Genomic DNA, 57,671 nt, shown 5'->3' with positions numbered 1-57,671 from the left:
TCAACGACTCCCGCTTCGGCCTCCAGGCCGGCGTCTTCACGCACGACCTGCGGCTGGCCTTCCGCGCCCACCGCGAACTGGAGGTCGGCGGTGTGGTGATCGGCGATGCGCCCTCCTACCGCGCCGACCAGATGCCGTACGGCGGGGTGAAGGACTCCGGCAGCGGACGCGAGGGAGTGCGGTTCGCGATGGAGGACTACACCTACGAGCGGGTCCTGGTGCTCACCGGCCTCGACCTGTGACGCGGCCGCGCCCGGCGGCCGGGAGCGGCCGCCGGGCGCTGACGGCTCGTCTGGTGGGGTTGCCGGAATTCGGGTAGTACGGACACGTAGCACCGGTTGACGACCGGCTACCCGGAGGTGACGTACCCGTGTCCGCACCCACCACAGCACCCAAGGTCACCGAGCGCGAGGCCCGACAGGTCGCGGAGGCCGCTCGCGAGCAGGACTGGCACAGGCCGAGCTTCGCCAAGGAGCTCTTCCTCGGCCGCTTCCGCCTGGACCTGATCCACCCCTATCCGCAGCCCGCGCCGGAGGCCGAGGCCAGGGGCGAGGAGTTCCTGGCCCGGCTGCGGGAGTTCTGCGAGACCTCGGTCGATGGGGCCCTCATCGACCGCGAGGCGCGCATCCCCGACGAGACGATCCGGGGCCTGAAGGAGCTGGGCGCCCTCGGGATGAAGATCGACCCCGCCTACGGCGGCCTCGGACTCACCCAGGTGTACTACAACAAGGCGCTGGCGCTGGTGGGCTCGGCGAGCCCGGCGGTCGGCGCGCTGCTGTCGGCCCACCAGTCGATCGGCGTCCCGCAGCCGGTGAAGATGTTCGGCACCGAGGAGCAGAAGCAGGCCTTCCTGCCGCGCTGCGCCCGCAGCGACATCAGCGCATTCCTGCTCACCGAGCCCGACGTCGGCTCGGACCCGGCCCGGCTCGCCACCAGCGCGGTGCCCGACGGCGACGACTACGTCCTGGACGGCGTGAAGCTGTGGACGACCAACGGCGTCGTGGCCGACCTGCTGGTCGTCATGGCACGGGTGCCCGCGTCCGAGGGACACAAGGGCGGCATCTCGGCCTTCGTCGTCGAGGCCGATTCCCCCGGCATCACCGTCGAGCACCGCAACGCCTTCATGGGCCTCCGCGGCATCGAGAACGGCGTCACGCGCTTCCACCGGGTGCGGGTGCCCGCCGCGAACCGCATCGGGCCCGAGGGTGCGGGGCTGAAGATCGCCCTGACCACCCTCAACACCGGCCGGCTGTCCCTGCCCGCGGGCTGCGTCGGCGCGGCGAAGTGGTGCCTGAAGATCGCCCGGGAGTGGTCCGGCGCCCGCGAGCAGTGGGGCAGGCCGATCGGACGGCACGAGGCGGTCGGGTCCAAGATCGCCTACATCGCCGCCACCACCTTCGCGCTGGAGGCGGTGCTCGACCTGTCCTCGCAGATGGCCGACGAGGACCGCAACGACATCCGGATCGAGGCCGCCCTCGCCAAGCTCTACGGCTCGGAGGCCGCCTGCCGGATCGCCGACGAACTGGTGCAGATCCGCGGCGGGCGCGGCTTCGAGACCGCCGACTCGCTCGCGGCGCGCGGCGAACGCGCGGTGCCCGCCGAGCAGCTGCTGCGCGACCTGCGGATCAACCGGATCTTCGAGGGCTCCACCGAGATCATGCACCTGCTGATCGCGCGGGAGGCCGTCGACGCCCACCTGTCGGTGGCCGGCGACCTCATCGACCCGGACGCCTCGCTCGGCGACAAGGCGCGCGCCGGTGCGAAGGCCGGCGGCTTCTACGCCAAGTGGCTGCCCAAGCTCGTCGCCGGGCCGGGCCGGCTGCCGAACGCCTACGCCGAGTTCGACGGCCTGGCCACCCATCTGCGCTACGCCGAGCGGGGCTGCCGCAAGCTGGCCCGCTGCACCTTCTACGCCATGTCGCGGTGGCAGGGCCGGATGGAGACCAAGCAGAACTTCCTGGCCCGGATCGTCGACATCGGTGCCGAGCTGTTCGCGATCAGCGCCGCGTGCGTGCGCGCCCAGCACCTGGCGGCGAGCAGCGGCCACGGGCCGCAGGCCCGGCTGCTGGCCGACACCTTCTGCCGGCAGGCGCGGATCCGCACCGACGAGCTGTTCGCGCGGCTGTGGACCAACACCGACGGGCCCGACCGCGCCCTGACCCGCGCGGTGCTCGACGGCGACACTACCTGGCTGGAGGCGGGCATCGTCGACCCCAGCCGGGAGGGGCCGTGGATCGCCGACACCACGCCGGGCCCGTCACAGGCCCAGGACGTGCACCGCCCGGTGCACTGAGCAGCGGCCCTCCCGGTTGTCCACAGGGAGTGCGGGGTGGTGGACGCGGGGTGCTCCGCGCACGACACAATGGCCCCATGACGGACGCTCTCGCAGACCCGCACTACCGCCCGCACGTCACCGGCGACCCGGCGGACGGCCCCCGCGACATCGTGATCCTCGGCTCCACCGGATCCATCGGCACCCAGGCCGTCGACCTGGTGCTGCGCAATCCGGACCGCTTCCGCGTGACGGCGATCTCCGCCGCGGGAAGCAGGGTCGCGCTGCTCGCCGAGCAGGCGCACCGGCTCGGGGTACGGACCGTCGCCGTCTCCGACGAGGCCGCCGTCGGCCCGCTGCGCGAGGCGCTCGCCGACCAGTACGGCGCGGGGGCCGTACTGCCGGAGATCCTCGCCGGTCCGGAGGCCGCCACGCAGGCCGCGGGCCTGGAGTGCCACTCGGTGCTCAACGGCATCACCGGCTCGATCGGCCTGCGCCCGACGCTCGCCGCGCTGGAGGCCGGGCGGGTGCTGGTGCTGGCCAACAAGGAGTCGCTGATCGTCGGCGGCCCGCTGGTGAAGGCGCTGGCCAAGCCGGGGCAGATCGTGCCGGTCGATTCGGAGCACTCCGCGCTCTTCCAGGCGCTGGCGGCCGGCAGCCGCCAGGAGGTGCGCAAGCTGCTGGTGACGGCATCCGGCGGTCCCTTCCGCGGCCGCAGCCGTGCGGAGCTGGCCCACGTCACCCCGGCCGACGCCCTCGCGCACCCCACGTGGGCGATGGGCCCGGTCATCACCGTCAACTCCGCGACGCTCGTCAACAAGGGCCTCGAGGTGATCGAGGCGCACCTGCTGTACGACGTGCCGTTCGACCGCATCGAGGTCGTCGTGCACCCGCAGTCGTACATCCACTCCATGGTCGAGTTCGTCGACGGGTCCACGATCGCGCAGGCCGGGCCGCCGGACATGAAGGTGCCGATCTCGCTCGGCCTGGGCTGGCCGGACCGGGTGCCGGACGCCGCCCCCGCCTTCGACTGGTCCCGGGCCATGTCGTGGGAGTTCTTCCCGCTCGACGACGAGGCGTTTCCCTCGGTCGCGCTGGCCCGGCACGTGGGTACTCTCGGGGGCACCGCGCCCGCGGTGTTCAACGCGGCCAACGAGGAGTGCGTGGACGCCTTCCTCGCGGGGAGACTGCCGTTCACCGGCATCGTCGACACCGTCGCGAAGGTCGTGGAGGAGCACGGCACGCCCGGGACGGGAACTTCCCTGACGGTGGAGGACGTCCTGCAAGCGGAGGCCTGGGCACGCGCCCGGGCGGTGGAACTGGCCCAGGCAACGGAGGCAGCACGCGTATGACCGGTCTCATGACGGTCCTCGGCATAGTGGTCTTCGCTGTCGGCCTGATGGTCTCCATCGCCTGGCACGAGCTGGGGCACCTGTCCACGGCCAAGCTCTTCAAGATCCGGGTGACGCAGTACATGGTCGGCTTCGGCCCGACGGTGTGGTCCCGGAAGAAGGGCGAGACGGAGTACGGCTTCAAGGCCGTCCCGCTGGGCGGCTACATCCGCATGATCGGCATGTTCCCGCCCGGCGAGGACGGGCGGATCACCGCCCGCTCCACCTCGCCGTGGCGCAGCATGATCGAGGACGCCCGCTCGGCGGCCTTCGAGGAGCTGCAACCGGGCGACGAGACGCGGCTGTTCTACACACGCAAGCCGTGGAAGCGCGTCATCGTGATGTTCGCCGGGCCGTTCATGAACCTGATCCTGGCCTTCGGTCTGGCGCTCTCGGTCTTCATGGGCATCGGCGTGGCCAAGGACACCACGGTCGTCTCCTCCGTCAGTGACTGCGTGATCGCGCAGACCGACGCGGCCAAGCGCGACGCGGACAACCCCTGCAAGGCGAGCGACCCGGTCGCCCCCGCCAAGCAGGCAGGGCTCAGGCCGGGCGACCGCTTCGTCTCCTTCAACGGACGGCCGGTCAAGGACTGGGCGCAGCTCTCCCAGGACATCCGGACGGGCGTCGGCAAGGCCACCATCGTCGTCGAGCGCGACGGCAAGCACGTCACACTGCACCCGGTGATCACCACCAACGAGGTGCCCAGGACCGACAGCGACGGGCAGCCGACGGACGGCGGCACGGTCATCGCGGGCTTCCTCGGTTTCAGCCCCGCCAGCCAGGTCACACCACTGAGCTTCACCGGCTCGGTGAGCTACATGGGCGACATGGCCCGGCAGGGCGTCGACTCGCTGCTGCGGCTGCCGCAGCGCATCCCGGACCTGTGGCGGGCGACCTTCGAGGGCGCACCGCGCAAGGCCGACTCGCCGATGGGCGTGGTGGGCGCGGCCCGCGTCGGCGGCGAGGTCTTCTCGCTGCACGAACCGGCCATCGACCGCATCGCCACCATGGTGATACTGGTCGCGGGCTTCAACCTGTCGCTGTTCCTGTTCAACATGCTCCCGCTGCTGCCGCTGGACGGCGGCCACGTGGCGGGGGCGCTGTGGGAGTCGCTGCGCCGGCACACCGCCCGGGTCTTCCGCAGGCCCGACCCGGGGCCGTTCGATGTGGCGAAGCTCATGCCGGTCGCCTACGTCGTCGCCGGCATCTTCGTGTGCTTCACGCTGCTCGTTCTCATCGCCGACGTGGTGAACCCCGTCAAACTCAGTTCCTGATGTCCCGAGCCGGGTGAGCCGCGGGGAGCGGGTGACGTAATCTCGACCCCGGAGCCCGCCCACGCCGGGACTTGTGCCACACCATGGGGATGCCACGCAGATGACAGCGATTTCGCTCGGTATGCCGGATGTTCCGATCAAGCTCGCCGACCGCCGCAAGAGCCGTCAGATCCAGGTCGGCAGCGTCGCCGTGGGCGGTGACGCCCCGGTGTCCGTGCAGTCCATGACCACCACGCGGACCTCCGACATCGGTGCCACGCTGCAGCAGATCGCCGAGCTGACCGCCTCCGGCTGCCAGATCGTCCGTGTGGCCTGCCCGACCCAGGACGACGCGGACGCCCTGTCCACGATCGCCCGGAAGTCGCAGATCCCGGTGATCGCCGACATCCACTTCCAGCCGAAGTACGTCTTCGCCGCGATCGACGCCGGCTGCGCCGCCGTCCGCGTCAACCCCGGCAACATCAAGCAGTTCGACGACAAGGTGCGCGAGATCGCCAAGGCCGCCTCCGGCGCCGGCGTGCCGATCCGCATCGGCGTCAACGCGGGCTCCCTCGACAAGCGCCTGCTGGAGAAGTACGGCAAGGCCACCCCCGAGGCGCTGTGCGAGTCCGCGCTGTGGGAGGCGTCGCTCTTCGAGGAGCACGACTTCCGCGACATCAAGATCTCGGTCAAGCACAACGACCCGGTCGTGATGGTCAACGCCTACCGGCTGCTGGCCGAGAAGTGCGACTACCCGCTGCACCTGGGCGTCACCGAGGCGGGCCCGGCCTTCCAGGGCACCATCAAGTCGGCGGTCGCCTTCGGCGCGCTGCTGTCGGAGGGCATCGGCGACACCATCCGCGTCTCGCTGTCCGCGCCGCCCGCCGAGGAGGTCAAGGTCGGCATCCAGATCCTGGAGTCGCTCGGCCTGCGCCAGCGCCGGCTGGAGATCGTCTCCTGCCCGTCCTGCGGCCGCGCCCAGGTCGACGTCTACAAGCTCGCCGAGGAGGTCACCGCCGGCCTGGAGGGCATGGAGGTGCCGCTGCGCGTCGCGGTCATGGGCTGCGTCGTCAACGGCCCCGGCGAGGCCCGCGAGGCCGACCTCGGTGTCGCCTCCGGCAACGGCAAGGGCCAGATCTTCGTCAAGGGCGAGGTCATCAAGACCGTGCCGGAGTCGAAGATCGTGGAGACGCTGATCGACGAGGCGATGAAGCTCGCCGACCAGATGAAGGACGACGGCGTGGCCTCCGGCGAGCCCCAGGTGAGCGTGTCCTGACCGGCTCCCTCCCGTACGGGGCCGCCCGGTCCGCGCGCCTCTGCCGCCCCGTCCCGTCCCCGCTCCGGGCCCGGGCGGGGCGGGCCGGAGACGGGCGGGGTAAAGTTCCCACTCCACCCCACGCCTGCGGCAGCGGCCCACGGACCGAAGACGGTGAGGCCCCCACGTGCTGACCCACTCGACAGCCCGCGTCCTGGAACCCGGTGACCTCGACGCCGCGCTCGCGGTGCTGCACCGCGACCCGGTCGCCAACGCGTTCGTCACCTCCCGGGTCAACGTCGCCGGGCTCGACCCCTGGCGGCTCGGCGGCGAGATGTGGGGCTGGTACGAGGCCGGACGGCTCGTCTCGCTGTGCTACGCGGGAGCCAACCTCGTCCCCATCTGCGCCACCCCCGAGGCCGTCGCCGCCTTCGCCGAACGCGCCCGCAGATCCGGGCGCCGCTGCTCGTCCCTGGTGGGACCGGCCGGACCCACCGCCGACCTGTGGGCCCGCCTGGAGCCGCACTGGGGACCGGCCCGTGAGGTACGCCGCCACCAGCCGCTCATGACCACCCGCTCGCTGCCCGCGGACATCGCGCCGGACCCGCTGGTGCGCCGGGTCCGCAAGGACGAGATGGACGTGATCATGCCGGCGTGCGTCGCGATGTTCACCGAGGAGGTCGGCGTCTCCCCGCTGGCTGGCGACGGCGGGCTGCTCTACCAGGCCCGGGTCGCCGAACTTGTCTCCAACGGGCGGGCGTTCGCACGCATCCAGGACGGCGAGGTGATCTTCAAGGCGGAGATCGGCGCCGTCACCCGGCAGACCTGCCAGATCCAGGGCGTGTGGGTGGCCCCCGCCCACCGCGGCCGGCGGCTGTCCGAGACGGGCATGGCCGCCGTCCTGAACTACGCGCTGCGCGACGTCGCCCCGGTCGTCAGCCTCTACGTCAACGACTTCAACACCCCGGCCCGCGCCGCCTACGAGCGGGTGGGTTTCACCGAGGTCGGCTCCTTCATGTCGGTGCTGTTCTAGGCCCGCGCCCTGCCCCGGAACCGCCGGCGGCGAGGTGCGCCGGCCTGCGCGATCACGGGCCGGGGGAGGCGGCGGGGTAGTCTCCGGGCCCATGGAGAACGTGGTGGTGGAGCCCGCCGATCTCGCCGCGCATGTCGACGAGGCCCTCGCCGTGCAGGCCGTGGCCTTCGGGCTCGGTCCCGAGGAGGTGGCGATCCGGCGGCAGATCGTGCTGCGGCATCTCGCCGACCCCGGCGCACGGGCGCTCACCGCGTGCACGCCCGGCGGGCGCATGGTCGGCTTCGTCTACGGCCTGCCCAACGACCGCGGCCACTGGTGGTCCAGCGTCGTGCAGCCGTACCTGCGCCGCGAGGGCAACGACGGCTGGCTGGACGACTCCTTCGTGATCACCGAGCTGCACGTGCTGCCCGAATTCCAGGGCCGCGGCATCGGCCGCTCCCTCATCACGGCGCTGACCGACGCCGCGAGCGAGCCGCGCAGCATCCTGTCCGCCATCGACGCCGACACCCCCGCCCGGCACCTCTACCGCGCGCTCGGCTACCGCGACCTGGCCCGCCCGGTGCACTTCCCGAGCGCCGCCCGGCCGTACGCCGTGATGGGGGCCCCGCTGCCGCTGCTGCGCCGGGCCGGGGCGTGACGGAGGGCGCTACAGCCAGCTCGCGAACTCCAGCAGGAGCTCGCCGTCCTCCCGCCCGCCGACGGACAGGTACCACACGCCCGTCTCGACGGCGCGGAAGACGGACCAGCCGCGCAGCCGCTCCGCGTCCACTTCCAGGGCGTCCGCGAGCTTCGCGATCCGCCGCCGGGCGGTGCTGCGCGAGCCCGGCTGTGCGGCGAGTGTCGGCAGCCGGTCCCTGGCCAGCCACGCCAGGTCGAAGGCCCGCTCACCGACCAGCGGCTTGGGATCGATCGCCAGCCACGGCACCCGCTCGCCGGCCAGCACGTTGCCCTGGTGGTAGTCGCCGTGCAGCAGCACCGTCTCCACCTCGCCGGCGGAAGCCGCGAGTTCGGCCTGCGCCGCCAGCGCCTCGTCGATCAGCGGCACCGCGTCGGCCGCCCAGGGCGCGTCGCGCCGTCCGCGCAGCAGCTCGGCCAGTTCGCCGGTCGTGGCGGCGACGGTACGGAACGGGTGGTCCGCGGCGGGCGGCACCCACAGCCGCTGGAGCACCGCCTCGGCCTCCAGCAGCGCCTTGGCCTCGGCCAGCGAGCGAAGCGACACGTCGGCCCGGAGCCTTTCCAGCAGCATCGCGCCCTCACCGGGATCGGACCGCAGCAGGCGCACGGCGCCGCGTCCGCCCCAGTGCGCGAGCGCGGCGTGCTCGTGCTCGGTCTCCCGGTTGACCATGCCGACCTTGAGCACCGCCGGTTCACCCTCCGCGGTGCGCACCAGCACGATCATGCTGATCTGGCCCCCGGCGGCGACGACCCGCTCCACGGTCAGCTGCCAGCGGCCGAGCAGCCGGGCCACCCGCCCGGGAAGCTGCGCCAGCCACGTCCGGCCCGCCTCGCCCTCCCACGCGGTGACGGTACGCACCAGCCGCTCCGGCGGCTGCGGGCCGTCCGCGGGCGGCTGCCCGTGGTGCGCTGCTGAACCCATTCGCTGTGCCCTGCCCTCCGTGCGGCCCGTCGCTCGCCCGGCGGGCGCGGTCAGCCGCGTTCCGCCAGACCCGGGAAGGCTACGCTGCCGCCGCGCCACCGTACGGCGCGCACCGCCGCGTCGCGCATCGCGGACGCCGCGTCCTGCCGCAGACCCCCCAGCGCGGTGCGCACCACGTCGCCGTACGCGCCCGCCACGCGCTCCTCGACGTAGGCCGCGAGCCGGGCCGCGGACCGCGGCCCGGTCACGGCGAAGGGCAGTGTGTAGCCGGCCGGTTCGGCGGCGGGGGAGGCGCCGAGGTCGCCGACCGTGCGGATGAGGGCGTCGCGGCGGGCGCGGTGGGCGTCGTAGCCCTGCCGTGCGTCGTCCTGCCGGGAGCCGGTCAGGTGGCCGCCGACGACGCCGTAGCCGTACACCGCGGCGTGTTCGGCGGCCAGCGCCGCCTGCACCGCGTCGATGACCGCGTTCACCGATCCACCGCCTCAGCCCTCGTGCCCGTCGTCGCCCGTGGTCCCGTCCCCGCCCCCGGTGCCCCTGCCGCCGCTGCCGGGCTCACCGCTCAGCAGTGCCGCGTGGGCAGCACCGGCCGCTGCGACCGACGCGAGCAGCCGGGCCAGTCCGCCCGGGACGGTCAACAGCGCGGCCGCCCGGCTGTCGGCGAGCCGGCGCTCGGCGGCGGCCAGCGCGGTGAGCGCCTGCGCGGGCGTGGTGCCCGCGCCGGTGGCGGCGGCCTTCGCCCCGGCAGCGGGCGGGGTGCCGCCGAAGGCCTCGACGTGCTGCGCGACCTCGGCCCGCAGCGGGGTCAGGCGGGAGGCGAGGGAGGGGTGCGCCGCCGCGGCCGCGTCGTAGCGCCCGATCAGCTCCGTGCTGTCGCGCACCGCCCGGGCCTGCTCCGCGGTGCCGGGCGGCGCCGCGGAGCTGCCGGGCGCGCCCCCGCCGTTCCTGCCGTCCGTGTCCGCCGAGCACCCCGTGCCGACCGCCGCGACCGCTGCCGCCACCACGCTCCGCCTGCTCGGCCGAGCCGCCGCCTCCGGGATCATGGAGGGAGTGTACGGGTGCCGGAGTGGCACGGTGCGCCGCCCCGGCTCGGGTAGCCTTGCCCTTACACGCGACCTTCCACCACAACAGCACACGCGGCCGAGGAGTCACCCGGATGAGCACCACCCAGAGCGAGAGGCTGCGCGCGTTGCTCGAGCCGCTTGTCGTCACAGCGGGCCTCGAACTGGAAGAGGTCACGCTGAGCGCCTCCGGCCGCCGCCGCCAGCTGCTGGTCGTGGTGGATTCCGAGGAGGGCGTCCAGCTGGACGCCGTGGCCGAGATCAGCCGGACGCTCTCGCAGGCGCTGGACGCCTCCGACGTGATGGGCGAGACGGAGTACGTCCTGGAGGTCACCTCGCCGGGCACCGACCGGCCGCTGACCGAGCCCCGGCACTTCCGCCGCAACACCGGACGGCTGGTGAAGCTGGCGCTCAGGGAGCGCGGCGAGCTGGTCGCGCGGATCATGGCCGTGGACGAGACGGGTCTCGACCTGGAGGTGCCGGGTGTGAAGGGCCGCAAGCCCAAGCCCGCCCGCGCCGACTTCGCCGAGATCGCGAAGGCCCGGGTCGAGGTCGAGTTCACCCGCCGCGACGGCAGTGACGCGGACGTGGACGCGGACGTGGACGCGGACGCGGACGTGGACGGCGACAGCGACAACGACGAGACGACCGAGGAGGCGTAGCCGTGGACATCGACATGAAGGCCCTGCGGGGTCTGGTGCAGGAGCGGCAGATCTCGTTCGACCTGCTGGTCGAGGCCATCGAGTCGGCGCTGCTGATCGCCTACCACCGCGAGCCCGGCAGCCACCGGCGCGCCCGGGTGGAGCTGGACCGCACCAGCGGGCACGTCACGGTGTGGGCGACCGAGGAGCCGGACGAGGTCGCCGAGGGCGCCGAGCCCCGCGAGTTCGACGACACGCCCTCGGGCTTCGGCCGGATCGCCGCGTCCACCGCCAAGCAGGTGATCCTGCAGCGGCTGCGCGACGCCGAGGACGACGTGACGTTCGGCGAGTACGCCGGCCGCGAGGGCGACATCGTCACCGGCGTCGTCCAGCAGGGCAAGGACCCCAAGAACGTCCTGGTCGACATCGGCAAGCTGGAGGCCATGCTGCCGGTGCAGGAGCAGGTCCCCGGCGAGGAGTACAAGCACGGCACCCGGCTGCGGACGTACGTCGTGCGGGTGGCCAAGGGCGTCCGGGGCCCGCAGGTCACCCTGTCGCGCACGCACCCCAACCTGGTGAAGAAGCTCTTCGCGCTGGAGGTGCCGGAGATCGCGGACGGCTCGGTGACCATCGAGGCCATCGCGCGCGAGGCCGGCCACCGCACCAAGATCGCGGTCCGCTCGGCCCGCTCCGGCCTCAACGCCAAGGGCGCGTGCATCGGCCCCATGGGCGCCCGGGTGCGCGCCGTGATGGCCGAGCTGAACGGTGAGAAGATCGACATCGTCGACTGGTCGGACGACCCGGCCGAGATGGTGGCGAACGCGCTGTCACCCGCCCGGGTGTCCCGGGTCGAGGTGGTGGACGCGGGCGCCCGCTCCGCCAGGGTGACGGTGCCCGACTACCAGCTGTCACTGGCGATCGGCAAGGAGGGCCAGAACGCCCGCCTCGCCGCCCGCCTCACCGGGTGGAGGATCGACATCCGTCCGGACACCGAGGGCACCGAGCAGCCGCCGGCCGGCGGCGAGTCACCGGTGCAGGCGCGTCCGGAAGGCTGAAAACCACCCCCGCGCGGCCGGATCACGGCGGCTCGCGGGGTGAACCCGAAACGAACAGCCGTACGTGGGCGCACTCGAAGGAGTGACGTCCGTGCGGGGAGGTAGACTAAAGAGTGTCTGGTCGGACGCTGTCGCCAGCCTGCCCGGAGCGTACGTGCGTCGGGTGCCGTCAGCGAGCGGCCAAGAGCGAACTGCTGCGTGTGGTGATGAGCGGGGACGCGTGCGTTCCCGATCGTCGCGGTACGCTGCCCGGTCGGGGTGCGTATGTGCATCCCGTCCTTGCCTGCATCGACCTGGCGGTCCGCCGCCGGGCGTTCGGCCGGGCCTTCAAAAGCCCGGTGGCGCCCGACCCCGCGGAAGTGCGCCGGTTTGTCGAGCAGCAGGCAGCCCCGTAAGAAGGCAGTGAAGAAGTACGGCACGGGCCCGTCCCGTGCGATCAGGTACCTCGCGAGATGGAAGTAGGTCGAGATTGCGATGAGCACTCGATGAGTACGCGATGAGTACGCCCATGAAGTAGCGACGGTCCGGTGGACACCCCGGACCTAAAAGGAGCGATGTGGCTAAGGTCCGGGTCTACGAACTCGCCAAAGAGATGGGAGTCGAGAGCAAGGTCGTCATGGCCAAGCTCCAGGAACTCGGCGAGTTCGTCCGTTCGGCGTCCTCGACCATCGAGGCGCCGGTCGTCCGTAAACTGACCGACGCTTTCCAGGGACCGGGCGGCGGAAACGCCGGCAAGTCCGCTGCGAAGCCCTCGGCGCCGCGCAAGAACGCGCCCGCCAAGCCGGCTGCCCCCACCCCGGGTGCGCCGGCCCGTCCTGCTGCCCCGGCGCCCAAGCCGGCCGGCGGCACCACCCCCGCGGCTCCCGCCGCGCCGGGAAGCGGCTCCGCGCCGTCCTCCGGCCCGCGGCCCGGCCCCGGGGCGCCCAAGCCCGGTCCCGCCGCGCCCAAGCCCAGCCCCGCCGCCCCCGTGCCGGCCGCTGAGTTCCAGGCGCCGCCCGCCGCGCCCCCGGCGAACCAGAACCAGAACCAGAACCAGCAGAGCCGTCCCGGCCCCACCCCCGGTCCCCGCCCCGCGCGTCCTGCGCAGGGCGGCGGCCAGCGTGACGGCGGCCAGCGCGACTCCGGTGCCCGTACCGGCGGGCGTCCCGCGCCCGGCCAGGGCGGTGCCGCGCGTCCCGGCGCCCCGCGTCCCGCGGGTCCGCGTCCGGGCAACAACCCGTTCACGTCCGGCTCCACCGGCATGCCGCGCCCGGGTGGCGCGCCGCGTCCCGGCGGCGGCCAGGGCGGTGCCCCGCGCCCGGCAGGCCCCGGCGGCGCCCCGCGTCCCGGCGGCGCCCCGCGCCCGGGTCCCGGCCAGGGCGCTCCGGGCGCCGGCGGCGCCCGTCCGAGCCCGGGCGGCATGCCCCGGCCGCAGGGCTCCGGCCCGCGCCCGAACCCGGGCATGATGCCCCAGCGTCCGGCCCCGTCCCCGGGCGGTCGTCCGGGCGGTCCCGGTGCCCGTCCCGGCGGCCCGGGCGGTCGTCCCGGCGGTCCGGGCGGTCGTCCCGGCGGCGGTGGCGGCGGCTTCGCCGGCCGTCCGGCCGGTCCCGGCAGCCGTCCCGGTGGCGGTGGCGGCGGCTTCGGCGGCCCGCGTCCCGGCGGCGGTGCCGGCGGTGGCGGTGGCTTCGGCCCGCGTCCCGGCGGTTTCGGCGGGCGTCCCGGCGGCCCCGGCGGCCGTGGCGGAACACAGGGCGCCTTCGGTCGCGGCCCGGGCGGACGTCCGGCGCGCGGCCGTAAGAGCAAGCGCCAGAGGCGCCAGGAGTACGAGGCCATGCAGGCCCCGTCCGTGGGCGGCGTGCTGCTGCCCCGCGGCAACGGCCAGACCGTGCGGCTGTCGCGCGGTGCCTCGCTCACCGACTTCGCCGAGAAGATCAACGCCAACCCGGCGTCGCTCGTCCAGGTGATGCTCAACCTCGGTGAGATGGTCACGGCCACCCAGTCGGTCTCGGACTCCACACTGGAGCTGCTGGCCGACGAGATGAACTACGTGCTGGAGATCGTCAGCCCGGAGGAGGAGGACCGCGAGCTGCTCGAGTCCTTCGACATCGAGTTCGGCGAGGACGAGGGCGGCGAGGAAGCACTGCAGCCGCGTCCGCCGGTCGTCACCGTCATGGGTCACGTCGACCACGGCAAGACCCGCCTGCTCGACGCGATCCGCAAGACCAACGTGGTCGCGGGCGAGGCCGGCGGCATCACCCAGCACATCGGTGCCTACCAGGTGGCGACGGAGGTCAACGGCGAGGACCGCCGCATCACCTTCATCGACACCCCCGGTCACGAGGCGTTCACCGCCATGCGTGCCCGTGGTGCGAAGTCCACCGACATCGCGATCCTGGTGGTCGCGGCCAACGACGGCGTCATGCCGCAGACGATCGAGGCGCTGAACCACGCCAAGGCGGCCGAGGTGCCGATCGTGGTCGCGGTCAACAAGATCGACGTCGAGGGCGCGGACCCGACCAAGGTGCGCGGCCAGCTGACCGAGTTCGGCCTGGTGGCGGAGGAGTACGGCGGCGACACGATGTTCGTCGACATCTCCGCCAAGCAGGGCCTGAACATCGACCAGCTGCTCGAAGCGGTGATCCTCACCGCGGACGCCTCGCTCGACCTGCGGGCCAACCCGGAGCAGGACGCGCAGGGCATCGCGATCGAGGCCCATCTGGACAAGGGCCGCGGCGCCGTCGCGACCGTCCTCGTCCAGCGCGGCACGCTGCGGGTCGGTGACACGATGGTCGTCGGCGACGCCTACGGCCGCGTGCGCGCGATGCTCGACGACAAGGGCGAGAACGTGGAGGAGGCGACCCCGTCGACCCCCGTCCTCGTGCTCGGCCTGACCAACGTGCCCGGCGCCGGCGACAACTTCCTGGTCGTCGACGAGGACCGCACCGCCCGGCAGATCGCCGAGAAGCGTGCGGCCCGTGAGCGCAACGTCCGCTTCGCCCGCAAGGGCGTGCGGTTCTCCCTGGAGAACCTGGACGAGGCCCTCAAGGCCGGTCTGGTGCAGGAACTCAACCTCATCATCAAGGGCGACGCGTCCGGTTCGGTCGAGGCCCTCGAGTCCTCGCTGCTCCAGCTCGACGTCGGCGAGGAGGTCGACATCCGCGTGCTGCACCGCGGCGTGGGTGCGGTCACCGAGTCGGACATCGACCTGGCGACCGGTTCCGACGCCATCGTCATCGGCTTCAACGTCCGCGCGGCCGGCCGTGCCGCGCAGATGGCCGAGCGCGAGGGCGTGGACGTCCGCTACTACTCGGTGATCTACCAGGCCATCGAGGAGATCGAGGCGGCGCTCAAGGGCATGCTCAAGCCGGAGTACGAGGAGGTCGAGCTGGGCACCGCGGAGATCCGCGAGGTCTTCCGCTCCTCCAAGCTCGGCAACATCGCCGGTGTGCTCGTGCGCTCCGGCGAGGTCCGGCGCAACACCAAGGCCCGCCTGCTCCGCGACGGCAAGGTCATCGCGGAGAACCTCAACATCGAGGGCCTGCGCCGCTTCAAGGACGACGTCACCGAGATTCGTGAGGGTTACGAGGGCGGTATCAACCTCGGCAACTACAACGACATCAAGATCGACGACGTCATCGCGACGTACGAGATGCGCGAGAAGCCGCGCGGCTGACACGCGTCAGGGGCCGGGGCCGGTCGGCGGGGAAATCCCGTCGATGGGCCCCGGCCGTCGCCTGTACCGTCGTACCCATGTATGCAGGCACGTTGTGTTTCGACCTGCTCCTGGGTGACGTACGGTCCCTGAAGGAGAAGCGGTCGGTGGTCCGTCCGATCGTCGCCGAGCTGCACCGCAGGTTCGGTGTGAGCGTGGCCGAGACCGGGGAGCAGGATCTCTACCGCAGGGCCGAGATAGGCCTCGCGGTGGTGTCCGGTGACCTCGGGCACGTCAAGGACGTACTCGACCGGTGCGAGCGCTGGATGCTCGACCGTCCCGAGGTGGAGCTGCTGTCCGCACGGCAGCGGATCCACGGCGACGAGGACTGAGCGGCCGGGCGGTTGCCGGCCGGCCGCAACGGCCGGGCGGCGGTCGCCTGCCGCGGGCACGACGAACCAGGACAGAGAGAGAAGAAGACGATGACCGACACCGCGCGGGCGCGCAAGCTGGCCGACCGCATCCGGGTCGTGGTCGCCGAGACCCTGCAGCGGCGGATCAAGGACCCGCGGCTGGGCTACGTGACGATCACCGACACCCGGGTCACCGGCGACCTGCGGGAGGCGACGGTCTTCTACACGGTCTACGGCGACGACGAGGAGCGGGCGGCCTCCGCCGCGGCCCTGGAGAGCGCCAAGGGCGTGCTCCGGTCCGAGGTCGGGCGCCAGACGGGCGTGCGCTTCACGCCCACGCTGGCCTTCGTCGCCGACGCCCTGCCGGACAACGCGCGCACCATCGACGACCTGCTCGCCAAGGCGCGGGCGGCCGACGAGGAGGTCCGCAAGACCGCCACGGACGCGCAGTACGCCGGGGACGCCGACCCGTACCGCAAGCCGGCCGAAGCGGATCTCGACGACGACGACGAGCCGGAGGGCCGCGAGGACTCCGGCGACTCCGAGGACTCCGAGGGCGGTACGTCGCCGGCATGACGCGCTCCGCCGCCCCGTCCGGGCTCGTCGTCGTCGACAAGCCCGGCGGGCTCACCTCGCACGGCGTGGTCTCCCGGGTGCGCCGGTTCGCCGGCACCCGCCGGGTCGGCCACGCCGGCACGCTCGACCCCATGGCGACCGGCGTCCTCGTCGTCGGCGTCGAGAAGGCCACCCGGCTGCTCGGCCACCTCGCGCTGACCGAGAAGGAGTACACCGCCACCATCCGGCTCGGCCGGACCACCGTCACCGACGACGCGGAGGGCGAGGTCACCGCGTCCGCGCCGCCCGCCGCCGTCGCCGCGGTCACCCGGGAAGCCCTCGACGCGGGCATCGCCGCGCTCACCGGGCCGATCCGGCAGGTGCCGTCGAAGGTCAGCGCGATCAAGGTCAACGGCGTACGGTCCTACACCCGGGTGCGGGAGGGCGAGGAGTTCGAGCTCGCCGCACGGCCGGTGACCGTGCACTCCTTCACCGTGCAGGACGTACGGCCCGGCGCGCCGGACGAGGGCGTCCTCGACCTCGACGTCACGGTGGTCTGCTCGTCCGGTACGTACATCCGCGCGCTGGCCCGCGACCTGGGAGCCGGCCTCGGCGTCGGCGGCCACCTCACGGCGCTGCGCCGCACGCGGGTCGGCCCCTACGACCTGGGCGGAGCCCGCACCCTCGACGAGCTGGCCGACTCCTTCGCCGTCCTCCCCCTGGAGGACGCCGCGGCCGCGGCCTTCCCCCGCTGGGACGTCGACCCCGCGCAGGCGCAGCTCCTCTCGCACGGCGTCCGCATCGCCGTTCCGGAGCTGCCCCCCGGCCCGACCGCCGCCTTCGCCCCCGACGGCCGCCTGCTGGCCCTCGTCGAACCCCACGAGGGCCAGGCCCGCATCCTCGCGGGCTTCCCCGCCTGACGGGGCCGCTGCGGGCGCCGGCTTGCCGGCCCTGCCGCGACCTTCCGCCGGCAGGCGGTTGCGCGCGCCGTTCCCCGCGCCCCTCCGGACCCTGCCCGTCGGGGGCGCGGACAGCGGTGCGACAGGCCCCCACCGGAGCGAGACCGGGGTACACCCCCCGCAAGCAGCAGCCCGGAGCGCCCGGCCCATGGGTGTGCGGTGACGGCTCCTGCCCCCCGAATGGCGGAGCGCGCGGTGTGAAACCGCAGCGCACAGGTGGCGTTACCCCCGCCGATCGTCGCCGCGCGCCACCACGCCCCGTACCGTCGAAGCGGGACGAACTGGGCACGGCGGTACAGGGGGAGGTGAGGGCCCGGATGACGGCACCGGCAACGGCACCGCACACCGGCGGCGGACCGGACACCGCGCTGATCCGGGTCTGCGACCTCGCGGGCCGCCCCCGCGGCACCGGCTTCCTCGCCGACCGCACCGGAACGATGGTGACAAGCCACGAGGCGGTCGACGGGCTCGCGCGCCTCGTCCTGCACGCCCCCGGCGGCCGCCTGTGCCTGGCGGAGTCCGCCGCGATCACCCCGCTGCCCGAACAGGGCCTCGCGCTGGTGGCCACCGAGGGGCTGGGCGTGCCGCCGCTCCCGGTCGCGGTGAACGGTCCCGCCCACCCCGAGCAGCGGATACGGGTACGGCTGCCGCACCGCACGGACGGCACCGTCCTCGGCACGGCCGCGGTGACCTACACCGCGACCGACCGCTTCCACCTGATCGAGGACGTCTACGAACTCGCGCTGGACGGTGCGGACATGAGCCGGGTCGCACCGCAGGCCTCGGGCGCGCCGGTGATCGACGCCGCGACAGGCGCGGTGCTCGGCGTCGTCGCGACGGCCCTGCACGCCGGCCACCGTGCGGCGGGCTTCGCGCTGCCGCTGCGCCCCGCGGGTGCCCCGCCGGTCCTCGCCGACCTGCTGGACCGCAACGCCGCGACGGTGCCCGGCTACGGACCGCACCTGAACCTCGCCGGTGCCCTCCAGCTCACCGCCACGTCGGTCGGCACCGCGACCGGTCCGGGGGAGTGGCGAGAGCCGGTCGCGCGCCCCGGCGTGACCGCCGTCCTCCGGGACTTCCTCGTCCCCGGCGACGACGCCCCGCTGGTGCTGGGTCTGGTCGGCGAGCCCGGGAGCGGGCGCAGTACGGAGCTGGCCCGGCTCGCCGCCCGCCGGGCCCGCGGACCGCTGCCCGCCCCGACCCTGTGGCTGCGCGGCGCCGAGCTGCGCCCGGCGGACGGCGGGGTGCGGGAAGCGGTGGAGCGTTCGCTGCGTACCGCCGCCCGCATCGTCGGCGCCGCGGGGTCCGGCGAGCCGCCGTACGCCTCGCCGGACGCGGTCGCCGGGCTGGCCCGGGCCGCGGGCCGTCCGCTGCTGGTCCTGCTGGACGCGCCGGAGGAGATGCCGCCCGTCCTGGCGCACGCGCTGGCCGACTGGGCGGCGGGCACCGCGCAGTGGCTGCGCGCCGGGCACGCCCGGCTGGTCGTCGCCTGCCGCCCGGAGTTCTGGGACCGCGCCGGACGCCTGTTCCCGCCGGCGCTGCTCTACGCGCCCCCGGGCGCGCAGGAGGAGCCGGGCGCCCCCCTGCTGCCCCCGTGCGCGCGGCTCGGCGACCTGGACGGCCCGCAGGCCGCGGCGGCCAGGCTGCGCTACGGCGTGCCCGACGGCGCGCTGGACGAGGCCGACGCCGGGCACCCGCTGACGCTGCGCCTGCTGTCCGAGGTACGGGCCGCCCTGCCCGGGGACGCCGGAGGGAGCCCGTCACGGGCGGAGGTCTTCGGCGCCCATCTGGACCTGGTGTGCCTGCGCATCGCGGTACGGCTCGCGGCCGCCGCCGAGCCGCCTGTGCGCGGCGGCGGGGTGCGGCGGCTGGCCGCGCGGGTCGCCGGGCAGGTCCACGAGGCGGCGCGGCGCTGCCTCGGCCCCGGCCAGGGGGAACTGGACCGGGAGGCCTTCGAGGAGCTCTTCCCGTGGCGTACGGGCTGGGCCTCGGCCGTACTGACCGAGGGCCTGCTCGTCCCCGCGGGCGCGGGCTACCGCTTCGCCCACGAGGAGGCCGCCGAGTGGCTGCAGGCGCTGCACCTGGACCTCGACGCGGCACTGCACGCCCTGGTGCACCGCTGGTTCGCCGGGCCGCCCGCGGCCGCCGCCGAGGCGCCGGTCCGGCTGCCGTCGCGCCCCGCGACCCGTGCCGGGCAGCTGCCGCCGGTGCCGCCCGCCCCGCCCGTCGCGTGCCCGTCCGCGCCCAGCTCCCTGCCGGTGCCGCGGCATCGTGCGGGCCCGGTGGTGCAGGCGCTGCTGGCGGCGCCGCCCGAAGCCCTGCGCCGGCACCTGGCAGGCCTGCTCCAGGTCCTGGACCGCCGCACCCCGCCGCCCACCCGCTGCGCGCCGCGCAAGCCCGCGGCGCCGCCCCCGCCCGCCCCCGGGCCCGACCTCGACCTGGACGCGGACACCGTCCCCAACCCCCGCTCACCCCGTTCCACCCGGCCTGCGGCCCCCGCACCGCCGGGCGTACCCGGCTGGCTCGCCCGGAGCGCCGGGGACGGCGCGCCGGTACCTCCGGCACGGCACGCGGTGCGTGGCGGCCGGGCGCAGGAGCCGCCGGCCTGGCCCCGCTGGGGCCCGCCGGACGGGCCCGGCGCGGCGGGGGCCGGAGAGCACCCGGCGGAGGGCGCATGGGGCGTGCCGGGCGGTGCGGACGCATGGACCGGCGACGGTGCGACGCGCGCCGGGGCGGGCGTGACGGCGTGGCGGCCCGCGGACCACGGATCCCCCGGCGGGCGGTGGCCCGCCGGGCCGCCGCCCGCCGACGCGTGGCGGCAGGTGGGCGAGCCCGGCGGCTGGCCCGAGGAGGTCGCCCCCGCGGGGCGGGTGGCGGCCGCGCCGGGGCCGGCCGAACGGCAGGGCGACGCCCTGTGGTGGGCGGCCCATCTGCTGCGCGAGGTGCTGCTGCGGCTGCCGGACGCCACCGTGTGCGGCGACGTGCTGCGCGACCTGGCCGCGCGCGTGGCGGTGCGCGCCGTCGAGCGCGGCGGCTTCACCCCCGAAGGCATGGGCGGCCTCGGCGACTTCGGGCCCTGGTTCTGGCGCCGGGTACGGCTGCCGCTCGCCGAGCGGCTCGACCTGCTGCGGCTGCTGCTCCCCGCGGACGGTCCGCCGGGTGCCGCCGCCGGCGGGCCGGGACGCGCCGGCCGCTTCCTGACGGCCGTCGCGGACCTGCTGTGCGGGGCGCCCGCCGCGGTGCTGCCCGTCGTGTGCGGCTGGTTCGACGACGACCGGCCCCTCCAGACGCCCCCCGGCATGCCGGGGCCCCGGCTGACGGTGGCCTCCGCCGCGCAGGCCCTGCTGCACACCCACCGCGGGCTCGCCGTGGACGACCTGACCGAGGCGCTGGTCGCCGCCGCCCACCCCTGCGCCGACGAACTGCTCGCCGCACTCGCCGAGGACGAGCCGTCGGCGGTGTGCCGGGCGGTGGACCGGTGGGCGCACGACCCGCGCCCGACGCGCCACGCCGCAGCGGCGGCGTACGGGCCGCGGGCCGCGCTCGCCGTCCGCTCCGGCGCGGACCGGGAGCTGCTTCGCTACGCCGCCCTTGCCGTCCTGTCCCGCCCCGGGGACGCCTCGCTGCACGGTGCCGCGCTGGGCATGCTGGTCCGCGACCCCGCCACCCGCGGGCGCCACCTGCCCGCCGCGCTCGACCGCTTCGCCGCCGCCGACCCTCGGCTGCCCGCCGCCGCCCTCGCCGCCGCCCTGCCCACCCACCCGGAGCCGGTGCTCGCCGCCTTCCGGAACCGGCTGCGCTCCGCGCTGCCCGAGAGCGACGAGGCGGAACTCCTCGCCGAGCTGGCCGCGGTCACCGAGCCGGCGCTCGCCCGCAGGACGGCCGCGATGGTCCGGGACCACCTGTGGTACCGCCCGGCCGCCGCGGCCGGGGCCGCCCGCTTCCTGGACGTGCGGCTCGAACAGGGCCCCGTGGTCCGCTCCGTCGTGCTGCCGTTCACCGCCGAGCTGCTGCGCGACCACCCGGCCCCCGTACGCAGCGCCCTGGTGGCCGTGCTGGCCGCGCCGGGGAGCCATCTGTCCCGACCGCTGCGGCAGGAGCTGCTGGACGTCGTGCTGGACACCGAGCGGGACCCCGACGTGCTCGACGCGCTCCTGACCGCGGCGGCGGAGGGGGCGGGCCGCCGTCCCCCGCCCCTCACCCACGACCTGGTCCGCCGGGTCGCCCTGCTGCTCGGCCGTACGCCGGAGGGGGCCGCGCGCTTCGACCGCCGCGTCGTCGAACTCGCCGCCACCACACCGGACTTCGCCCGGCTCCTGCTGACCTGGCTCACCGACACGGCCATCTGGGACCCACTCCTGGGTCCCAGCGCCCGCCGCCGCCTCGCCCGCACCTCGTGACCCGCCGGGCCGCCCGGCGGATGTGCGCCGAATCGTGGGCCCGCCCAGGGGGGACGCGCACCCGCGGCCACCGGCATGGCAGTCTTGGCCTTGCAGAAAAGTGAGAGTCAGTGATTCGGCGAGGAAGCGGAGCGTCAAGGTGCAGCGCTGGCGGGGATTGGATGACGTTCCCGGTGACTGGGGGCGCTGCGTCGTCACCATCGGTTCCTACGACGGAGTCCACCGCGGCCACCAGCTGATCATGGGCCGTGCGGTGCAGCGGGCACGCGAGCTGGGGATTCCGTCCGTGGTCGTGACCTTCGATCCGCACCCGAGCGAGGTCGTGCGCCCGGGCAGCCATCCGCCGCTGCTCTCCGCGCACCACCACCGCGCCGAGCTGGTCGCCGCCCTCGGCGTGGACGCGCTGCTGATCCTTCCCTTCACCAGCGAGTTCTCGCAGCTGTCACCGAGCGAATTCATCCGCACGGTCCTGGTGGACGGCCTGCACGCCCGCCACGTCGTGGAGGGCCCCAACTTCCGCTTCGGCCACAAGGCGGCGGGCGACGTGGAGTTCCTCTCCGCGCTGGGCCTGAAGTACGACTTCGAGCTGGAAGTCGTCGACCTGTTCGTGCGCGGCGAGGCGGGCGGCGGCGAACCCTTCTCCTCGTCCCTGACCCGGCGGCTGATCAGCACCGGTGACGTCGAGGGCGCCGCCGAGGTGCTGGGCCGCCCGCACCGCGTGGAGGGCGTCGTCGTGCGGGGAGCGCAGCGCGGCCGCGACCTCGGCTACCCGACGGCCAACGTCGAGACCCTCCCGCACACCGCTATCCCCGCCGACGGCGTCTACGCGGGCTGGCTGCACGTCGGCGACGAGGCCATGCCCGCCGCGATCTCGGTCGGCACCAACCCGACCTTCGACGGCACCGCCCGCACCGTCGAGGCCTACGCCATCGACCGCGTCGACCTGGATCTCTACGGACTGCACGTCGCCGTCGACTTCCTCGCCTACCTGCGGGGCATGGAGAAGTTCGACACGATCGAGGCGCTGATGGAGCGGATGGCCGACGACGTCAAGCGGGCCCGCGACCTCGTCACCGCCGCGGAGCAGGCCGAGGGACCCGCTGGGCGGGGTCCGCTGCCCGCCTGACACCCCCGGCCCGCCGCCTCATGCCGGCTGGACCAGCCGCGACTCGTAGGCGAACACCACCGCCTGCACGCGGTCCCGCACCTCCAGCTTGACCAGGATCCGGCTGAAGTGCGTCTTCACCGTCGCCTCCGCCAGATGCAGCGACGCCGCGATCTCGGCGTTGGACAGGCCCCGGCCGACCTCCACCAGCACCTCGCGCTCGCGGGCGGTGAGCCGCGCCAGCCGCTCGGCGCTCTCCTGCCCCTCCGCGCCGCCCGGCGCGGGCAGCTGGTGGGCGAAGTGCTCCAGCAGCCGCCGCGTGATCCGCGGCGCCACGACCGCGTCGCCCGCGGCCACCGAGCGGATCGCGGTCAGCAGCTCCTCCGGCAGCGCGTTCTTCAGCAGGAAACCGGACGCCCCGGCGCGCAAACCGGCGAAGGCGTACTCGTCCAGGTCGAAGGTCGTCAGGATCAGCACCCGCGACTGCGGGCAGCTCTCGACGATCCGTGCCGTCGCCTCGATACCGTCGGTCCCGGGCATCCGGACGTCCATCAGCACCACGTCCGGACGCAACTGCCGCGCCAGACGCACCGCCTGGGCCCCGTCACCGGCCTCGCCGACCGCCGCCATGTCCGCCTGCGCGTCGAGCACCATGGTGAAGGCCATCCGCAGCAGCGGTTCGTCGTCGACCAGCAGTACCCGGATCGCCGGGCCGGCCTGCCGTGCCGTGGCGGCAACGGCACCGGGCCGCGCGGCCGGTGGCGCTGATTCTGCGGTCACAGCTCCTCCGGAGTCGTCAGGGTCAGTACGGCGGCCACCTGCCAGCCACCGCCGGGCAGCGGCCCGGCCGTCAGCCGCCCGCCGTACACCGCGGCACGTTCACGCATCCCGTGCAGCCCGTGCCCCGCACGCCGCGCCGGGTCCGGTACGGATACCGCACCCGCGCCGTCGTCGGTCACCGTCACGGTCACCTCCTCCGGCGCGCACCCGATCCGCACCTCCGCCCGGGCACTCGCGCCCGCGTGCTTGAGCGTATTGGTCAGGGCCTCCTGCACCAGCCGGTAGACCGTCAGCTGCGCCGCCGCAGGAACCGGCGCCGGATCGCCCGTCATGCTCAGCCGAGTCGGCAGCCCCGCCGCCCGCACCTGCTCGACCAGCGCCGGGAGCCGCCCGATACCCGGCATCGGATGCCGCAGCGCGTCGGGCTCGTCGGCCCGCAGCACCCCGAGGAAGCGCCGCATGTCCGTGATCGCCTGCCGCCCGGTCGCCGACACCTGCCGCATCGCTCCCGCCGCACGCTCCGGCGACTGCCGTTGCGCGAAGGCCGCACCGTCCGCGAGCGCCACCATCACCGACAGGTTGTGCGTCACGATGTCGTGCATCTCGCGGGCGATCCTGGCCCGTTCCCCGGCCACCGCCAACTGCGCCTGCTGGTCCCGCTCCCGCTCCAGCCGCACCGCTCTGTCCTCCAGCGCCGCCAGCCGGTCCCGCCGGCTGCGCATGTTCAGTCCGAGCACCATGGCCGCGGTCGCCATCGCCGACAGCGACACGAACGTCCCCGTGCCCCGGTCGTGCACCGACCACCGCAGCGTGGCCAGCAGGACGCCGAACTCCAGCATCGCGAAGGCCAGCAGGGTCCGGCGCCGGGTGCTGTAGGCGGCCACCGCGTAGAGCGCCAGCAGCAGCGTGACGTCGGTGGGGATCCGCACGTCGCAGACCCACTGGACGAAGGCGGCGCCCGCGACGCAGCAGAACACCGTCATCGGCGCCCGCCGCCGCCACACCAGCGGCAGCACCAGTGCGGCATGCAGCGGCAGGAGCAGTGCCGGGTCGTGGCCGATGGGGCCGCGCAGCGCTGCCACCGTGGCCATGAACAGCCCGCTCGCCAGCACCGCGTCCACCGCCGCGGGCGACAGCCGCAGCCACGACACGACCCAGGCGTACCCCTTCCCGGCCACTCGCTCCGCCCACGGCCACCCCCGCCCTGCCGATCCCCCGCCCAGCCGCCACCGAGGCACCGGGCCATGGAGCACGCCGCCGCCTCGCAAGGAGGCCTCCCGCTGCTCCGCCCGCCCCTGCACGGGCCCACCGGGAGCCTGGGGTGCGACCGTCATGGCGCCGCCCTCAGACGTCGCGGCGCCGGAGCAGCACCGCAGCAGCCGCGAGCGTCACCACCGCGTACAGGCAGAACACCGCGAATCCCGTCCACGGCGCCAGCGTATGCGCCTCCCGGTGCAGTGCGAGGACCGACTGCCCCGCGTTACTCGGCAACCACTGGTCGATGCGGTCGCCCCACGACGCGGGCAGGGCCTCCGCGAGGACGGGCACCACCAGCAACAGCCCGAACACCGTCGCTATCCCGCCCGCCGTGTTCCTGATGAGCGCGCCTATCGCCACTCCGAGCAGGCCCACCACGGTCAGGTACAGGCCGAGCCCCATCACCTGGCGCAGCTCACCGGGGGCGCCCAGCGACGTCTCCACGTGCTGGGAGGACAGCAGGGCCTGGCCGACGAGGAAGGCGGCGAACGCGCCCGCCGTCATCAGTGCCCACGTGACCGCCACGTACAGGGTTGCCTTCGCCCACAGGACGGGCAGCCGGCGCGGCACCGCTGTGAGCGACGCGCGGATCGTTCCCGTCGCGTACTCGCCGCTGACCATCAGCACGCCCAGCACGCCCACCGCGAGCTGGGCCAGGAAATATCCGCGCAGGCTGGTGAGGCCGGGCTCGAAGCTCGCCCGCTCCCTTACGCTCATGTGATCCCAGTGACCCGCCGTGAACGCCGAAAACAGCGCGCCCAGCCCGACGAGCGCCACCACGGCGGCTATCAGGGTGAAGAACGTGGACCGCAGACTCCGCATCTTGATCCACTCCGAGTGCAGCACCCGGAGCTGGGTCACCTCGCCGCGCACGCCGGCCGTCGGGGCCGGAGGCACGAGACCGTCCGCCACGGCCGAGCCCGTCGTCGTACTCATGCCGGCTGTCCTTCCCGCTCGTTCGACGTGACGGCCTGGTATTCGACCGCATCCCGCGTCATCTCCATGAACGCCTCCTCCAGGGACGCCTGCTGCGGCGTCAGCTCGGCCAGGGCGATCCCTGCGTCCGCGGCTATACGACCGATCCGCTCGCTGCTCAGCCCGCCGACGTCCAGGACGTCAGTCTCGGAGGAGCTCACGGACACATCCGGCCCCGCGAGCAGGCCGCGCAACCGCGTCGCCTCGTCCGTCCGCACCCGGACGGTGCCACCCGCCGCCCTGACGAACTCCGCCACCGACACATCGGCCATCAGGCGGCCCCGGCCGATGACGATCAGATGCTCCGCGGTCAGCGCCATCTCCGACATCAGGTGCGAGGACAGCAGGACGGTCCGGCCCTCCGCGGCCAGGCCCTTGAGCAGAGTGCGGATCCACAGGATCCCCTCGGGATCCAGCCCGTTCACCGGCTCGTCCAGCACCAGCGTCGCCGGGTCACCGAGCAGGGCGCTCGCGATGCCGAGCCGCTGGCCCATGCCCAGGGAGAATCCCCCCGCCCGTTTCCGCGCCACCTCGCGCAGACCGACGATGTCGACCACCTCGTCCACCCTGCGGCGAGGGATGCCGGTGGTCGCGGCCAGCGCCAGCAGGTGGTGGTACGCGCTGCGCCCGTTGTGGACCGCGCGTGCCTCCAGCAAGGCGCCGACTTCGTGCAGCGGCGCGCGGTGCTCGGCGTACCGCTTGCCGTTGACCGTCGCCCAGCCGTCACTCGGCGTGTCGAGTCCGAGGATCATGCGCATCGTCGTCGACTTCCCCGCGCCGTTCGGCCCGAGGAAACCGGTCACCGTGCCCGGGCGCACGGCGAAGCTGAGGTCGGCCACGGCGGTGCGCTCGCCGTAGCGTTTGGTCAGTGCGTGGGCTTCGATCATCGCTGGTCCTCGTGAGGTGCGCGGAACGGTCGATCAGGATGTCCCTATCGTCCGTTCTCGCCCACCCCGTCCGCGACGGACCACGGGCGGATTCTTCCTGCCCGCACCTGCATCCCCGGGGGGACCCCGTGTACGACCGCTGAGGTATCCCCACCCTGACAACCCGTACACGGCAAGGGCCGCCGCCGTGGTGACCCACGACGGCGGCCCGATGACCACGTGACCGGCGCGGACCGTCCCCCCGGCCTCATCCGGGGGGACGGTCCGCCGCCGCTACTGCTGCTCCGGGGGAGGCGGCGGCGGGTAGCCGTACCCCTGATCGGCGCCCGGCTGCGGCGCCGGCCAGCCCTGCTGCGGCTGGGGAGCCTGTGGCTGCGGCGACTGCGGCTGGAAGGGCGCGGCCGGCGGCTGGCCTGCCGGACCGGCCGGCGGATACGCCTGCGGGGCCTGCGGGGGAGCCCCGTACTGCGCGGGCGGGAACTGGCCGGGCGGCATCGGTGGCTGGCCGTACGGCTGCTGCGGCTGAGCGGGCGGCTGACCCGGCTGAGCGGGCTGCCCCCCTTGGCCCGGCTGGCCGGGCGCCGGGTAGCCGGCCGGTGCTCCGGCGTACGGTGCCGCCGCGTACTGCCCGGGCATCGGCGGCGCCAGCTGCGGCGGCTGGCTCTGCCCGTTGCCCGTCCACAACCCCTGGGCCTGCTGCGCCCGCGCGAAGTCCTCGGCGACCATCGCCGAGAGGTGGAAGTACGCCTCGCGGGTCTTGGGGCGCATCATGTCCAGATCCACCTCGGCACCGGCCGCCAGGTGCTCGTCGAACGGCACCACCTGCACACCGCGGCAGCGGGTCTGGAAGTGCGCCACGATGTCCTCGACCTTGATCATCTTGCCGGTCTCGCGCACCCCGGAGATCACCGTGATGCTGCGCGCCACCAGGTCGGCGTAGCCGTGCGCCGAGAGCCAGTCCAGTGTCGTGCTGGCGCTGGACGCGCCGTCGACCGACGGCGTCGACACGATGATCAGCTGGTCGGCCAGGTCGAGCACCCCGCGCATCGCGCTGTAGAGCAGACCGGTGCCCGAGTCGGTGAGGATCACCGGGTACTGGCGGCCCAGCACGTCGATCGCCCGCCGGTAGTCCTCGTCGCTGAAGGCCGTCGACACCGCCGGGTCGACGTCGTTGGCGATGATCTCCAGACCGGACGGCGCCTGCGAGGTGAAGCGGCGGATGTCCATGTAGCTGTTGAGGTACGGGATCGCCTGCACCAGGTCGCGGATCGTCGCACCGGTCTCCCGGCGCACGCGGCGGCCGAGCGTGCCCGCGTCGGGGTTCGCGTCGATCGCGAGGATCTTGTCCTGACGCTCACTGGCGAGCGTCGCGCCGAGGGCGGTCGTGGTCGTCGTCTTCCCGACGCCGCCCTTGAGGCTGATCACCGCGATCCGGTAGCACGACAGCACCGGGGTACGGATCAGCTCCAGCTTGCGCTGCCGCTCCGCCTCCTCCTTCTTGCCGCCGATCTTGAAGCGGCTCGGCTGCGCGTTGGCCCCGGGCTTGCGCGGCTTGGGCTGGTTGCGCAGCAGCCGGTCGGAGGACAGCTCGACGGCCGCGGTGTAGCCCAGTGGAGCCCCGCCCTGGGCGGTGCGCTGCCGCTGGTCCGGTGTCACCGTCGGCCAGCCGCCCGACCGCGGGTCGACGGGACCGGCAGGAGCGGGAGCCGCGGCTGGCGGCTGGGCGTGCGCCGGTGCCGCCGGGTCGCCCTGCACCCGCGGATCCGGGCCGGGAGCAGCTGCCGGACCCGGCACCGGTACCTGACCGGGCATCTGGCCCTGGGGAGGCACCGGGGCTTGCCCCGGAAACTGGTGCGGCGCCTGACCGGGAACGGCCGCCGGGCCCTGCGGCGCGGCGTACGGGGCGGGCAGGTTCTGGGCGGGGGGCTGCTGCGGGAAGCCGTAGCCCCCCTGCGCGGGCAGCGGCGGGAGGGGGCCCGCCGCCTCCGGCTCCGCGGCTATGCCCTGCTGCTGGCCCGGAGGGAAGCCGTAGCCGCCCTGCGGATGCACGGGGGCGGGCGGCTGCGGGAGCCCGGTCGGCACCACGCCCTGCCCCTGCGGTGCGGGCGGGAAGCCGTAACCGTCCTGGGGGTTGGGCTGAGCGGGCGCGGGCGGGAAGCCGTAACCGTCCTGGGGGTTGGGCTGAGCGGGTGCGGGCGGCTGCGGGGCCTGCTGCGGGAAGCCGTAGCCGCTCTGCGGTGCGGGCTCGGCGGAAGCGGGCGCGGGTGCCGGGGTGGGCTCCGGCACGGACGCGGGCGCCGTGGGAGCCGCGGGCAGGTGCTGCGCCTGCTGCGGGAAGCCGTAACCGCTCTGCGGCTCGGGCGGCGCCGGCGCGGGCGGCACAGGTGCGGGGTGACCCGGGCCCGGGTACGGGACCGGAGCAGCCGGCTGCGGCGCGGCGTGGACGGCCGGTCCCTGCGGCGGAGGGTAGACGGCCGCGGGCCCCTGCGGCGGCGGATACGCGGCGGCGGGTCCCTGCGGCGGAGCACTCTGCGCCACCGGCGGAGCGACGGGCTCGGGGAAGGACTGCGAGGACTCCGGCGTCGGCTGCTGCGGTTCCGCGCGTTCGAAGTGCGGCGGCAGCGGCGGCATCGCGCTCTGCGGTCCGGGCGGAGCCCAGGGCGCGGGGTCCGCAACGGGAGGCTGCGGCAGCGGAGTCCACACGGGCACGTGTTCGGAAGGGCGCGCGTCCTCCGGTTCCGAGGCGGCGGTGGGCGCGGCGGGTGTGTGAGGCCGGGCGTCCTCGGGCTCGGGTTCGGGGGCGGGTACGAGCGGTGCGGGCATTGCGTCCTCCGGCTCTGCCGTCGAAGGCGGCGGTCCGAGCGGACCCGCCTGCCCCACGTCCTCGATCCGCACTCCGGCACGCTCCTCGATCTCCTGCCGCAGAGCCGCGGCGGAAAACCGCACGGTCGCGCGGCCACCCGGCCCCTCCGGCTCTGCTTCCTCTTCCTCCCGCTGCGCCGCCGGCGGCTCGGGCGCCGAACCGGTTTCCGTTTCCGGGTCGGACTCGGGCTCCGGTTCCGCTTCCGCCTCTGCGGGGACGGGCGCGGGCGCGGCCGGCGTGACCGGGATGCTGGACCAGACCGGCCGCTCGGTGGAGGAGTCGCTGACCACGGGCGGCAGCGGTACTGCGGTCGCCGACCAGGACCCGGCACCGGGCGCGGGCTCCTGCTGACCGCGTGGCGGTAGCGGCTCCCACACGGGCACCCGCGGTGCGGCTTCCGCCGCCGGGGTGCCGGACTCCTGTGCCACGGCCTGCGGTTCGGGCGCCGCGGGCGCCACAGGCGCGGCGGGCTCCTCCGTTTCGGGCTCCTCCTCGCCCGTTCCGGCGTCCCCGCTGCTGTTCTGCATGTACCAGGCCGGCGGTGTGAAGTCGAAGCGGTATTCGCCCGTCACGTCCCCTTCGGCCGGTGCGTCGACAGGGGCGGCCCCGCCCGCGCGGTTGTCGTCCCGATCGCTGTTCACTGTGCCTCCCGGTCTGCGTCGGGGAGTTGCCCCGTAGCTCTCCCCGCCCCGTACGCCGCAGGGCGAGGCCCTCCGCCGCTTCCTGCTGCTCTCGACGGACAGCCTAATCGCCGGGGTACGTCCGTTGTCAGGCCGTCTTGTTCCGGCTTCGCTCATTCCCGCAGGAAGGCTCGGCAGTCGGTGGCGGACTCCGCCGGGATCCGCCGGCGCCCTGTCCGAAGCCGTTCCCCTCGGTATATACCCCGCGCCGCGGTACATTGCCGCGCTCTTCGGTGAGCTGCCTGTCGTCACCTGGGAGAGCGTTCAGGAGGGGCGCGGTTGCTGGCGCCGGCCCGAAGCCGGCCCCGCCGCTCAGTCGATACGCCGTGCCCCGCCCAGCAGCTCCGTCTCGGCCGCGCTCGGCGCCAGTCGGACGAAGCGCCGGTGCCGCGCCGTGGCCCACAGCATCGCGTCGTCGTCGAGCCCGGGGAGAGCCGCCGCCTGCTCGCGGGTCAACTGCAGTGTCCTGGCCAGCACCTGCACCTCCTGCGGGGAGACCCGCTGGATCCCGACGAGTTCCGCCGCCGCCGGCAGCCCCGCCGCCTGCCGGCCGAGGAACGGCAGCAGCGTGAGCACCGCCTGCCAGGGTGCTCGCGCGAGCCTGCTCCGCGGCGGTTGCGCCCCGCAGTCCCGGACGACCAGGAAGGGGCCCGGCAAGTCCTGGCTCTGGAGCGGTACTTCCCCCACGCCGTACACCGAGGGACTGCCGCCCGCCGCGGTCCCCCTCATGAGCGGTGCCCAACACCGGGGGCGCGCCGACTCGACGATCACCATCGCCCCCGCGCCGAGCGCGCGCAGCGCCAAGACCTGCGCCGCCCACACACTGCCGATCACCACGACGTCCAGCGGCGCCGGGCGGAACAGGCCGAGGACTGCGGGGTCGCCCGCCTCGTCCGTCCCGGCCGCCACGCCGTCGTCGCCGAGCGGAAGCGACATCGCCTCCAGACGGGACCGCGACAAGGCCTGGCGAGGGCGCTGTGGGCCGCGCAGGCCGAATCCCGGCCGCGCCGCAGGGAGTGCCGCCGGTGCGTCCGACTGCGGCGTGAGGGGTGCCCGGCCGGGCGGTCGCGCGGCCGTCAACGGGTCCCTCCCAGCGGCAGGGTGGCCAGCAGCCCCGGCAACTGCTCGTGGTCCAGCCGCGTCAGCTCCACGGCACGCCGGCGTGCCACCGCCTCCAACTCCGCCCAAGCTGAAGCCAGTTCGGTGTCGCCCTCGGCCGTGACCCGGAGAAACCCGGCGACCAGCGGTGCTCCTCCCGGTCCACGCGCCAGCGTCAGTGCGAAGCTGTACGCCGTCGCCGGCACCGACGTGAGCGCCGCCATCGCTTCGGCGGCGGCGGGCACGTCGCCCAGCCCGTACGTGGTGTGCCGGCGGCCGCCGCAGTGCCATGCACGGCTGTGCTCCACGGCCCTGGGGCCTTCCGCGGCCACGGGATCCGCCCCCGGCGCCCCGACGCATGCCGAGGCCGCCAGCGCCGCGGTCAGCTCCTCCTCGTCCAGCACCGCCACAGCGAAGCCCGCCCCCAGGAGGCGGCTTGCCAGATGATCCGCCGCCCGCAGTACCGCCCTCTGGGCACCGCCCACGCCCCCGCCGCGGGCCAGCACCGCCGTGGAGCACAGCTCCGGATCCAGCCTCAGCGCCACCCAGGTGCCCCGGACCGCCCGAAGTCCGTACCGCGGCACCGCACCGTCCGGCGAAAGCCCCTGCCGGACGGCAGCAGGGCGTATCTGCTGGACGACCTGGACCGACGCCAGCCTGACGTCCTCGACCTCCAGGGCGTCGTGGAGCGGCCCCAGCGGCAGCGGCCGGGTGCGGCGCAGGGGCTCGTCCTCCGCCCGCACCACCAGCACCGCCGTCAGGAACGTGCCGTCGCCCACCATCCCGACGCTGCGCCCCCCGCGTCCGGCGAAGGCGTACGTCCGCAGCGCCGGTTCGCATTCGGCAAGCGGCGCCAGCACCGGATCGAGCGGACCCGGCGGCGCACCGCCCGCCCGCCGCCTCCTGCCCCGCATCGCCAGCGCGGCGCCCGACCACTCCAGGAGCGGCCGGCCCCGGTGGCGTGCCGCGACGGCGGCCACCAGAGCCACCGCCGTCAGGCAGGCGGGCACCAGCGCAGGCCGTCCGGCGGCCGACCCGACCAGCACCGAAGCCGCCGCGACCTCGAGCAGCACGAGACGCCGCAGCCCTGGTGCGCCGATCCGGCCCAGGCGTCGGCGCGGACCCGAGGAGGGCGCAGCGGGTGCTTCGCGCGTCCTGCGTGACGCCGTGTTCGCCGGCATTCCCAAACCCCCCTTTTCTTCTGCATCGTGACTTTCCCTCACGGTAGCGGGGACGTCGGACATTCGGCGCATCCGGCATAGTGGAGCCGGATCCCGCCCGCAGGGCGGCTCCACCCGTGACAGCCGTCGCAGCGGACATCACCCGGGGGATATCGCCCGACCATGGCCTCGCGCAGGGAACAGCTCAACGCCTACACGTTCGCGCGCAGGCGCGTGGTGGCGGCCTTCCTCCAGCCCGGCACCACCGGCTCCGACGAAGGCGCCCCCCGGCCACTGCACGCGCTCCTGCCCGGTGCCGTCCTCGGCGCCGTACTGCTCGCCGCGTTCGGCGCCTGGGGCCTGGTGAGCCCTCCGGCACCCGCCGGCTGGGCCGCGCCGGGCAAGCACGTGATCGTCGCCGACGAGTCCACCACGCGCTACGTCGTGCTGAACGACGCGGGCACCCGCGGGCCCGTGCTGCACCCCGTGCTGAACATGGCCTCGGCGCGACTGCTCCTCGACCCCGGCGGTTACGACGTCATCAAGGTCAGGGAATCCGTACTCGACCACAGCGGGCTCCGGCACGGCGCGCCACTGGGCATCCCCTACGCGCCGGACCGCCTGCCCGCCCCGGCCGACGCCGCCGAGGCGAAGGTGTGGGCCGTCTGCGACCGTCCGGACGCCGGCACCGGGCGCACCGCCCGGCAGGCCGTCTTCGTCCTCGGCGGGGACGAGGCGGCATCGGTGCGCGGAAGGTCCGCGCTGAGCGGCGACCAAGTGCTCTACGTCCAGGACGGGCAGGGGAGGCAGTACCTCGTCGACGCCGGCGGCACCAAGTTCCGGCTCGGCTCAGCTGACCCGGCCGCGGCGGGCGGCGGCGAGAACCTGCTCCCGCGCACCCTCTTCGGCGAGAATCCGCGCCCGCAGACCGTGACCGATTCCTGGCTCGCCTCACTCACCTCCGGGACGCCCGTCGACTTCCCCGTCCTCCAGGGCCGCGGAACCGTCGTGCGGACCGGCGTGTCGCCCACCCGCAGCGCCAGGGTGGGCACCGTCCTGCGGGCCACGTCGGCGGCCGGTGACGAGTACTACGTCGTCACCCGGCGCGGCGCCGCCCCGGTCACCCGCTTCGCAGCGCTCCTGCTGCTCCAGGCCAACGCCCAGACCGACCCGGTCAGGACCAGTCTCCCGGCCCGCCCGCAGTCCTCCTTCCTGCCCGCCGACTGGCCCCGTGGCGACCCGCGCCAGGTCAACACCGCTACGGCCGGCTCACCCCGTGAGGCGGTGTGCGTCGTGCTGGGCGGGGGGAGTGCGTCGCCGTCCGCATCGCACCTCGGCATCTGGGCCGGTCGTCACTATCCCGAGCCGATCGCCGAAGGCACCGCCTCCGTCCACGTCACTCCCGGGAGCGGCCTGCTCTACCGGGAGACCAGCGGCAGCGACACCGCGGGCGGCACGTCCTACCTCGTCACCGACACGGGCCTGCGCTACGCCGTCCCCCGCACCAGCGACAGCGCCGCCGCCGGCCGGGCCGCCGACGCGCGGCAGCCGACCGGCGAGGCCGCGACCCGACTCGGCTACGCCGGCGTCAACCCGCTGCCCGTCCCGATCGGGTGGTCCGAACTCCTCCCGAGAGGCCCGGTACTGGACACCTCGAGCGCCGCACGGCCGCAAGGATCATGAGATCTGCGCCGGTGAACGTGCGGCTAAGGTGCCCCCGACGGCCACTGTGGCCGTCGGTGCCCGTGGGGGAGAAGTGACCATCCGGTGAGCGCATCACGTGACAGCGGCGGCCTGTACGTCGCGCTGGAAGACCTGCGAGGCGTCAGGACCCGCGTCGACGGACTTCTCGCCGATCTGCAGGCTTCCGCGGCCGCCCCGCACCGCATCGGCGGCCAGCGCATCGCACCTGTCCGGTTCGGTACCGGATTCGGCGAGGCCGACGACCTGGCGACGGCGTACGCGTACGTCCACGACCGCCTCGAACAGCTCTCCCGGACCCTGTCCGACCAGGTCGAGGCGATGGGCCTCTCGCTGGGCATCGGGCACGCCGCGTTCACGGACGTCGACCTCGCCACGCAGGGCAGGCTCCTGGACCTGAGCGACCGGATCCACCGGGCGTGCGACCCGGGGCCGGACCCCTCGGGCCGAAAAGACGCGGCTGCGGCGGCCCCCGGGAGCCCGGGGTGACCGGAGGCGGCGCCCACCCCGCAGGCTCCTCCGCCCCGGACGCCCACGTCGAGGGCCGGAGCCGGACGGACTTCGAGTCCTTCTCGCACGATCAACTGCAGGCCATGCTCCGGCACGCCGATCCCGAGGCGATCGGATCCGTCGGCGACCACCTCGCCCTGGCCGTCGAGAAGATCGCCCGGATCGGGGCGGAACTCCACCGGCACGTCGACCGCATCGACTGGGAAGGCGCATCCGGAGCCGCATTCCGGGAATGGGGCAGGGGCGTCGCCACGTCCACCCTGAAGCTGGGCGACTACGCCCGGTCCACCGCCACGGCCCTCACACACGCGGCGGACACCCTACGCGAGGTCACACGCGACATGCCGCCCCTCCCGACGGCGGCGCAGAGCACCTGGGCGGCCCTGCTGGCCGACCCCGCCGCCCGCCACGACCCGGACGCCCTGGCCCGCATCGGCCGGGCGCACGCGGAGGCGGAAGCCGCCCGGCTCGGCGCGGCGGACCAGATGCGCAAGCTGGCGCAGTCCTACTCCCTTGCCACAACGGTCATCGGGAACGCCGTGCCACCGGAGTATCCGCCGGTGCCGTCGCTGTTCGTACCCCCGCCGCAGGCACGCCGAGCCGGTGCCGGAAGCGGCGCGAGCCCGATCCTTCCACCGTCCGCACGCGATCGGACGGCACGTCCCGCTGCGCACGGCTCACTGGGCAGGGCAGCCGGTGGTGACTTCGTGCGGGACACCGTCTCACCTCACGCCCCACCGCCGGCGGCGTCGGGAAGCGCGGAGACACCGCTCACCCGAACGCAGTCGACGGCCGCGACGGCACCTGCTGTGCCGGTTCCGACGGCGTCCGGTCCGTGGCCGAACGGCGACGGCCACGGCACGGGCCTGCTCGCACCCCGTTCCCAGGTCGTCGCTCCTCCGTTCACGGGCGGCTCTCTCCCGTACGGGCGGTCACCCGAAGCGGGAACGGCGGCGCAATTGCCACGGGATTCTCCTCGGCAGATGGTGCCGAAGGCCTCCGGCGAGCCGGTCTCGCAGGCATTTGCCGCCCGCGGCAGCCAGGACCACGGCATCGTCGGCGGCAGCCCTGCCGGCCAGCCCTTGGCGGCCAGTGGCGCGGCGCAGGGCCCGGCCGGCGGCGTCATCGGCGGACAAGGTCCCGCCGTCCCGCCGCCCCTCGGCGGCGCGGTGGGCGGGCGCACGGCAAGCAGGGGCGCAGGCGCGACCGGCCGCAGCGGCGCACGCCGTCTCCCCGGCGAACCCGGCGGGGTGGTGGGCCCAGTTCCCCCCGCCGACTTCGCGCCACACCCCCCAGGAGCCACGCGGGACGAGCCCCGCGCTGCCCGGCGTCCTGACGGCCGTCCCGTCGAGGAGGACCGGGGCGCTTCCCGCGACGGCATCGTGCCACCGGTCATCCGGTGAGGTTCCGGCCCCGGAATCGCCTCTGCGACAACTGCGCTCACCGGGTGTCGTGTTGAGGGCGCCCGGCGGCGCGTCGGTAAGCTGAGCACGCGGAGTCACTCTCCGCGACCGTATGTGCACAACGTGTACGCAGGGGAGGGCCTGGGTCATGACAACCGGTATGAAAGTCACCACCGCCTCACTGGGCAAGCTCGAGAGCGACCTCGACGTCATGGTCGGCTCGATGGACCGCCAGGTCAGAGCGCTCCGAGCGGTGATCGACAATCTCGAAGGCCACTGGCGCGGTATCGGCGCCAACGCCTTCACGGCCCAGCAGACCCTCATCAACGAGGACCACCGCGTCCTGGCGCTCCTGCTCGGCAGGATCGGACAGGCGGTGCACGACACGAACCTCACCGCCGGCGCCACCGACGAGGGCGTCCTCCAGGACATGAAAAGCCTCGACGTCAACGGTGCCGCCTCGGGCAGCGGCATCGCCGGCCTCTGACGCCCGCCCGCCGAACCCACAAGCCATGAGGTCCTCCATGCTCGATCCCGGTCAGCTCAAGGTCACCTACGCCTCCCTCGACGAGGCCGCCGGTGTGATCAGGCACCAGGCAACGCAACTGCACAGCGATCTGGACAACCTGCTGACACGCGTACGTGCCGTCGCCGAGTACTGGGAGGGCGACGCGCAGAACGCCTTCCACGCCGTCGCCCGCGAATGGGCGCACCGCACGCACCACATGCACGGCGTGCTGGAGTCGATCGCGAGCAAGGTGCAGATGGCCGGCGGCCACTACAGCGCCGCGGACAGGAAGGCCGCGTCCTACTTCGGCTGACCACCATGTACGGACGCGATACGCGGAGGCGCCGTCCGGCACGGCGGTTGGCGGCCGTGGCTGCCCTGGCGACCGTGGTGCCGGTCGGTCTCGGGACGGCGACGCCCACCGGCGCGATGGCGGCGCAGACCGCGCCGGCGCTCGACGGCGAGGGCGCATGCACGTTCCCCGCTCCTGACGTCGCGCAGACGCCGTGGTTCCTGCAGCGGGTGCTGCTCAGCCGGCTGTGGCAGAGCACTCAGGGCAAGGGCGTCACCGTCGCGGTGATCGACTCAGGGATCGACACCCGGAACCCCCAGCTGGCGAACGCCGTCGACGCCTCGCGCAGCGCCGACCTGACCGGCGCCGGGGGCCGCGGCACCACCGACCCGGTCGGGCACGGCACGGAAGTAGCCGGCATCATCGCGGCCCGCCCCTCCACGGTCACCGGCTTCGTCGGACTCGCCCCGCAGGCGACCCTGATCTCCGTCCGGCAAGCGGGCAGGGACGGCACGGGCACCGTTGAGGGCCTGGCCAGAGCCCTGCGGCAGGCCGTCGCGGAAGGCGCCGACGTCATCAACGTCTCGCAGGACACCCCGCGCGGCACACCAGGCCTGGAAGCCGCCGTCGCGGCCGCTGTACGGGCCGACGCCGTGATCGTCGCCTCCGCAGGGAACGGCGGATCCGACGGTGCCTTCCGCACCACCTACCCCGGCGGTTATCCGGGCGTCCTGGCGGTGGGGGCGTCGGACCGCAACGACGAGCGGGCGCCGTTCTCCCAGGCGGGGGAATTCGTCGCAGTCGCCGCTCCAGGCGTGGACATGCTGTCCACCGTGCCCGGGGGTGGTCAGTGCATCGACAACGGGACCAGCTTCGCCGCCCCCTACGCGGCGGGGGTCGCCGCGCTGATCCGGGCCGAGCACCCCACCTGGACGGCGGCCGAGGTGATCGCCCAGATCGAGCAGACGGCCCGGCGCACCTCGCCCGGGCACAACGCCCTCGTCGGCTGGGGTGTGGTGGACCCCGTCCGTGCCCTGACCGACGACGCCGAGCGAATCGAGACGCCGACCCCCGACCCGGACCCCGGCGAACGCCACGGCCGCGCCCACGCGATCCCGGCTGCTCTCACGCCGCCCGACCCCGCCCGCCAACGGGAAGAGCGCACCGCCACCTACCTGGTGACCGGTTCCGCCGCCGCCGTGCTTCTGCTCACCGGCACGACGATCACCCTCCGCGACCGCAGGCGCCGCGCCTGACGTGAGCGGCCGCCGCCTACTCCCACCCCGCGCCGGAGGCCCCGGAGCCCCCCGCCTTACGGAAGCCCCAGCGACGGCGCGCACCGCTCCGGGGGAGCGGGTTCGGGGGAGGCGGCGGAGGCGGCTGTGCGCGCAGCCGCCGGTAGGCCTCGGCGGTTCCTTCTTCGCCGTAGTACGGCAGCACGGTCATTTCGCCGGTCTGCTTGTCCACGATAATGGCGGATGTGCCCGGTGAGGTCGTCCGTGGTGGATCTCCTAACCGAGGTGGAGGCGGTGGCGTCACCGGTGGAAACGAGGGCATAACAATGAAGCCTTCTTCGAATTCGCTTGCGACTATCGGAGCCATGCTGCCGTCTGGTAGTTGGCATCCGTAGCGACTCGAGGCGATGAGCTGCGCATCTTCGGCGTTGACGGAGATCACGGATCCTTCCCCTGTAATGGCATTTTCACGGGTGCGGAGTGACTGCCGCAGTCAGCACAGGTGGGGTTACAGGCTGTCTTTTGGGGTCGAGGGTGTAGTGATAAACGTGCGCTGCTTGGAGATGAATTGGGCTGAGGCTCGCCTCGCCCGACTGCGGGTCGAACCAGAAAAGTCGGCCCTCGTGGTTTAGCGCTGTGAAGACGTGTGAGGTGAGCTCGCCGTCCGTCTTCAACGGCCATTCGATATGCACAAGAGCACTCGAGCCATGCCCTGACGCACGTACTGCGTCCGCCACTTTCTCGTATGCACCGGGACCTGGGCCTGTGTAGCGAATACTTGTACCGCCCCAGGAATTGCCGTTCTCCACTCCGTGATGTTCGGCAGTTCGGACATCCAGCGTGCCATCCGGCATTCGAGGCACCGTCCGCGCCGCAGCGACCTGCGGATTGCCGTACCACGTCTCCAGTGCGGAACGCACCGCATCCGCACAGTTGTTGGAGCGCCCCGGCACGCTCATCCCGCCTGCGTTCACTCGTGACGTCCATGGGCCCCGCGGGTCGGGATAGCGCTGGAAGCTGCCGTTGCGGTTGCGTGGTACTGCGGCTTCCAGTGCGCGCTGGTCGGCGGGGTCGACGGGTTGGAGTCCGTCGTGGCCGCCGCGCAGCGTTGCACGGATGTCCTTCAGCGTGGTGCCGTGTGTCGGCACGGCCCTGCGCCAGCCCGGGGCGCGGGCACGCGCTGCCGCAGCCCCGTCCGTGCCCACGGCGTAGAGCAGGTTGGCGAGCAGTCGCCCCGCGGCCTCTTCGCCGTCGCGGCCCCACCCCGTGCCGAGGACCGCGGGTGGCAGCCGTTCGGGGTGTACGGCGAGGTCCAGCAGGCCGGCGGCGGTGGCGTTGAGGTGTGTCAGGTACTGGGCCGGGTGGGTCAGGTTGTACGGGTCGTACGGGTCCAGGCCGCGGGCGAAGCGGAGGGCGTCGCACGCGGCACGCACCATGCCGCCGGCGACGTGTTCCAGACGGATGGGTGCCGTGCTCAGCAGGTCCTCCGTGCGGGCGGCCAGCCGTTCGGTGAAGCTCGGCATCTTCGGCGCGAGTCCGGCGGCGGAGTGCAGGGCCGCCGCCGTGCTGCGGGCCACCGAGTCGCGCTGCTGGCGGGCGGCAGCGAGCATGTCGCGGGCGGCTTCCCGTGCGTCTTCCCCGGGGTCCGTGAACGGGGCGGGTGCGGCGGGGGTGCCTCCGGCCGCGCGAGCCGTCTCGTACTGTGCGACCTGCTCGTCGTAGGCCTCAGCAGCTTTGTTGCGGGCGACGACGCCGCTCTCCCACAGCCGTAGTGCCTCCGATGCGCGCCGCTTCGCCCACTCCACCGTGCACGCGTAGCGTTCCAGGGCGTCAGCGGCGTCCTGGCATGCGTCGGCGGCGCGGCCCCAGGCCGCGGGTTGCGGTGTGAAGGCCGTGCGGAAGGCGTCCCCGCCCGCGCCCCGCCAGTCGTCGGCGCCGAGGCGTGACATGCCGCCGTGGCCGGTGTCGAAGGCGGTGTGCAGCTGTCGCAGATGCCCGGCGGTGGCACGGATGCGTGCGGGATCGCCGTGCAGCAGGTGCCCGGCGTCGTCGCTGTCGCCCAGGTCGTACTCCGGGACGTGTGCGCCGAGTTCGTCGGCCACGTGGTCGCCGGTGGTGGCGGCCCAGTCCGCGGCGTGGTGCAGGCCGATCGCGTCGAGCCCCCCGGCCACCAGACGGGCGTCGTCGTCGATGAGCGCGCCGGTCTTGTGCTCGACGCGGTGCAGCAGCCGCCCGCCCGCGTTTCCGGCCTGGTCGATGAGCGATCCGAGGTCCATCAGGTGCCGCCCTCCGGTGGGGGCTGCCCGGGGTCGGCCGGGGTGCCGCTCCCCGCGAGCCACCGGTTGTACTGCTCGGCCGTCCCCGTCAGGGTGGCAGCGGTCTCCGAGACGAGATTGCGGCCCATGTCGCGGCCGGTTTCCTGCCAGGTCTGCCCCATGTCGGACAGGGCGTGCCGGGTGGACGCGGCGCTGAGATCCGGGTGGAGGAGGTCCTCGACCGGATTGTCCGAGCCGATCCGCCCCCACAGCGCGGCCTCTTCCTGTTCCCCCGTCAGACCGGGGTTCCCGACGGCGGAGGCCACGACGACTTTGAGCGTCTTCTCCGCGTAGTGGTCCATCTCGTAGTACGTACCGGCCGCCAGGCCGAGCCGCTCCGCGATCTGGTCCGCGTCCTGGACCAGGGCGCGCACTCCCCATTCCCAGCGGTCGCAGAATCCGTCGAGGGCGGCGGTGAGCCCGTCGTGGCCGGTCTGCATCCCGGTCAGCTTCAGGTGCGAGAACCCGCGGCCGACGTCCGCGGCGGCCTCCTGGCCCATCGACTGGAGTTCGTGGATCACGCCGCCCAGTCCCGCCGCTGTCCGCGTCAGCGCCGTCTCGCCGACGTCGTAGCCGCCGCTCCCGGTCATCGGTCCTCCCTGCGCGGGGCTGCGACGTCCACCGCGGCGGTGTCGGGAACCACCCCTGTGACGGGCGGGAAGAGCATCGGCAGACGTCCCGCGACGTCCAGCGCCACTCCGGCCGGTGTGCCCACTGCGGGTACGACCTCGTCGAGCAGCCGCCACCCGTGCACGGTCACGTAGTCCACGTCCTCGCGTGGGGTTGGCGCCACGTCACCGCCCACTGCGCTGCCCGGACCTCCGGCGGCGGCGAATCGTGCCAGTTCTCCTTCGTCGGAGAACGCGAACACCCACCGCACACCCCCCGAGGTGGCCGCACGGAGACCGCCTTCGAGGGTCGGCACCAGCAGCACGCTCTCCCGGAGGGCGTCGAGGAGCTCGTCCGGATCGCCGTATCCGGCGTGGAGCCGCGCGAGTTCGGCCGCCAGTGCGCCGCTCGCGCCCTCCTCCGCCCGACCGGGCAGCGGCCCGCAGGGCGCTGCCGCCGGCGCCTCCGCGTCGGCCACCAGATCCGCCAGTCGCGGCTGCGGCAACCGCGGGGCGCCCGGCTCCGCCCCCGGGTGCGGCACGTCCCGCGCACCGGAACTCCCGCCGGATCCTCTACCGGACCACGTGCCCGTGCCGCTGCTCGAAGCGCACTCCCGGTCCACTTCCGCCCACATGACCGACCCCCGTCGACGCCGCCGCCCAGGGCCGGAAATCCCACCCCGAACCGCTCAAACACTCTCAGTGATCAAACGGTAGCAGTAAGTCGCGACCGCTGAATCCGGTTGTCCACAGGCCCGCACGCTCACTCCGGTTCCCACGCGAGCTGCACCAGCCGGGCGGGGCCCCGGCGTGCGGCGAAGACCGCCCGCCCGGGCGGCATCGGGCGTGGCCTCACGCCTCCCGCCAGTTCACCCTCGCCCGGGTCACCCGACAGGACGAGGGACTGCGCCCCCAGCTCCCTGGCCCGCTGGAGGAACGGCTCGTACACCGCGCGTCCGGCGCCGCCACCTGCGCGGGCCAGCACGAAGCGCAGGCCTGTGTCCCGGGAGAAGGGCAGCGATTCCACCAGCCCCGCCAGCGGGTTTCCGCCCGCGGCGACCAGCTCGTAGTCGTCGATCAGCACGAACAGCTGTGGGCCGGTCCACCAGTTGTGGTCCCTCAGCTGCCGAGGTGTCACGTCCGGCCCCGGCATGCGGCGCTGGACGAGCGTGGCGACCCCGGCCATGTGTGTCTCCAGGGCGGCGGGCCCGGTCACGTACTCCACCAGGTGGCTCTCGGGCAGCGACCCGAGCAGGCTGCGGCGGTAGTCGACGACGACCAGCCGGGCTTCCTCAGGGGTGTAACGGCGGCTCAGCTGCTGCGCGACGAGGCGCAGCAGCGCCGTCTTGCCGGACTCGCCGTCGCCGAAGACCAGCAGGAGAGGGTCGGTCTCGAAGTCGACGACGACGGGGGCGAGCGCGGCCTCGTCGACGCCGATCGCCACCCCGCGCCCGGGGGCGCCGCTCGGCATTTGCGCGGCGGGAAGCAGGCGCGGCAGCATCCGGACCTCCGGCGCGGGCTCGCCCTTCCATGCGCCGTTCACCGTCGCGACGAGGTCCGCGGTGCCCTCGGCGAGGTCCGTCCCGCTCCGGTCCCCGTCGATGCGCGGCAGCGCCGCCAGGAAGTGCAGCCCCCCCGGGGCGACACCGCGGCCGGGCACGCCGGCGGGGACGTTCGCCGCCGCCCTGCGGTCCAGTTCGGAGTCCATGGCGTCGCCGAGCCGGAGTTCCAGGCGGTTGAGCAGCTGGTCCTTCAGCGCGGCGCGCACGTCGAGGTGCCGGGACGCGGTGAGCACCACGTGCACGCCGAAGCCGAGGCCTCGGGCCGCGACGTCGGTGACGACCGGCTCCAACTGCTCGTGTTCCTGCCGGAAGGCGCCCCAGCCGTCGACCACCAGGAAGACGTCACCCCAGCGCTCGCCGGGCAGTTCACCGGCCGCCCGCGCGGCGCGGTACGACGCCATGCTGTCGATGCCGCGGCTGCGGAAGAACTCCTCGCGGCGGGCCAGCAGGCCCGCGACCTCGGCGACCGTCCTGCGCACCCGGTCCGCCTCCAGGCGTCCCGCGACACCGCCGACGTGCGGCAGGCCGGCCAATCCGCGCAGCGTGCCTCCGCCGAAGTCGAGGCAGTAGAACTGCACCTCCCGCGGTGTGTGCGTCAGCGCGAAGGACGCCAGGAGGGTCCGCAGCAGCGTCGACTTGCCGCTGCGCGGGCCGCCGACGACCAGTGCGTGTCCGGCCGCGCCGCCGAAGTCCAGCACCAGCGGGTCCCGCCGTTGCTCGAACGGCCTGTCCACGACGCCCACCGGCACCCGCAGGGGCTCCGTCGGCACCCCGGCGGCCACCCGGGGCCCGCTCCCGGGGGTTTCGAGCGGCATCAGCTCGTCCAGGCCCGGGGAGGCGTCCAGCGGTGGCAGCCACACCCGGTGTGCCTCGGGGCCGCGGCCGGCCAGGCGGCGGACGAGGACGTCCAGCACGGTGTCGGCCACGGGCCCGGCCCGGCGCCCGCACGGCCGCGGTTCGGGCCCGCCCGCCGGCACCGGCACCGGCGCGGCGGTGAACGGCACGGCCCGCCGCCCCTCGGCCGCGCCCGCGCCTCCCGGGGCGGCCGCCTGCTTTCCCGGGTGCGGGCCGGACACGTAGGCGGCCTTGAAACGGACCACCTCCCCCGTCGCGGTCTTCAGGCAGGCCGATCCCGGCACCGGCGGCAGGTGGTAGGCGTCCGGCACCCCCAGTGCCGCGCGCGACTCCGACGCCGAGAAGGTCCGCAGGCCGATGCGATAGGACAGGTACGTCTCCAGGCCGCGGAGCCGGCCCTCCTCCAGCCGCTGCGAGGCGAGCAGCAGGTGTACCCCCAGCGAGCGGCCGATGCGGCCGATCTGGAGGAACATGTCGATGAATTCCGGCTTCGCCGTCAGCAGCTCGCTGAACTCGTCGATGACCAGCACCAGCGTCGCGAGCGGCGGCAGGGCGGCGCCCGCTGCCCTCGCACGCTCGTAGTCGTGGAGGCCGGCGTAACGGCCCGCGGATTTCAGCAGTTCCTGGCGCCGCTGCAACTCACCGGTGATCGCGTCCCGCATGCGGTCGACCATGGCCAGGTCGTCCGCCAGGTTGGTGATGACGGCCGACACGTGCGGCAGCGTGCTCATCCCGGCGAAGGTCGCGCCGCCCTTGAAGTCTGCGAGGACGAAGTTCAGCGTCTCGGGGGAGTGCGTGACTGCCAGGCCCAGCACCAGGGTGCGGAGCAACTCGGACTTGCCCGAGCCGGTGGCTCCCACGCACAGGCCGTGGGGGCCCATGCCCTCCTGTGCGGCCTCCTTGAGGTCCAGGTGCACGGGTTCGCCGTCCTCGCCCACCCCGAGGGGCACCCGCAGCCGTTCGTGCCGGCCGCGCGGCGCCCATCCGAGGGCGGCGTCGAAGGTGCCCGCGTCGCCGATGCCCATCAGGTCGGTGAAGTCCAGGTCGGACACCAGCGGTTCGCCTCCGCCGCCACCCTCCGCGGGGCGCAGCGGGGCCAGTCGGCGGGCCAGGGCCTCGGCCTCCAGCGCGCTGAGCGTGTCCGGCACCCCCGCGTACGTCTGGCCCGCGGACGAGCGCAGCAGCATCTCACCGGCCGTGCATCGCGCCCACAGGTCGCCGCGGGGCTCGGCGCCCCCACCGGGAATCAGCTCCACCAGCGTCAGCCCCAGCAACCCGTCGGCGGCCACGGCGGGGACCGTGCCGCCGTCGAGGAGGAGAACCACGTGCGGCCGGTCGAGTGTCGGCGCCGCGTCGCGCCGGAAGCGCGGGCGGTCCTCCAGCGCGGGGCGCAGCAGCTCCTCCAGCTCTGCCGTGCCGGTCGTCACCAGGCGCCGGGTGCCGGCCCCGTCCGCCACGGCGGACGACTGCACGTGCGGCAGCCACTTGACCCACTCCCATTCCGGCAGCGCTCCGGGGGACGCGGCGACGCCCAGCACCACATCGGCGGGCGAGTGCAGGGCGGCAAGCTGCGCCAGCGCCGCCCGCGCCTGGCCGCGGACGGCGTCGGGGTCGCCGGTCAGCACCACGTGCGAGAAGGCCCGCAGCGACACCGCGAGCGGCAGTCCCTCGACGGCCCCGTACGCCGCGACGAAGCGCCGCAGGGCGTGCGCCGTCAGCGGCTCCAGCCGGTCCACCGGGGCCGTTTCGGGCGTGATCAGCGGGGTGGCGAGCCGCTGAGCCGCGAGCCCGATCCGCAGCTGCCCGAAGTCGTCGTCGCCGGGGCGCCGCTCCCACACCCGCCGGCCCTCGGCCACCAGCGCCCACAGCTGGTCGGGCGCGGGATGGGTGTGGAGCGTGCCGTTGCGTTGCAGGTCCGCGGTGCGGCGGACGGCCCGGCGCTGCCGTGCCAGGTATGCGAGGTAGTCGCGGCGGCTGTCGGCCATGTGCCAGCTCGTGCCCTGCCGGGCCCGCACGAGCTGGCCGGCTCCCAGAGCGACGGCCGACACGAGCATCAGCCCGCCCATCACCTTCATGACCGGCTGCGATCCCGGCATGAAGAAATACGCCGCCGAGCCGCCCATGGCCAGCAACGGCAGGAGCAGGACCGCCAGACCCTGCTCCTGGCCGCGCCGGAGTTCCGGGGGCGGCGCCAGACGGACCTCCTCGGAGGGCACGGCGGGCGGCCGGACGCGTAGCGGGCGTTTGACGATGACCGAACTCACAGATGTGCCCGCCCCGGGGAGTCGTCGTCGGCGGCTGATACGGTGCCGCCGTTACTTTTACGGAGAGCAATCATATGGACACGTTTCGTCACTCACGTGCGGTGCGGCGGGCGCCGGACGTGCCCGCGCCGAGGCCGGGCCACGAGAGCGCGGAGCCGCGTGACGTCCGGGGGACGGGATCCGCGGGATTCTGCCGCGTCACGGTCGTGGCGCCGGACCGCCGGACCGACCTGGCGCTTCCCGACGACCTGCCGGTCGCCGACCTGCGGGCGGACATCCTGCGGCTGTCCGGTCAGGCGCAGGATGCCGCGGAACCGGTCGGCTACCACCTCGTACGCCGCGACGGCACCGCGCTCGACCCCGCTCTGTCTCTGTCCGCCCAGCACGTCCTGGACGGTGAGTTCATCCTTCTGCGCACCCTTGCGGCGTCGTTGCCGCCCCCCGTCCACGACGACGTGGCCGACGCGGTCTCCACCGCCGTGTCGAGCGACCGCCGCCGCTGGACGGACGGCATGACGCGCTCCGCCGGGCTGACCGGCGGTGCCGTGCTCATGGCGGCGTTCTGCTGGGCGCTGTGGCAGACCGACCCGGTACGGCACGACATGCACGGCCTGCCAGGAGTCGTGGCCGCGGTGACGGGCACCGCGCTGGCCGCCCTCGCCGCCGTCCGCGCCAGGGTCTACGGCGACCGCAGCGCCGCGGTCGCGCTGGGACTCGCCGCGCTGCCGCACCTGCTGCTCGCCGGGTCGGGCGTCCTCGCGCCGGCCGCCGGGCAGGGGGCGGGGAGGCTGCAGTTCCTCGCCGGCTGCGCGACCGTGCTGCCGGCGTCGGCGGCCCTGGCCGCGGTGCTGCCGGCCGGTGACGCGCCCTTCGTGGCCTCCGCCGTGCTGGCCGCCGCCGGGACCCTGGCCGCCTACGGGACGGTCACCGCCGACGCACCGCTGCGGGACGCCGCCGCGGTCGTGGCCGTCGCGGCGGTCGGGCTGATCGGCTTCCTGCCCGGCTGGTCCGCGCGTGCGGCCCGGCTGCCGATCGGCTTCGGATGTCCCGCTTACCCTGCCGCCCTCGGCACCGGCGCCGAGTTCCACGGCGACCAGGCCGGCGACACCGAACCGGCTCTCGACTACGCGGTGGTCGCCGCCCGGGCCCGCCGCGGACACGAGCTGCTGCTCGGCCTGGTCGGCGGATGTGCGGCCTCGCTCGTGGGTGCCGCTGCCGTCCTCGGCTGCTCCCACTCCGTTTCCGCCCAGGTGCTCGCCCTGGCGTCCGGGCTCGCGGCGCTGCTGCGCGCGCGGCTCTTCCGCCGCACGGCCCAGGTCGGCGCCCTGCTGGCGGCCGGCGTCCTGGCGCTGGCACTGCCCGTCGTCGGGCCCGCACCGCCCGTCGGCGTACCCGGCCTGCGCGGCTGGTGGCCGACCGGCGCCGTGGCGGCCGCCGCGGGGGTGCTGGTCGCGATCGGCCTGACGGTGCCGGGCCGGGGCGTCTCCCCGTTCCGGGGCCGGTGCCTGGAGATCGCCGAGGGCGCTGTGCTGCTGTCGCTGGTCCCGCTCTGCCTGGCGGTGCTCGGAACGTACGGCGCGGTCCGCGGGCTGGGCGGCGGCTGAGCGCGGCCCCCTGGCCCGGCGCGCTCCACCGTCGTACGGTCAGGTGGACCGCTGTACGACCGGGCACCCTGCGCCACCGTTCGGCCGGGTGACCCGCGGTAAAACGCCCGGCAACCGGCTGGTACCCTGGGTGACGGTCACCTGTGTGCTCACACCGGGTGACCGAGAGCCGAGCGAGTCACGTGAGAATTCCCCGCGATGAAGACCGGGGGCGCTCGCCGGCAGACGATCCCTGGAGGAGTCCGTATGGCGCTCGACGTCGAAACGAAGAAGCAGATCATCGCCGAGTTCGGCACCAAGGAAGGCGACACCGGCTCCCCCGAGGTCCAGGTCGCGCTGCTCTCGCGGCGCATCTCGGACCTGACCGAGCACCTCAAGACCCACAAGCACGACCACCACTCGCGCCGTGGTCTGCTCATCCTGGTCGGCCAGCGTCGCCGCCTGCTGCAGTACCTGGCCAAGAAGGACATCACGCGCTTCCGTGAGCTCCGTGAGCGCCTCGGCATCCGTGCCGGTGCGGCGGGCGTTCGCTAGGACGCGTGCAGGGGAGCGGTCCCGTCGGACGGGACCGCTCCCTTTGCCATATGCACCGGCACGGTGCACCGGTCACGCAACCGTCTTGTACGAGGTCGGCCACGTATCGCGCACAGGACGTGCGCGATCCGTGCGTCGTCTGATGCAATGGTGCTGTTGACTGCTGTTGACAACGTATGAGGAGGAGCGTCCTCCTATCTGCCGCAGCTGCCGGTCCTCGGTAGTGGCCCCCGGGCGGTAACGCCCCCGGTGGCTTCGATCGAAGACCGGCCCCGGCAGGACGCCCCTCCAACCGATGGCCCGCAGGGAGACGCCCTGCGGGCGAGGACGAGGAGAAGCCCCATAGTGGAGAACGAGACCCACTACGCCGAAGCCGTGATCGACAACGGGTCCTTCGGCACCCGCACCATCCGCTTCGAGACGGGCCGGCTGGCCCGTCAGGCCGCCGGCTCGGCCGTGGCCTACCTGGACGACGACACCATGGTGCTGTCGGCGACCAGCGCTTCCAAGCAGCCCAAGGAGCACTTCGACTTCTTCCCCCTCACGGTGGACGTCGAGGAGCGCATGTACGCGGCCGGCCGCATCCCCGGCTCGTTCTTCCGCCGCGAGGGCCGTCCCTCCGAGGACGCCATCCTGACCTGCCGCCTGATCGACCGCCCGCTGCGCCCGTCCTTCGTCAAGGGCCTGCGCAACGAGATCCAGATCGTCGCCACCGTCATGGCCCTCAACCCCGACCACCTCTACGACGTGGTCGCGATCAACGCCGCCTCCTGCTCCACGCAGCTGGCTGGCCTGCCCTTCTCCGGCCCGATCGGCGGCGTCCGCGTCGCGCTGATCCGCGGCCAGTGGGTGGCCTTCCCGACGCACAGCGAGCTGGAGGAGGCCGTCTTCGACATGGTCGTCGCCGGCCGCGCGCTCGACGACGGCGACGTCGCGATCATGATGGTCGAGGCCGAGGCCACCGAGCGCACCATCAAGCTCGTCGAGGGCGGTGCCGAGGCGCCGACCGAGGAGGTCGTCGCGGCCGGCCTGGAGGCCTCCAAGCCGTTCATCAAGGTGCTGTGCAAGGCACAGTCCGAGCTGGCCGCCAAGGCCGCGAAGCCGACCGGCGAGTTCCCGGTCTTCCTCGACTACGAGGAGGACGTCTTCAGCGCCCTCGAGGCCGCTGTCACCGACGAGCTGGCGCAGGCGCTGACCATCGCCGGCAAGCAGGCCCGCGAGGCCGAGCTGGACCGCGTCAAGGGTCTGGCCGCCGAGAAGCTGCTGCCGCAGTTCGAGGGGCGCGAGAAGGAGATCTCCGCGGCCTACCGCTCGCTGACGAAGAAGCTGGTCCGCCAGCGCGTCATCCGGGACAAGGTCCGCATCGACGGCCGCGGTGTCACCGACATCCGCACACTGGCCGCAGAGGTCGAGGCGATCCCGCGGGTGCACGGCTCGGCGCTGTTCGAGCGCGGCGAGACCCAGATCCTGGGCGTCACCACGCTGAACATGCTGCGCATGGAACAGCAGCTCGACACGCTGGCGCCCGAGACGCGCAAGCGCTACATGCACAACTACAACTTCCCGCCGTACTCCGTCGGTGAGACCGGCCGTGTCGGCTCCCCGAAGCGCCGCGAGATCGGCCACGGCGCCCTCGCCGAGCGCGCCCTGATCCCGGTCCTGCCGACCCGCGAGGAGTTCCCCTACGCGATCCGGCAGGTCTCCGAGGCGCTGGGCTCCAACGGCTCGACGTCGATGGGCTCGGTCTGCGCCTCCACCATGTCGCTGCTGAACGCCGGTGTGCCGCTCAAGGCACCGGTCGCCGGTATCGCCATGGGCCTGATCTCGCAGGAGATCGAGGGCAAGACGCACTACGTGGCGCTGACCGACATCCTCGGCGCCGAGGACGCCTTCGGCGACATGGACTTCAAGGTCGCCGGCACCAAGGACTTCGTGACCGCCCTCCAGCTGGACACCAAGCTCGACGGCATCCCGGCGTCGGTCCTGGCCGCGGCCCTCAAGCAGGCCCGCGACGCCCGGCTGCACATCCTCGACGTGATGATGGAGGCCATCGACTCCCCGGACGAGATGTCGCCGAACGCGCCGCGGATCATCAGCATCAAGATCCCGGTGGACAAGATCGGCGAGGTCATCGGCCCCAAGGGCAAGATGATCAACCAGATCCAGGAGGACACCGGCGCCGACATCTCCATCGAGGACGACGGCACGGTCCTGATCGGTGCGACGGAGGGCTCGCAGGCCGAGGCCGCCCGCACGATGATCAACCAGATCGCCAACCCGACCATGCCCGAGGTCGGCGAGCGCTACCTGGGCACGGTCGTGAAGACCACCACCTTCGGCGCCTTCGTGTCGCTGATGCCCGGCAAGGACGGTCTGCTGCACATCTCGCAGATCCGCAAGCTCGCCGGCGGCAAGCGCGTGGAGAACGTCGAGGACGTCCTCGGCGTCGGCGCCAAGGTGCAGGTCGAGATCGCCGAGATCGACCAGCGCGGCAAGCTCTCGCTCGTCCCCGTGATCGAGGGCGAGGACGGCGACGGCCAGGACGCGAAGGACGAGTCGGCCCAGTGACGACCCGCTCCACCGCCGTGACGGCCCGCCCCTCCACCAAGGGGCGGGCCGTCCGCACACGGACCCTGCTGCCCGGCGCCGACGGCGTCGGCACCGTGCGCCGCAGTGTGCTGCCGGGCGGCCTGCGGGTCGTCACCGAGACGCTGCCGACCGTCCGCTCGGCCACCTTCGGCATCTGGGCGGCCGTCGGCTCCCGCGACGAGACCCCGGCGCTGAGCGGCGCCACGCACTACCTGGAGCACCTGCTCTTCAAGGGCACGGAGCGGCGCAGCGCGCTGGAGATCTCCGCCGCCGTCGACGCGGTCGGCGGCGAGATGAACGCGTTCACCGCCAAGGAGTACACCTGCTACTACGCAAGGGTGCTCGACACGGACCTGCCGCTGGCCGTCGACGTCGTGTGCGACATGCTGACCGGCTCGCTGATCCGCCAGGAGGACATCGACGCCGAGCGCGGGGTCGTCCTGGAGGAGATCGCGATGACCGAGGACGACCCCGGGGACCAGGTGCACGACCTGTTCTGCGGCGCGATGCTCGGCGACACCCCGCTGGGCCGCCCCGTGCTGGGCACCGTCGAGACGATCAACGCCCTCACCCGTGATCAGGTCGCCCGCTTCTACCGCCGGCACTACGACCCCACGCGCCTGGTGGTGGCCGCCGCAGGCAACATCGACCACGCGAGCGTCGTACGCCAGGTCCGCCGTGCCTTCGAGCGGGCCGGTGCGCTCCGCGACCCGGACGCGGTACCGCAGGCACCGCGCGGCGGCCGCCGCGCGCTGACCACCGCGGGCGCCGTGGAAGTCCTCGACCGGCGCACCGAGCAGGCCCACGTGGTGCTCGGCATGCCCGGCCTGTCCCGCACCGACGACCGGCGCTGGGCCCTCAGCGTGCTGAACACCGCCCTCGGCGGCGGCATGAGCTCGCGGCTCTTCCAGGAGGTCAGGGAGAAGCGCGGGCTCGCCTACTCGGTCTACTCCTACACCTCCTCCTTCGCCGACTGCGGCCTCTTCGGGGTGTACGCGGGCTGTCAGCCGTCCCGCGTGCCCGAGGTCCTCAAGATCTGCCGGGACGAGCTCCACCACGTCGCCGAGCACGGGCTGACCGACGAGGAGCTGCGCCGAGCCATCGGGCAGCTGGCGGGCTCCACGGTGCTGGGCCTGGAGGACACCGGGGCGCTCATGAACCGGATCGGCAAGAGCGAGCTGTGCTGGGGCGACCAGCTCTCGGTCGACGACCTGCTCGCCCGCATCGCCGCGGTCACCCCCGACGAGGTGCGCGCGGTGGCCCGCGACGTCCTCGGACAGCGCCCGTCGCTGGCGGCCATCGGCCCGCTCAAGCAGAAGCAGGCCGCCCGCCTGCACGAAGCCGTCGCCTAGCCGCCGGGGCGCGGCCGCCCCCAGCCCGGCCGCGCCCCGGCGCACCCGATCCCGCTCGCCCGTACGCGCTGCCGTACGAAAAGACCCGGAGGACCCCAGAACGATGAGCAAGCTCCGTGTGGCCGTCATCGGCGCGAAGGGCCGTATCGGCTCGGCCGCGGCCGCCGCCGTCGAGGCGGCCGACGACCTCGACCTGGTCGCCGCGATCGACCGCGACGACCCGCTGGAGGCCCTGACCGAGGCCGGCGCGCAGGTCGCCGTGGAACTGACGCACCCCGACTCGGTCATGGGGAATCTGGAATTCTGCGTCGGTCACGGCATCCATGCCGTCGTCGGCACCACCGGCTGGACCGAGGAGCGCCTGGACCGGCTGCGGGACTGGCTCGCCGCTGTGCCCGGCACCGGGGTGCTGGTCGCCCCGAACTTCTCCATCGGCGCCGTTCTGACCATGCAGTTCGCCCGGCAGGCCGCCCGCTGGTTCGATTCCGCCGAGGTCATCGAGCTGCACCACGACAACAAGGCCGACGCCCCCAGCGGTACCGCCACCCGCACCGCCCAGCTGATCGGCGCCGCCCGTACCGAGGCCGGTCTCGGCCCGCAGCACGACCCGACGACCCACGGCCTGGAAGGCGCCCGCGGCGCGGCGGTCGACGGCGTGCCCGTGCACTCGGTACGGCTGCGCGGGCTGCTCGCCCACCAAGAGGTGCTGTTCGGCGGCACGGGCGAGACCCTGACCATCCGGCACGACTCGCTGCACCACAGCAGCTTCATGCCGGGCATCCTGCTCGCTGCCCGCACCGTGCCCGGCGTGCCCGGCCTGACCTACGGCCTGGAGCACTTCCTCGACGGCACCGAGCCGGACCGCCGGGGAGCCTGAGGCATGCGTGCCCGACTCAGCTACACCGTCTCGGCCCTCGCGCTGATCTTCTACTTCGTGCTGGTCGGCGACCGCGGAGTGCTGCTCGTCGCGGACGGCCGCCCGGTGACGGTCGCCTTCGGCCTCGCGGTGCTGGTGCTGCCGCTGATCGGCGCCTGGTTCCTGTGGAAGACCACGCAGTTCGCCCGCAACGCCGGGCGGCTCGGCCGTGAGCTGGAGGCCGAGGGCGGCCTGCCGGTCGACGACCTGGCCCGTACACCCAGCGGCCGGATCGACCGGGACGCCGCCGACGCGGTCTTCGCACGCCGGCAGGCCGAGACGGAGGCGGCGCCGGACGACTGGCGCACATGGTTCCGGCTGGCCGTCGCCTACTTCGACGCCCGCGACACGCCGAGGGCACGCAAGGCCATGCAGCGCGCCATCGCCCTGCACGACGGCAAGGCCCCGCGCTGACCCCGGGCGGGGCCGCTCGCCCCGCCCACAGGGGCGTTCAGGCCAGTTCGGTGGCCCAGCCCTCGATGGCGTCGGCGGCGATGTCGAAGGCCTCGACGCGGCCGAGGAAGTCCGCGTTGTGGTCGGTGAACTGCGGGCGCAGCGGCTCACCGCCCTTGCGGGTGATGATCAGCGCCTGACCCTGGACCGTACGCGGCAGCCCCAGCACCTTCACCGGCTGCTGCGCCGTCCGCACCGCGGCGACCTTGCGCCAGGGCACGGTCACGGTGCTGAAGAAGCTCGTCTGGCGCAGTCCCCGGCCGCTCACCCACACACCGACCCGCAGCAGCCGCAGTGCGGCCGCGATCACCACCAGGGCCACCGCCAGGCACAGCGCACCGCCCCGGGTGTTCTGGGCGGCCGCCATGATCAGCGTGGCGAACAGCAGGTAGGACGCCAGCATCAGGGCCAGCGCGGCCGTCCCGACCCGCCACGGACCGACGCCGTAGGGGCGCATCCAGCGGTCCTGGTCGAGATGCGGCAGCGGGCGGCCCGCCCCGAGGTCGTCGGCTTCGGCGGTCGCGGAGATGTAGGGCAGGGTCACGCGGAGGATCCTCTTCGGGTTTCCGGTGGGAAGGGCGGGTGCACTCTGACGGGTGAGGCTAGCCGCCGAAAGCTGACTCGGCCACTTCAGGTGGACCGATCGACTGCGGCCGGCTGTCGTACCCACCGCCTAGGCTGGTCGCCGCAATGCCGCCCACAGGAAGGACACCACCGGTGCCGACCGACCTCCCCGCAGGGGCCCCCACCAGCGCTTCGGCAGCCCCCGTCGAGTTCCGGGACGACGTGACCGTCGAACTGGTCAAGCACAGCGCGTCGGACACCGACGTCCTGTGGGCGGCCCGGGTGTCCACCGCGGGCGAGCACTCCCTCGACGAGCTCAGCAAGGACCCGGAGCGCTCCAAGGGACTGATCAATTACCTGATGCGGGACCGCCACGGCAGCCCCTTCGAGCACAACTCGATGACGTTCTTCATCAGCGCCCCGATCTTCGTCTTCCGCGAGTTCATGCGGCACCGCGTCGGCTGGTCCTACAACGAGGAGTCCGGCCGCTACCGCGAGCTGCAGCCCGTCTTCTACGTGCCGGGGCCCGACCGCAAGCTGGTGCAGCAGGGGCGACCGGGCAAGTACGAGTTCGTCCACGGCACCCCTGAGCAGCACAAGCAGGCGGTGGCGGCCATGGAGGAGTCCTACGCGCAGTCCTACGCGGCCTACCAGGCGATGCTCGCCGACGGGATCGCCCGCGAGGTGGCCCGGGCCACCCTGCCGGTCGGCCTGTTCTCGTCGATGTACGCCACGTGCAACGCGCGGTCGCTCATGCACTTCCTGGGCCTGCGTACGCAGCACGAGATGGCGAAGGTGCCGTCCTTCCCACAGCGCGAGATCGAGATGGTCGGTGAGCGGATGGAGGAGGCGTGGGCCGGGCTGATGCCGCTCACCCATGCGGCGTTCAACGCCAACGGGCGTGTCGCCCCCTAGACACGGGCCCCACGGGCCGCTGTAGCCAAATGTCCGAAGTGTTCGGATTGCAGGCATTCATGAGGTTCATCTAGGCTGCAGAAACGGACCCCGGCGGTGCCTGAACCCCCGAGCAGACACCGCCGGAGTCCTTTGCGCAGGTCCCGTGGCTGCGTGCTCCCGTACACACCGAGTAGCGTGGGACCCATGGCTCCGACCTCCACCCCCAAGGCCCCCTTCGGGCGGGTACTGACCGCAATGGTCACGCCGTTCACCACGGACGGCGACCTCGACCTCGCCGGCGCCCAGCAGCTCGCCACCCACCTGGTGGAAGCGGGCAACGACGGAATCGTCGTCAACGGCACCACCGGGGAGTCGCCCACCACGAGCGACGCGGAGAAAGCCGAGCTCGTACGGGCCGTCCTGGAGGCCGTGGGCGACCGCGCCTTCGTCGTCGCCGGCGTCGGCACCAACGACACCCGGCACAGCACGGAACTGGCCCGCCAGGCCGAGCAGGCCGGAGCGCACGGCCTGCTCACCGTCACGCCGTACTACAGCAAGCCGCCGCAGGAGGGCCTGCGCCGCCACTTCACCGCCATCGCCGACGCCACCGGCCTGCCCGTGATGCTCTACGACATCCCCGGCCGCAGCGGCGTCCCGCTGGACACCGAGACCATCGTCCGGCTGGCGGAGCACCCCAGAATCGTCGCCAACAAGGACGCCAAGGGCGACCTCGGCGCCGCAGGCTGGGCCCTCAGCCGCAGCGGGCTCGCCTGGTACTCCGGCGACGACATGCTCAACCTGCCGCTGCTGTCCATCGGGGCCGTCGGCTTCGTCTCCGTGGTCGGGCACCTCGTCACGCCCGAGCTGCGTGCGATGCTGGACGCGTACACCAACGGTGACGTGGTCAAGGCCGCGGAGATCCACCAGCAGCTGCTGCCGGTCTTCACCGGCATGTTCCGCGCCCAGGGCGTCATGACCACCAAGGCCGCCCTCGCGCTGCGCGGACTGCCCGCAGGCCCCCTCCGGCTCCCGCTCACGGAACTGGACCCGGACGCCACGGAACGCCTCAGGAAGGATCTCGCCGCCGGCGGGGTACACCTCTGAACACAGACTTCACAACTGAATAGGCAGGACCCGACCGCAGCCGCCCCGCCCCGGAGAGAACCCGGACAGCGGTGCGCCGCGTGCCGGTGCATGACGATCACACACAGTGCCGCACGCCACGGCCCAGGAAGGCCCTTTCGGCGTGCGCGACAGGGAGAAAACCTTTGAGCCATCCGCACCCAGAACTCGGCCCGCCGCGGCCGCTGGCCGAGGGCGGCCTGCGCATCACGCCGCTCGGCGGCCTCGGCGAGATCGGTCGCAACATGACCGTCCTCGAATTCGGCGGCAAGCTGCTGATCGTCGACTGCGGCGTCCTCTTCCCCGAAGAGGAGCAGCCGGGCGTCGACCTCATCCTTCCGGACTTCAGCTCCATCAGGGACCGCCTCGACGACGTCGTCGGCGTGATCCTCACCCACGGTCACGAGGACCACATCGGCGCCGTCCCCTTCCTGCTCAGGGAAAAGGACGACATCCCGCTCATCGGCTCCAAGCTCACCCTCGCCCTCATCGAGGCCAAGCTCCAGGAGCACCGCATCCGCCCCTACGCCCTCGAGGTCAGGGAAGGCGACCGCGAGCGCATCGGGCCCTTCGACTGCGAATTCGTCGCCGTCAACCACTCCATCCCGGACGCCCTCGCCGTGGCCATCCGCACGCCCGCGGGCATGGTCGTCGTCACCGGCGACTTCAAGATGGACCAGCTGCCTCTGGACGGCCGACTCACCGACCTGCCCACCTTCGCGCGGCTCGGCGAGGAGGGCATCGACCTGCTGCTCGCCGACTCCACCAACGCGGAGGTCCCCGGCTTCGTCCCGCCCGAGCGCGACATCTCGCAGGTGCTGCGCCAGACCTTCGCCAGGGCCGAGAAGCGCATCATCGTCGCGAGCTTCGCGAGCCACGTGCACCGCATCCAGCAGGTGCTCGACGCGGCGCACGAGCGCGGTCGCAAGGTCGCCTTCGTCGGCCGCTCCATGGTCAGGAACATGGGCATCGCCCGCGACCTCGGCTACCTCAAGGTGCCCGGCGGTCTCGTCGTGGACGTCAAGGTGCTCGACGACCTGCCGGACGAGCAGGTGGTCCTCGTGTGCACCGGCTCCCAGGGCGAGCCGATGGCCGCGCTCTCCCGGATGGCCAACCGGGACCACCAGATCCGCATCGTCGAGGGCGACACCGTTGTCCTCGCCTCCTCCCTCATCCCGGGCAACGAGAACGCGGTCTACCGCGTCATCAACGGCCTGACCCGGTGGGGGGCGAACGTCGTCCACAAGGGCAACGCCAAGGTGCACGTGTCGGGCCATGCCTCGGCCGGCGAGCTGCTGTACTTCTACAACATCTGCAAGCCGCGGAATCTGATGCCGATCCACGGCGAATGGCGCCACCTGCGCGCCAACGCCGAGCTGGGCCAACTGACCGGCATTCCCAAGAACCGCACCGTCATCGCCGAGGACGGCGTCGTCGTCGACCTGGTCGGCGGCGAGGCGAAGATCGCAGGCAAGGTGCAGGCCGGCTACGTGTACGTCGACGGGCTGTCGGTCGGCGACATCACCGAGTCCTCGCTCAAGGACCGCCGGATCCTCGGCGAGGAGGGCATCGTCTCGGTCTTCGTCGTGGTCGACAGCACCACGGGCAAGATCGTCGGCGGCCCGAACATCCATGCCCGCGGCTCCGGCATCGAGGACGACGCCTTCGCTGCCGTCATTCCGAAGATCGAGGAGGGCCTGTCGCGTTCCGCCTCGGACGGCGTGATGGAGACCCGCCAGATCCAGCAGCTCATCAGACGGTCCGTCGGGAAGTGGGTGTCCGACACCTACCGCCGTCGCCCGATGATCCTCCCGGTGGTCGTGGAGGTCTGACCGACCGTCAACCACCTGACCACGAGCGGGCCGCCGGATTTGCATCCGGCGGCCCGCTCCAGTACGTTGGCACAACCGCTCCGAACGAGGCCCGCGAAATCGCGTGCTCTCGAATCGGGGGTGGGAATTCCGACGAAAATCTTCTGATAGAGTCGGAACACAACGAAGGGAAAGCCCGGAGGGGCCGGTGAAACGGTCTCGAAGGAAGCTTCCGTTCCTTGAGAACTCAACAGC

At 73.6% G+C, this 57,671-nt stretch carries 46 protein-coding genes (1 of these 46 running past the window's edge); 31 read left to right on the top strand and 15 right to left on the bottom strand.

Annotated elements, in window-relative coordinates:
* From ACH4SE_RS14560 to ACH4SE_RS14530, 7 genes are all read left to right on the top strand, one after another.
* Positions 1-242, top strand: partial view of an aldehyde dehydrogenase family protein gene (locus ACH4SE_RS14560; RefSeq protein ID WP_398543726.1) — the end only. The gene continues 1,213 nt to the left of window position 1, outside the view; only the last 242 of its 1,455 coding nucleotides appear in the window; its start codon lies beyond the left edge, outside the window; it ends in the stop codon at positions 240-242.
* 128 nt (positions 243-370) lie between these two features.
* Entirely contained in the window at positions 371-2,293 is a 1,923-nt protein-coding gene (locus ACH4SE_RS14555) for an acyl-CoA dehydrogenase family protein (RefSeq protein WP_398543725.1), read from the top strand.
* Between the two features lie 77 nt (positions 2,294-2,370).
* The gene (dxr, locus tag ACH4SE_RS14550) at positions 2,371-3,624 is read left to right on the top strand and encodes a 1-deoxy-D-xylulose-5-phosphate reductoisomerase (protein ID WP_398543724.1); all 1,254 of its coding nucleotides are present in this window, start codon (positions 2,371-2,373) and stop codon (positions 3,622-3,624) included.
* The gene (locus tag ACH4SE_RS14545) at positions 3,621-4,940 is read left to right on the top strand and encodes a M50 family metallopeptidase (protein WP_398543723.1); all 1,320 of its coding nucleotides are present in this window, start codon (positions 3,621-3,623) and stop codon (positions 4,938-4,940) included. Before dxr ends, ACH4SE_RS14545 begins: the two co-directional genes overlap by 4 nt.
* 100 nt (positions 4,941-5,040) lie before the next feature.
* Positions 5,041-6,195, top strand: a complete 1,155-nt coding sequence (ispG, locus tag ACH4SE_RS14540) for a flavodoxin-dependent (E)-4-hydroxy-3-methylbut-2-enyl-diphosphate synthase (protein ID WP_398543722.1) — start codon at positions 5,041-5,043, stop codon at positions 6,193-6,195.
* A gap of 166 nt (positions 6,196-6,361) precedes the next feature.
* The gene (locus tag ACH4SE_RS14535) at positions 6,362-7,207 is read left to right on the top strand and encodes a GNAT family N-acetyltransferase (protein ID WP_398543721.1); all 846 of its coding nucleotides are present in this window, start codon (positions 6,362-6,364) and stop codon (positions 7,205-7,207) included.
* A gap of 91 nt (positions 7,208-7,298) precedes the next feature.
* A complete protein-coding gene (locus ACH4SE_RS14530; RefSeq protein ID WP_398543720.1) occupies positions 7,299-7,844 on the top strand; it encodes a GNAT family N-acetyltransferase in 546 nt (181 codons plus the stop codon).
* Between the two features lie 9 nt (positions 7,845-7,853).
* Here ACH4SE_RS14530 and ACH4SE_RS14525 read toward each other — a convergent pair whose 3' ends face one another.
* The 3 genes from ACH4SE_RS14525 to ACH4SE_RS14515 are packed head-to-tail and all read right to left on the bottom strand — an operon-like array spanning position 7,854 to position 9,844.
* Positions 7,854-8,804, bottom strand: coding sequence for an aminoglycoside phosphotransferase family protein (locus ACH4SE_RS14525; RefSeq protein WP_398543719.1), 951 nt, complete (start codon positions 8,802-8,804; stop codon positions 7,854-7,856).
* Positions 8,805-8,854: 50 nt separating this feature from the next.
* On the bottom strand, positions 8,855-9,274 hold the full coding sequence (locus ACH4SE_RS14520; RefSeq protein WP_398543718.1) for a ferritin-like domain-containing protein: 420 nt from the start codon (positions 9,272-9,274) through the stop codon (positions 8,855-8,857).
* 12 nt (positions 9,275-9,286) lie between these two features.
* Complete coding sequence (locus tag ACH4SE_RS14515) at positions 9,287-9,844, bottom strand: hypothetical protein (RefSeq protein ID WP_398543717.1); 558 nt, start codon at positions 9,842-9,844, stop codon at positions 9,287-9,289.
* A 113-nt stretch (positions 9,845-9,957) separates the two neighbouring features.
* Here ACH4SE_RS14515 and rimP point away from each other — a divergent pair, with 113 nt between their 5' ends.
* The 9 genes from rimP (at position 9,958) to ACH4SE_RS14470 (ending at position 22,642) form a co-directional block, all read left to right on the top strand.
* Positions 9,958-10,524 carry a ribosome maturation factor RimP gene (gene rimP / locus ACH4SE_RS14510; protein WP_398543716.1) on the top strand — a complete coding sequence of 189 codons (567 nt, stop codon included), beginning with the start codon at positions 9,958-9,960 and terminating at the stop codon, positions 10,522-10,524.
* Between the two features lie 2 nt (positions 10,525-10,526).
* Positions 10,527-11,558, top strand: a complete 1,032-nt coding sequence (gene nusA, locus ACH4SE_RS14505; RefSeq protein ID WP_398543715.1) for a transcription termination factor NusA — start codon at positions 10,527-10,529, stop codon at positions 11,556-11,558.
* Positions 11,559-11,671: 113 nt separating this feature from the next.
* On the top strand, positions 11,672-11,953 hold the full coding sequence (locus tag ACH4SE_RS14500; protein ID WP_398543714.1) for a YlxR family protein: 282 nt from the start codon (positions 11,672-11,674) through the stop codon (positions 11,951-11,953).
* Between the two features lie 161 nt (positions 11,954-12,114).
* A complete protein-coding gene (gene infB, locus ACH4SE_RS14495) occupies positions 12,115-15,210 on the top strand; it encodes a translation initiation factor IF-2 (RefSeq protein ID WP_398543713.1) in 3,096 nt (1,031 codons plus the stop codon).
* Positions 15,211-15,287: 77 nt separating this feature from the next.
* Positions 15,288-15,581 carry a DUF503 domain-containing protein gene (locus ACH4SE_RS14490; protein ID WP_398543712.1) on the top strand — a complete coding sequence of 98 codons (294 nt, stop codon included), beginning with the start codon at positions 15,288-15,290 and terminating at the stop codon, positions 15,579-15,581.
* A gap of 90 nt (positions 15,582-15,671) precedes the next feature.
* Entirely contained in the window at positions 15,672-16,178 is a 507-nt protein-coding gene (rbfA, locus tag ACH4SE_RS14485; protein ID WP_398543711.1) for a 30S ribosome-binding factor RbfA, read from the top strand.
* Entirely contained in the window at positions 16,175-17,077 is a 903-nt protein-coding gene (gene truB, locus ACH4SE_RS14480) for a tRNA pseudouridine(55) synthase TruB (RefSeq protein ID WP_398543710.1), read from the top strand. Before rbfA ends, truB begins: the two co-directional genes overlap by 4 nt.
* Positions 17,078-17,433: 356 nt before the next feature.
* Positions 17,434-21,516: a trypsin-like peptidase domain-containing protein gene (locus ACH4SE_RS14475; RefSeq protein ID WP_398543709.1), complete on the top strand. Its 4,083-nt coding sequence runs from the start codon at positions 17,434-17,436 to the stop codon at positions 21,514-21,516.
* 139 nt (positions 21,517-21,655) lie between these two features.
* Positions 21,656-22,642 carry a bifunctional riboflavin kinase/FAD synthetase gene (locus ACH4SE_RS14470; RefSeq protein WP_398543708.1) on the top strand — a complete coding sequence of 329 codons (987 nt, stop codon included), beginning with the start codon at positions 21,656-21,658 and terminating at the stop codon, positions 22,640-22,642.
* An 18-nt stretch (positions 22,643-22,660) separates the two neighbouring features.
* Here the strand turns inward: ACH4SE_RS14470 and ACH4SE_RS14465 are convergent, their stop codons facing one another.
* From ACH4SE_RS14465 to eccE, 7 genes are all read right to left on the bottom strand, one after another.
* Positions 22,661-23,326 (bottom strand): response regulator, encoded by a 666-nt coding sequence (locus tag ACH4SE_RS14465; protein ID WP_398544087.1) that lies wholly within the window; start codon positions 23,324-23,326, stop codon positions 22,661-22,663.
* Positions 23,327-23,397: 71 nt separating this feature from the next.
* Positions 23,398-24,579, bottom strand: coding sequence for a sensor histidine kinase (locus tag ACH4SE_RS14460; RefSeq protein ID WP_398543707.1), 1,182 nt, complete (start codon positions 24,577-24,579; stop codon positions 23,398-23,400).
* 166 nt (positions 24,580-24,745) lie between these two features.
* A complete protein-coding gene (locus tag ACH4SE_RS14455) occupies positions 24,746-25,594 on the bottom strand; it encodes an ABC transporter permease (RefSeq protein WP_398543706.1) in 849 nt (282 codons plus the stop codon).
* Positions 25,591-26,520 carry an ATP-binding cassette domain-containing protein gene (locus ACH4SE_RS14450; RefSeq protein ID WP_398543705.1) on the bottom strand — a complete coding sequence of 310 codons (930 nt, stop codon included), beginning with the start codon at positions 26,518-26,520 and terminating at the stop codon, positions 25,591-25,593. The genes ACH4SE_RS14455 and ACH4SE_RS14450 overlap by 4 nt, the downstream gene beginning before the upstream one ends.
* A gap of 273 nt (positions 26,521-26,793) precedes the next feature.
* A complete protein-coding gene (locus ACH4SE_RS14445; RefSeq protein ID WP_398543704.1) occupies positions 26,794-30,024 on the bottom strand; it encodes an SCO5717 family growth-regulating ATPase in 3,231 nt (1,076 codons plus the stop codon).
* Positions 30,025-30,375: 351 nt separating this feature from the next.
* Positions 30,376-30,999 carry a hypothetical protein gene (locus ACH4SE_RS14440; protein WP_398543703.1) on the bottom strand — a complete coding sequence of 208 codons (624 nt, stop codon included), beginning with the start codon at positions 30,997-30,999 and terminating at the stop codon, positions 30,376-30,378.
* A 140-nt stretch (positions 31,000-31,139) separates the two neighbouring features.
* Positions 31,140-32,234 (bottom strand): type VII secretion protein EccE, encoded by a 1,095-nt coding sequence (gene eccE / locus ACH4SE_RS14435; RefSeq protein ID WP_398543702.1) that lies wholly within the window; start codon positions 32,232-32,234, stop codon positions 31,140-31,142.
* Positions 32,235-32,504: 270 nt separating this feature from the next.
* Between eccE and eccB the strand changes: the two genes are divergently transcribed.
* The 6 genes from eccB to mycP all read left to right on the top strand — a co-directional run bounded on the left by eccB (position 32,505) and on the right by mycP (position 37,991).
* Positions 32,505-34,004: a type VII secretion protein EccB gene (eccB, locus tag ACH4SE_RS14430; protein WP_398543701.1), complete on the top strand. Its 1,500-nt coding sequence runs from the start codon at positions 32,505-32,507 to the stop codon at positions 34,002-34,004.
* A gap of 84 nt (positions 34,005-34,088) precedes the next feature.
* Entirely contained in the window at positions 34,089-34,511 is a 423-nt protein-coding gene (locus tag ACH4SE_RS14425; protein WP_398543700.1) for a hypothetical protein, read from the top strand.
* Positions 34,508-35,935, top strand: a complete 1,428-nt coding sequence (locus ACH4SE_RS14420) for a hypothetical protein (RefSeq protein ID WP_398543699.1) — start codon at positions 34,508-34,510, stop codon at positions 35,933-35,935. Before ACH4SE_RS14425 ends, ACH4SE_RS14420 begins: the two co-directional genes overlap by 4 nt.
* Before the next feature lie 148 nt (positions 35,936-36,083).
* A complete protein-coding gene (locus ACH4SE_RS14415; protein WP_398543698.1) occupies positions 36,084-36,422 on the top strand; it encodes a WXG100 family type VII secretion target in 339 nt (112 codons plus the stop codon).
* A 37-nt stretch (positions 36,423-36,459) separates the two neighbouring features.
* On the top strand, positions 36,460-36,756 hold the full coding sequence (locus tag ACH4SE_RS14410; RefSeq protein WP_398543697.1) for a WXG100 family type VII secretion target: 297 nt from the start codon (positions 36,460-36,462) through the stop codon (positions 36,754-36,756).
* Positions 36,757-36,812: 56 nt separating this feature from the next.
* The gene (mycP, locus tag ACH4SE_RS14405; RefSeq protein ID WP_398543696.1) at positions 36,813-37,991 is read left to right on the top strand and encodes a type VII secretion-associated serine protease mycosin; all 1,179 of its coding nucleotides are present in this window, start codon (positions 36,813-36,815) and stop codon (positions 37,989-37,991) included.
* Positions 37,992-38,437: 446 nt separating this feature from the next.
* On the opposite strand, the gene ACH4SE_RS14400 is transcribed toward mycP, so the two are convergent.
* From ACH4SE_RS14400 to eccCa, 4 genes are all read right to left on the bottom strand, one after another.
* A complete protein-coding gene (locus ACH4SE_RS14400; protein WP_398543695.1) occupies positions 38,438-40,246 on the bottom strand; it encodes a putative T7SS-secreted protein in 1,809 nt (602 codons plus the stop codon).
* Complete coding sequence (locus tag ACH4SE_RS14395; RefSeq protein WP_398543694.1) at positions 40,246-40,875, bottom strand: hypothetical protein; 630 nt, start codon at positions 40,873-40,875, stop codon at positions 40,246-40,248. Before ACH4SE_RS14395 ends, ACH4SE_RS14400 begins: the two co-directional genes overlap by 1 nt.
* Positions 40,872-41,399: a hypothetical protein gene (locus ACH4SE_RS14390; protein ID WP_398543693.1), complete on the bottom strand. Its 528-nt coding sequence runs from the start codon at positions 41,397-41,399 to the stop codon at positions 40,872-40,874. The genes ACH4SE_RS14395 and ACH4SE_RS14390 overlap by 4 nt, the downstream gene beginning before the upstream one ends.
* A gap of 257 nt (positions 41,400-41,656) precedes the next feature.
* Positions 41,657-45,574 (bottom strand): type VII secretion protein EccCa, encoded by a 3,918-nt coding sequence (gene eccCa / locus ACH4SE_RS14385; protein ID WP_398543692.1) that lies wholly within the window; start codon positions 45,572-45,574, stop codon positions 41,657-41,659.
* Between the two features lie 74 nt (positions 45,575-45,648).
* On the opposite strand from eccCa, the gene eccD reads away from it, so the two are divergent.
* The 6 genes from eccD to ACH4SE_RS14355 all read left to right on the top strand — a co-directional run bounded on the left by eccD (position 45,649) and on the right by ACH4SE_RS14355 (position 52,983).
* A complete protein-coding gene (eccD, locus tag ACH4SE_RS14380; RefSeq protein ID WP_398543691.1) occupies positions 45,649-47,178 on the top strand; it encodes a type VII secretion integral membrane protein EccD in 1,530 nt (509 codons plus the stop codon).
* Positions 47,179-47,424: 246 nt separating this feature from the next.
* Positions 47,425-47,712, top strand: a complete 288-nt coding sequence (gene rpsO / locus ACH4SE_RS14375; protein WP_031521677.1) for a 30S ribosomal protein S15 — start codon at positions 47,425-47,427, stop codon at positions 47,710-47,712.
* Between the two features lie 345 nt (positions 47,713-48,057).
* Positions 48,058-50,280, top strand: coding sequence for a polyribonucleotide nucleotidyltransferase (locus tag ACH4SE_RS14370; RefSeq protein WP_398543690.1), 2,223 nt, complete (start codon positions 48,058-48,060; stop codon positions 50,278-50,280).
* Positions 50,277-51,653: a M16 family metallopeptidase gene (locus tag ACH4SE_RS14365; RefSeq protein WP_398543689.1), complete on the top strand. Its 1,377-nt coding sequence runs from the start codon at positions 50,277-50,279 to the stop codon at positions 51,651-51,653. The genes ACH4SE_RS14370 and ACH4SE_RS14365 overlap by 4 nt, the downstream gene beginning before the upstream one ends.
* 103 nt (positions 51,654-51,756) lie before the next feature.
* Positions 51,757-52,530 carry a 4-hydroxy-tetrahydrodipicolinate reductase gene (dapB, locus tag ACH4SE_RS14360; RefSeq protein WP_398543688.1) on the top strand — a complete coding sequence of 258 codons (774 nt, stop codon included), beginning with the start codon at positions 51,757-51,759 and terminating at the stop codon, positions 52,528-52,530.
* Between the two features lie 3 nt (positions 52,531-52,533).
* Complete coding sequence (locus ACH4SE_RS14355; protein ID WP_398543687.1) at positions 52,534-52,983, top strand: hypothetical protein; 450 nt, start codon at positions 52,534-52,536, stop codon at positions 52,981-52,983.
* A gap of 37 nt (positions 52,984-53,020) precedes the next feature.
* On the opposite strand, the gene ACH4SE_RS14350 is transcribed toward ACH4SE_RS14355, so the two are convergent.
* Positions 53,021-53,566 (bottom strand): hypothetical protein, encoded by a 546-nt coding sequence (locus tag ACH4SE_RS14350; protein WP_398543686.1) that lies wholly within the window; start codon positions 53,564-53,566, stop codon positions 53,021-53,023.
* 146 nt (positions 53,567-53,712) lie between these two features.
* On the opposite strand from ACH4SE_RS14350, the gene thyX reads away from it, so the two are divergent.
* The 3 genes from thyX to ACH4SE_RS14335 all read left to right on the top strand — a co-directional run bounded on the left by thyX (position 53,713) and on the right by ACH4SE_RS14335 (position 57,437).
* A complete protein-coding gene (thyX, locus tag ACH4SE_RS14345) occupies positions 53,713-54,501 on the top strand; it encodes an FAD-dependent thymidylate synthase (protein WP_398543685.1) in 789 nt (262 codons plus the stop codon).
* 186 nt (positions 54,502-54,687) lie between these two features.
* The gene (dapA, locus tag ACH4SE_RS14340; RefSeq protein WP_398543684.1) at positions 54,688-55,587 is read left to right on the top strand and encodes a 4-hydroxy-tetrahydrodipicolinate synthase; all 900 of its coding nucleotides are present in this window, start codon (positions 54,688-54,690) and stop codon (positions 55,585-55,587) included.
* A 164-nt stretch (positions 55,588-55,751) separates the two neighbouring features.
* Complete coding sequence (locus ACH4SE_RS14335; RefSeq protein WP_398543683.1) at positions 55,752-57,437, top strand: ribonuclease J; 1,686 nt, start codon at positions 55,752-55,754, stop codon at positions 57,435-57,437.
* Positions 57,438-57,671 lie beyond the last annotated feature (234 nt).

This window comes from Streptomyces sp. NPDC020983 (assembly GCF_044333485.1).
Classification (GTDB): domain Bacteria; phylum Actinomycetota; class Actinomycetes; order Streptomycetales; family Streptomycetaceae; genus Actinacidiphila.
This window is presented reverse-complemented; position numbering and strand designations above follow the sequence as displayed.

What these genes read in the sequence shown, in the direction of transcription:
- ACH4SE_RS14490 (WP_398543712.1), top strand. Translation starts at nt 15,288, where the DNA reads ATGTATGCAGGCACGTTGTGTTTCGACCTGCTCCTGGGTGACGTACGG.
- ACH4SE_RS14515 (WP_398543717.1), bottom strand. Translation starts at nt 9,844, where the DNA reads ATGATCCCGGAGGCGGCGGCTCGGCCGAGCAGGCGGAGCGTGGTGGCG.
- ACH4SE_RS14410 (WP_398543697.1), top strand. Translation starts at nt 36,460, where the DNA reads ATGCTCGATCCCGGTCAGCTCAAGGTCACCTACGCCTCCCTCGACGAG.
- ACH4SE_RS14355 (WP_398543687.1), top strand. Translation starts at nt 52,534, where the DNA reads ATGCGTGCCCGACTCAGCTACACCGTCTCGGCCCTCGCGCTGATCTTC.
- rbfA (WP_398543711.1), top strand. Translation starts at nt 15,672, where the DNA reads ATGACCGACACCGCGCGGGCGCGCAAGCTGGCCGACCGCATCCGGGTC.
- ACH4SE_RS14475 (WP_398543709.1), top strand. Translation starts at nt 17,434, where the DNA reads ATGACGGCACCGGCAACGGCACCGCACACCGGCGGCGGACCGGACACC.
- rimP (WP_398543716.1), top strand. Translation starts at nt 9,958, where the DNA reads ATGAGCACCACCCAGAGCGAGAGGCTGCGCGCGTTGCTCGAGCCGCTT.
- rpsO (WP_031521677.1), top strand. Translation starts at nt 47,425, where the DNA reads ATGGCGCTCGACGTCGAAACGAAGAAGCAGATCATCGCCGAGTTCGGC.
- dxr (WP_398543724.1), top strand. Translation starts at nt 2,371, where the DNA reads ATGACGGACGCTCTCGCAGACCCGCACTACCGCCCGCACGTCACCGGC.
- ACH4SE_RS14530 (WP_398543720.1), top strand. Translation starts at nt 7,299, where the DNA reads ATGGAGAACGTGGTGGTGGAGCCCGCCGATCTCGCCGCGCATGTCGAC.
- thyX (WP_398543685.1), top strand. Translation starts at nt 53,713, where the DNA reads ATGCCGCCCACAGGAAGGACACCACCGGTGCCGACCGACCTCCCCGCA.
- ispG (WP_398543722.1), top strand. Translation starts at nt 5,041, where the DNA reads ATGACAGCGATTTCGCTCGGTATGCCGGATGTTCCGATCAAGCTCGCC.
- dapB (WP_398543688.1), top strand. Translation starts at nt 51,757, where the DNA reads ATGAGCAAGCTCCGTGTGGCCGTCATCGGCGCGAAGGGCCGTATCGGC.
- dapA (WP_398543684.1), top strand. Translation starts at nt 54,688, where the DNA reads ATGGCTCCGACCTCCACCCCCAAGGCCCCCTTCGGGCGGGTACTGACC.
- eccB (WP_398543701.1), top strand. Translation starts at nt 32,505, where the DNA reads ATGGCCTCGCGCAGGGAACAGCTCAACGCCTACACGTTCGCGCGCAGG.
- ACH4SE_RS14400 (WP_398543695.1), bottom strand. Translation starts at nt 40,246, where the DNA reads ATGGACCTCGGATCGCTCATCGACCAGGCCGGAAACGCGGGCGGGCGG.
- ACH4SE_RS14415 (WP_398543698.1), top strand. Translation starts at nt 36,084, where the DNA reads ATGACAACCGGTATGAAAGTCACCACCGCCTCACTGGGCAAGCTCGAG.
- ACH4SE_RS14395 (WP_398543694.1), bottom strand. Translation starts at nt 40,875, where the DNA reads ATGACCGGGAGCGGCGGCTACGACGTCGGCGAGACGGCGCTGACGCGG.
- ACH4SE_RS14545 (WP_398543723.1), top strand. Translation starts at nt 3,621, where the DNA reads ATGACCGGTCTCATGACGGTCCTCGGCATAGTGGTCTTCGCTGTCGGC.
- ACH4SE_RS14525 (WP_398543719.1), bottom strand. Translation starts at nt 8,804, where the DNA reads ATGGGTTCAGCAGCGCACCACGGGCAGCCGCCCGCGGACGGCCCGCAG.
- ACH4SE_RS14455 (WP_398543706.1), bottom strand. Translation starts at nt 25,594, where the DNA reads ATGAGTACGACGACGGGCTCGGCCGTGGCGGACGGTCTCGTGCCTCCG.
- eccD (WP_398543691.1), top strand. Translation starts at nt 45,649, where the DNA reads ATGGACACGTTTCGTCACTCACGTGCGGTGCGGCGGGCGCCGGACGTG.
- ACH4SE_RS14440 (WP_398543703.1), bottom strand. Translation starts at nt 30,999, where the DNA reads ATGTCGCTTCCGCTCGGCGACGACGGCGTGGCGGCCGGGACGGACGAG.
- ACH4SE_RS14450 (WP_398543705.1), bottom strand. Translation starts at nt 26,520, where the DNA reads ATGATCGAAGCCCACGCACTGACCAAACGCTACGGCGAGCGCACCGCC.
- truB (WP_398543710.1), top strand. Translation starts at nt 16,175, where the DNA reads ATGACGCGCTCCGCCGCCCCGTCCGGGCTCGTCGTCGTCGACAAGCCC.